Source organism: Bradyrhizobium sp. SZCCHNR2028, assembly GCF_032380995.1.
Classification (GTDB): domain Bacteria; phylum Pseudomonadota; class Alphaproteobacteria; order Rhizobiales; family Xanthobacteraceae; genus Bradyrhizobium.
Genome location: NZ_JAUHJF010000017.1, coordinates 1 through 56,394, shown reverse-complemented (window position 1 = coordinate 56,394; position 56,394 = coordinate 1). Strand labels below are relative to the sequence as shown.

Genomic DNA, 56,394 nt, shown 5'->3' with positions numbered 1-56,394 from the left:
CAACCTGCGCCTGATGCGGGAGGTCGGGGTGCCGCGGGCAACCATCGCAGCCGCGATCGAGACGATGCGGACGGACAGGATCCTGCCGTATCGGTTCATCACGGCGGCGCGGCATGCGCCGGACTTCGAGCCCGAGCTCGAGCAGGCGATGCTGGGCGCGATCAAGGGCTACGCGCGGCTGCCAGGTCGCACGCGGCTCCTGATCGACGTCTCGGGATCGATGTTCGCGAAGCTGTCCGCGCAGTCAGAGATGACGCGCGCGGAGGCTGCGTGCGGGCTCGCGATCCTCGCCCGCGAGGTCTGCGACGAGGTGGAAATCTTCACGTTCAGCGACAAGGTCGTGAAGGTGCCGCCGCGCCGTGGCTTTGCGCTGCGCGATGCGATCCTCGGGTCGCAGCCGCATTCCGGGACCTATCTCGGCCGTGCGGTCGGCGAGATCGACCGCAAGGGAGACCGCCTGATCGTCTTCACCGACGAGCAGAGCCACGATGCGGTGCCGTCGCCCAAGGCGCGCGGGACCATGGTCAACGTGGCGTCGTACCAGCACGGGGTCGGTTACGGACCCTGGACGCGGGTCGACGGCTTCTCCGAGGCCGTGATCGCCTGGATCGCGGCGCAGGAGGAGACGCTGCGAGGCGCCACCCTGCACTGACGACAACGGACCCGGACACGTCACAGACGCGCCCGGGTCTCCTTCCCATGCTGCGCGGTTACGGCCGGCTCGATTGATCTCCTTGCGGAGCGCGCTTCAGGAGCGGCGCCACCGTTTCGATCTCGTCCGTCATCACGCCCCCAGCGAAGTTCTTGGGCAACTGGGCGATGTCGTCCGGCGAATCCAGTCCGGTGGAGAATGTCTCGCCATGATAGGCACCGACCACGAAGACGCTGCTTCCTCCTTGTGCCATGCGCTCGAGGAAACGGTCTGGCCAGCCCCAGAGCCACGGCGCGACATTGACCGGGACCAGCACCATCATGTTCCGGCATGCGGACGGCACCAGCCCCGTCCAGCCATATCCGATATATCGCAGCAGGCAGCTCTTCAGCATGCCGCGCGACATCACCTTCAGCCCCGGCTGCGCCGCCCTGAGCGCCGCGATCGGCGCATCGCCACCATACACCATCAGCCGCCCGCGTTGCGCAGCGTCGATCGGTGCAAGTGCCGCGGCAAGCAGCCGGCCTTCCGCCGGATCATTGCTCTTGACGTTGATCAGGAACGACTTGTCCGGAAAGGTCGCGAGCACGTCGTCCAGCGACGGCATCAGGCCGACGCCCTTTCCGCGGAATGGATAGGTGCGGCCGCCATCGGCGGTGTAGCCATAACCGATGTCGAGCTGCCGCAACGCCGTCATCGCATGCTCGCGCGTGACGCCCTTGCCATCGGTGCGACAGTCGAGCGTCCAGTCATGGAACACCGCGAACTGGCCATCGGTGGTCGGATGCACGTCGAATTCCACGATATCGGCGCCGGCCAGAAAGCTGGCGCGCATGGAGGCGATGGTGTTCTCGAGATACTCATGCGTCGGCGGCAGCATGCGCGCCGCAGTGCAGGTTTCGCTCGTCAGGCCGGTGCGATCGAACTGCTGTGACACACCTCGATGAGCCAGGAGATGCAGCCGCCCAGCCTCCTTTGTCACCTGCAGATTGGCGTTGTTGAAGAACATGAAGCCGGCGCAGATCAGCACCAGCAGCCCGGCGATTTTCAGGACTCTGCTCATGCGAAGTCAATTCCATGACGATTCGAGCCGAATTGCGTCCCTGCCCTCGTTCTCCGCAAGAGTCGTCCTGCGGAGATGGCGCACCTTTTGTCCAGCGCTCCCAGAGCCGATGCGAAAGCGAATGCGAGAACGGCCACCGCCAAACTTTGGCTTCGAAGCACTGGATCGTTGTTTCCTCATCCGGTATCTGACCTCATGTTTCTGTCCATCGCCACCACCCACCAGCCCGCCACCGATCTCGGCTACCTGCTCAACAAGCATCCCGACAGGCTGCATGAGCTCGAGCTCACCTATGGCAAGGCGCTGATCTTCTATCCCGAGGCCCGCGAGAGCCGCTGTGAGGCGGCGCTGGTGCTCGACGTCGACCCGATCGGCCTCGTCCGCGGCAAAGGCCAGAGCGACGGGCTGCTCGACCAATATGTCAACGACAGGCCCTATGCCGCGTCGTCGTTCCTGTCGGTCGCGCTGAACAAGGCGTTCCGGACCGCGATGAACGGCGTCAGCAGCGCGCGCCAGGAGCTCGCCGACAGCGCCATTTCACTCGAAGCGGTTGTGACACCCCTGCCCCTGCGCGGCGGCGAAGCCGTGCTGCGGCATTTGTTCGAGCCGCTCGGCTGGCAGGTCGATCTCACCACGATCCCGGGACCGCAAGGCGATCCGTCGAGCCGCTACGTCCGGCTCACCTTGCGCGGCACCGCGCGGCTCAGCGCGCTCCTCAATCATCTCTACGTGCTGATCCCCGTGATGGACGACGCCAAGCACTATTGGGTCGGCGACGAGGAGATCGACAAGCTGCTCAAGCGCGGCCAAGGCTGGCTCGACGCGCATCCTGCGAGGGAGCTGATCGTGCGCCGCTATCTGCGCCACCGCGCCGTACTCGCACGCGCGGCTTTGGAACGCCTTGCGCCCGAGACGCAGGACGACGCGCTGGAGCCGGAGGCGCGCAGCGAGTCCGAGGACACGCTGGAACGGCCGATCCGGCTCAACGACCTGCGGATGGAAGCGGTCGTCGACGCGCTGCGCACGAGCGGCGCCAAGGCCATCGCCGACCTCGGCTGCGGCGAAGGCAAGCTGCTGCAGCTCCTCGTGCGTGAGCGCTGGGTGACCCGGCTGATCGGGCTCGATCCTGCCGCGCATGAGCTGGAGCGCGCGTCCAGGCGACTGAAGCTGGGATGGCCAGGCGGCCCGCCCGAAGGCCGCGTCACGCTTCTCCACGGCTCGCTGACCTATCGCGACGACCGCTGGGCCGGCGTCGATGCTGCTGCATTGGTCGAGGTGATCGAGCATCTCGATCCCGACCGGCTGCCGCTGGTCGAGCGCGTCGTGTTCGGCGCAGCGCGTCCGCGCGCCGTGATCGTGACCACGCCGAACGCCGACTACAATGCGCTGTTTTCGAGCCTGCCCGCAGGCCAGTTCCGCCACCGCGACCATCGCTTCGAATGGAGCCGTGCCGAGTTCGCCGCCTGGGCCGAGCGCATCTGCGCAGCCTTCACCTATCAGGTCGCCTTCTCCGGTATCGGCCACCATGACGAGACCTTCGGCGCGCCGACCCAGATGGCCGTCTTCACCCGCTGAGCAATTCCATGAACATCGACATCCCCGACTTCTCGCTGGTCGTATTGATCGGCTCGACCGGCTCCGGCAAGTCGACCTTCGCCGCCAGGCATTTCCTGCCGACCGAGGTGATCTCCTCGGATCACTGCCGCGCGCTGGTCGCGGACGACGAGACCGATCAGAGCGTCTCCGCCGATGCCTTCGACATCGTGCGCGAGATCGCAGGCCGACGCCTCAAGCATCGCCGCCTCGCGGTGATCGACGCCACCAATGTGCGCCCCGCGGACCGCAAGGGCTGGATCGAGCTGGCGCGCAAATGGCATGCGCTGCCGGTCGCGATCGTGTTCGATCCCGGCATCGACATCTGCATCGACAGAAACCGGACACGGCCGGAGCGCACTTTCGGCGGGCCAGTCGTGCAGCGCATGGTGTCGGAGATCCGCCGCGGCCTCGGCGGCCTGCAGCGCGAGGGCTTTCGCCAGGTGTGGAAGCTCGACAGCGTCGAGCGGATCGAGGCCGCCACCCTCACGCGGCAGCCGCTGTGGACCGACAAGCGCCACGACGGCGGGCCGTTCGACATCATCGGCGACGTCCATGGCTGCGCCGATGAGTTGCAGGCGCTGCTGGCGAAGCTCGGCTATCAGGTCACATGGACCGAGGCCGGGGGCGATCGCGCGGTCACCGTGACGCCGCCGGCCGGCCGCAAGGCCGTCTTCGTCGGCGATCTCGTCGATCGCGGCCCGCGCTCGCCGGATGTGCTGCGCATCGTCATGAGCATGACGGCCGCGGGCACCGCCTATGCCGTGCAGGGCAATCACGACCGCAAATTCCAGCGCTGGCTCGCCGGCCGCAAGATCACGATCGCGCACGGCCTGCAGGCCACGATCGATCAGCTTGCGAAGGAAAACCGCAGCTTCCGCGACGCGCTGCCGTCGTTCCTCGACGGCCTGCGCAGCCATGTCTGGCTCGATGGCGGCCGGCTCGCGGTCGCGCATGCCGGGCTGAAGGAGGAGATGATCGGCCGCGGCTCCGGCGCGGTGCGCGAGTTCGCGCTCTATGGCGAGACCACCGGCGAGATCGACGAATTCGGCCTGCCCGTGCGCGCCGACTGGGCCGCGAACTATCGCGGGACGACCAGCGTGGTCCATGGCCACACGCCGGTGCTCAACGCGGAATGGGTCAACAACACGCTCTGCCTCGACACCGGCTGCGTGTTCGGCGGACGCTTGACCGCGCTGCGCTGGCCTGAGCGCGAGATCGTCGATGTCGAGGCCGAGCGCGTCTGGTGCGAGCCGGTGCGTCCGCTCGCCGCCCGTGCCGGCAGCGCTTCGGCCCAGGCCGAGGCCGACCAGTTGCTCGATATCGCCGACGTCAGCGGCCGGCGCTGGATCGACACGACGTTGCTGAACCGCGTCGTCGTCGCCGAGGAGAACGCCGCCGCCGCGCTGGAGGTGATGAGCCGGTTCGCGCTGGCGCCGCAATGGCTGGCCTATCTGCCGCCGACCATGTCGCCGTCCGAGACCAGCGCGCGCGAGGGCTGGCTGGAGCGGCCCGAGGAAGCGTTCGCGCATTTCCGCGACCGTGGCGTCGGCGAGGTCGTGTGCGAGGAGAAGCACATGGGCTCGCGCGCGGTGATCGCGCTGTGCAGGAGCGCCGAGGTGGCCAGAGCGCGCTTTGGTGTTGGCGGCGACGAGCGCGGCGCGATCTGGACCCGCACCGGACGCGCCTTCTTCAACGACGCCGCGATGGCCGAGGCGCTGCTGGCGCGGCTGCGGCTGGCCTTCGACGAATCCGGCTTGTGGCAGGAGCTGCAGTCCGACTGGGCTCTGCTCGATGCCGAGATCATGCCGTGGTCAGCCAAGGCCGGCAGCCTGATCGAGAGCCAGTATGCCCCGGTCGCGGCGTCCTCGGTCGCCGGCCTCTCGGCGGCGGCGGATGCGCTGGATCGCGCCGCCGCGCGTGGCCTCGATGTCGCAGCGCTCGGCGATCACGTCCGCGACCGGGTGCAACGTGCCATACGCTATGGCCGGGCCTGGGCGCCCTACATCTGGCCGGTCTCGGGCGTCGATGATCTCAAGGTCGCGCCGTTTCACCTGCTGGCCAGCGAAGGCCGGGTCTGGTTCGACCAGGACCATGTCTGGCACATGGGCCTCGCCGACCGGCTGGCGGCCGTGTCGACATCCGTCGTCACCCGCACGCAATGGCGGACAGTGGCGCTGGCGGACGACCAGGCCGTCGCCGACGCCATCGCCTGGTGGGAGCAACTCACCGAAGGCGGCGGCGAAGGCATGGTGGTGAAACCGCGCAGCTTCGTCGCACGCGGCCCGAAGGGCCTGATCCAGCCGGCGCTGAAGGTGCGCGGATCAGAATATCTGCGCATCATCTACGGCCCGGAATATGATGCGCCGGAGCACATCGTCCGGCTGCGCCAGCGCAGGCTCGACGGCAAGCGCAAGCTGGCCTTGCGCGAGTTCGCCCTCGGCCACGAGGCGCTCACGCGCTTCGTCGCCCGCGAGCCGCTGCGGCGCGTGCATGAATGCGTGTTCGCGGTGCTGGCGCTGGAGAGCGAGCCGATCGACCCGCGGCTTTGAGCGCCATCACTGCATCACACGCCGCGCGGTGGTCACCGGAGAGCGGTGCGGTCCTTCATCAAGGCGAAGCTCAGCGCTGCCCGTCGGGCGACTCACAGGCCCGGACTTGCGGCGACCAGCCGCAGCCGCGACGTCGGAGCAGCCTCGTGCGGACTCACGCAAAGACCTTTTCCGCCAACGCTCTCAATGCGTTCGCCGGCGCCAGTCATGAGCCGGCAAGATTCCTCTTTCGCTTTTTCGGAATTCATGAAACAGTGGGCCTGTCCCACCTCACCAAGAGGGGCGCTTCGCGATCGTCACGAACGTGGAGGCGGGATGCGATGGGCGCAGCTCTGCCGCAGCATGGTGTTGCCGTGCGGACGAACGGCAGGACGCGCCGGCGAAATCGTGTGGTCCTGGCCTCCCGATGCTGAGGTCAAGCCGGCTGAGATGATGATCAGCAGGCGACGGGGGCAACAAAGCCCGGTCCCCGAGGAGAGCACGTATAAGCCGGAAAACCGTTGCGCAGGGAAGGCCGGGATCGTCCGGCTGAGCCTGTGGTTCCTGCCCCGTGCACTTCTTCACGCACGGGGGCCGCGGGTATCAGCGGATACCCGGCCTTCCCTGCGCCCTCTGTTCAAAGAGGGACACCGTACGATCATCACCCGGGCGCGCAACGCGCCGCGGGATCGCGATGACATGCTGTTTGACATTCATATCAGAACGCCACGCGCATGACCCCTGCGCGAGAGCGTCACTTGCCGTCGTCGAGATGGACCAGCACCGCCGCGTTGGCGATGATGATGGCGTCGCTGCCGGCCTCGGCCGGAATCTCCAGCCCACCTTTGACGGCGGTCACGGTCACCGTGCCATAGGGCAGCTCCTTGGCGACCGCGGCGGCGTCGACAGCCTCCGGATTGGGAACGCCGATGGTGACGTCGACGAGCATGTCCTGCGGCGTCTTGCCGACCATGCGAAAGAAGCCGAGGCTGGAATGGCGGATCGCGTCCGACACCGCGCGCCTGGCGGCCTTGGTGGCGTCGCGGCCATGGACGTCGACGCCCATGCCCATCTCGGTGATGCAGCGGATCCGCGTCATGTCAGGTTCCTCTCGGGTTGCGTTGTCGCTTGGCGCGCGACCTTAGCCGACGCCGCCGCCGACGCAACCCGCACGAAATCGACGGCGACGCGCGGCAAAATGGTCATCGGATGCGGACACATATCGTGCATGATGCCGCTCTGCGCGGTGCCGAGAAAGGTCCTCGATATGACGTCCTCTTCCGCTCTCCCCATCCCGACGAACCCCGTGATCGACCGGGCCGCCGAGACTGATCGCGGCAGCCGCTGAGGAGAGCACCAATGGGTTTTTCACACACGCTGGGCGGCACGCGCTATCGGTTCGACGACCTCAGAACCTTGCTTGCGAAGGCAACGCCGTTGCGCTCGGGCGACGTCCTGGCAGGCCTCGCCGCGCAGGATGCCGCCGAACGCGTCGCGGCACGGATGGCGCTCGCCGAGCTGCCGCTGCGCCATTTCCTCAACGAAGCCGTCATTCCCTACGAGAGCGACGAGGTCACGCGGCTGATCGTCGACCAGCATGATGGCAAGGCGTTCGCTCCCGTCGCGAGCCTGACGGTCGGCGCTTTCCGCGAATGGCTGCTGTCGGATGCGGCCGACGCAGATGCGCTCAGCGGCGTATCGCCGGGGCTGACGCCGGAGATGGTTGCTGCGGTCTGCAAGATCATGCGGCTGCAGGACCTGGTGACGGTCGCGGCGAAATGCGAGGTCGTGACGCGCTTCCGCTGCACCATCGGCCTGCCGGGCCGGATGTCGACGCGGCTGCAGCCCAACCACCCGCTCGACGATCTCAAGGGCGTCGCGGCCTCGATCCTCGACGGGCTGATGTACGGGGTCGGCGATGCAACGATCGGCATCAACCCGGCAAGCGACGACGTCGACACGATGGTACGGCTGCTCGACTTGATCGAGACCTTGCGGCTTGCCTCGCATGCACCGATCCAGTCCTGCGTGCTGGCCCATGTCACGACGGCGCTGAAGGCGATCGAACGCCGCGCGCCGGTCGATCTCGTGTTCCAGTCGCTGGCCGGCAGCGAGGAGGCCAATCGCGGCTTCGGCATCACGCTGTCACTGCTCGACGAGGCGCTCGCCGCGGCCGAAGGCCTGCAGCGCTGTCCCGTCGGCGGCAACGTGATGTATTTCGAGACCGGACAGGGCAGCGAGCTCTCCTCCGGCGGCCATTGCGGCGTCGATCAGCAGACATTGGAGGCGCGCTGCTACGCGGTGGCGCGGCGCTACCGACCGCTGCTGGTCAACACCGTGGTCGGCTTCATCGGCCCGGAATATCTCTATGACGGCAAGCAGATCATGCGCGCGGGCCTGGAGGATCATTTCTGCGGCAAGCTGCTGGGGCTGCCGATGGGCTGCGACGTCTGCTACACCAACCACGCAGAAGCCGACCAGGACGACATGGATGCGCTGCTGACCCTGCTGGGCGTCGCCGGCTGCACCTACATCATGGGTGTGCCGGGCGCTGACGACATCATGCTGAACTATCAAAGCACCTCGTTCCATGACGCGCTCTATGTGCGCAAGGTGCTTGGCAAGCGCGCGGCGCCGGAGTTCGAGGCCTGGCTCGCGGCCACCGGCCTCAGCGATGCCAAAGGCGAGCTGCGCTTCGAGCCGGCGCGGCTGATGCCGGCGCTGCCGCTGCTGGAGGCCAAGTGATGAGCGGCTCCGACGAGAGCAACTCGCCGGCAACGTCGTCATCGGACGATTGGCGCTGGCTGTCACGCTACACCGAGGCACGGATCGCGTTGGGACGCTGCGGTCCTGGCCTGCCGACGTCGGCACATCTCGGCTTCCAGGCAGCCCATGCCGAAGCGCGCGATGCCGTGCTGAAGCCATTCGATGCCGAGCGCTTTGCGGCCGAGGTCACCGCGCATGGCTGGCCGGCGCTTGCCGTGCACAGCCGCGCCGCCGATCGCGCGACCTATCTGCAGCGCCCCGACGCAGGCCGCCTGCTCTCGCCCACGTCGGAAGCGCTGCTGTCGGAGCCGCGCGCGCCGGCCGACATCGTGCTGGTGGTCGCCGATGGCCTGAGCAGCCGCGCGGTGCAGGTCAACGCCCTCCCCGTGCTCGATGCGCTGATGCCGCGCCTGGCCGCAACCGGCCGACGGCTGTCGCCGGTGATCGTTGCTTCGCAGGGCCGCGTCGCGCTCGCCGATCATGTTGGCGAGCTGTTCGACGCGTCAGCCTCGATCATCCTGATCGGCGAGCGCCCGGGTCTGAGCGCCGCCGACTCGCTCGGCCTCTATCTGACCTGGATGCCACGCCGCGGCCGCGTCGATTCCGAGCGCAACTGCATCTCCAATGTCCGCCAAAGCGGGCTCGCGCCGGCGGATGCCGCGAGACAAGCCGCCGAGCTGCTCGAGCGCATGTTCCGTCACCAGGCTGCCGGCGTCCGCCTCGCCCGGCTGCCGCAGCTGCCGGCGCCGGATGGAGATGGCGCGTCATGATGCCGGCGCAGTCCGAAGCATCACACCGCGCAATAGCGGTCCTGGATATCCTTGTCGGCCAGCAGCGCCGCGGCGCTGCTCTCATGCACGACCTCGCCCTGGTCGATGATGACGGCGCGATCGGCGAGCCGCAGCGCCCATTCGACGTTTTGCTCGACCAGGAGCAGCGTCTTGCCCTGATCGCGCAGCCGCCGGAACAGCACGCCCATCTCTTCGACCAGCACCGGCATGATGCCTTCCGACGGCTCGTCGAGCAGAACCATGCGCGGCCGCGCGATCAAGGCCCGCGCGATCGCCAGCATCTGCTGCTCGCCGCCCGACAGCGTGACGCCCTCCTGATCCAGCCGCTCGTTCAATCGTGGAAAGGTCTCCGCAACCTCGGCGAACGCCGCGCGCTCCTCGATGTCGGCGCTGGCGGCGACCAGCCCAAGCCGCAGGTTCTCGCGCACCGACAGGCCCGGCACGATGCGGCGCTCCTCCGGAACATAAGCGAGCCCGAGATGAAAGCGCTTGTGGGCCGCAAGCGGCAGCAGATCATGGCCGGCAAAGCGCACGCGCCCCGCGGCCCGGGGCATCAGCCCCATGACGGTGCGCAACGTCGTGGTCTTGCCGGCGCCGTTGCGGCCGACCAGCGCGACCACCTCGCCCTCGTTCACGCGCAGCGAGATGCCGTGCAGGACGTGGCTGGCGCCATACCAGGCCTGAACGCCGTCGAGCTCGAGCAACGCGGTCTCAGCCATAGCCTTCACTCTGTCCCAGATAGACCCGGCGCACGTCGGGGTTGGATCGGATGTCCTCAGGCTTGCCATCGGCAAGCAGCCGGCCGTGATGCAGCACCAGCACCCGCTGGCTCAGGCCCAGCACCATCTTCATCTTGTGCTCGACCAGCAGCACCGTGCGCTTCTCCGCCAGCCGCTCCAGCAGCGCGACCATCTCCTTGGTCTCTTCCGGCCCCATGCCCGCGGTCGGCTCGTCCAGCAGCAGCAGCTCCGGCTCGGACACCAGCGCGATCGCGATTTCCAGCGCGCGCTGCTGGCCGTGGGCCAGATACTTCGCAAGCTCGCCGCGCCTGCCGATCAGGCCGACGGCGGAGAGCGCCGCATCGGCGCGTTCGCCGAGCTCGGCAAGATCCGCGCGCTTGCGCCAGATATCGTAGCTCACCCGCATCGCCTGGGCGGCGACCCGGACATTCTCGTGGACCGACAGGTCGGGAAAGATGTTGGTGATCTGGTACGATCGCGAGATGCCCTGATGTACGAAGCGATGCTGTGGCAGGCCGTTCAGCTCGCGGCCCTTGAAGCGCAAGGTGCCGCTGCTCGGCGACAGCGTGCCCGAGAGGATGTTGAAGAAGGTGCTCTTGCCGGCCCCGTTCGGGCCGATGATCGAGGTCAGCTCGCCGGCCGCGAACGCGACGGAGATGCCTTCGAGCGCGACGAAGCCGCCGAAGCGACGGCCGATCCCGTCCGCGCGCAACAGCTCGGTGCTCATCGCCGCTCCCTCGCGATCGGCAGCGCGTCCAGGAACGTGCCCCAGATGCCCTTGGGCAGGAACAGCACGAACACGACAAAGATGGCGCCGACCACGATCTGCCAGTGCGGCGTCCACAATGACACGACGTCCTCCAGGATCAGGAAGACCGCGGCCCCGACGAACGGCCCGAAGAAGCTGCGTGCGCCACCAAGCAGCACCATCATCACGATCATGCCGGAGGTCTGGTAGTGCAGGATGTCGAGCGGAACGATGGACAAATGCAGGGCCGACATGCAGCCGCCGACGGCGGAGATGGCGCCCGACAGCATGAACACGATCAGCTTGCAGCGCTCGACGTCGTAGCCGCACGCCCGCGCGCGCTGCTCATTCTCCCTGATCGCCTCGATGACCGCGCCGAATGGCGAGTTGAGGATGCGCGACTGAACCCAGATCGCGATCGCCGCGAGCACCATCAGCACGTAATATTTGTTCACGGGATCGAGGAAGTTGATCTGTGCACCGAACAGACCGATGTGGTCGACCGTGAAGCCGCGCAGTCCGTTCTCGCCGCCCGTGAAGGAGGAGGCCTGCAACGCCACGTAGTAGACAAGTTGCGCCAGCGCGAGCGTGACCATGGAGAAATAGATGCCGCGGGTTCGCGTCGAGATGGTTCCGATCAATGCGGCAAGCGCCGTGCTCGCCGCGATCGCCACCGGCACCGCGGCAAACCACGGCAGGCCCCAGCGACCGATGGCGATGCCGGTCAGATACGCGCCGGTGCCGAAGAATGCGGCGTGACCGAACGACAGCAGACCGGTGTAGCCGAACAGGAGATTGTAGCCCATCACCACGACACCGTAGATCAGGACGTTCACGGCGAGCGCCTTCGACGGCAGCAGCCAGGGCAGCAGCGCCAGCGCGACCAGCGAGACCAGCACGCGATGATCCGCGAGGAAAGCGAAGAGGCGCTGCGCCTGATGGAGCGGCGGTGCTTCGTCGGTCGACTGCACCGTCATCACGCTCTCCCCCTGAGGCCGAACAGGCCCTGCGGCCGGATCAGCAGGACCGCGGCCATGAGCGCGAACATCACGATCGTCGCCATCTCGGGCGCGAACAGCGCGACCATGCTGATGCAGATCCCCACCATCAGTCCCGCGACCACGGCACCGACGATCGAGCCGAGGCCGCCGATCACGGTGACGACGAAGGCTTCCGCCAGCACCAGCGTTCCCATCTCGGGATTGACGCTGCGCATGGGTCCCGCCAGCACCCCGCCGAGCGCGGCAAGGCCGACGCCGAGGCCGAAGATCGCGAGCCACACCTTGCTGATGTCGACCCCGAGCACCCGCATGATCAGGGGATCACGGGCGCCGGCACGGACGATCAGGCCGACCCGGGTCTTCTCCAGGATCAGCCAGAGCGCCAACAGCACGACGGCGACCAGCGCGATCACGAACAGACGATATTTGGGAAAGAAGCCGACGCCGAGATCGACGACGCCGATCAATTGGGACGGCGTTGGAAACGGAATGCCGTCGCTGCCGAACACGATGCGCACGCCCTCGACCAGGATGTAGCTGAGGCCGAAGGTGAGCAGCAATGGATCATCGATCGAGCGGCCATACAGACGTCGGACCAGGACGAATTCGATCACCATGCCGAACGCGCCGACCAGAATTGGCGCGAGCAACAAGCCCCACCAGAAGCTGCCGGTCAGCGACGCCAGATACAGACCGGCATAGGCCCCGATCATGAACAGCGCCCCATGGGCGAAATTGACCACGCCGAGCATGCCGAACACGATGGTGAGGCCGAGCGCAGTGATCACCAGCACCGCCCCAAGGGCGATGCCGGAAAACAGCTGCATGATGATCAGCGAGAGGTCCATGCGATCAGGATCAGGTCGGGTGGCCGAGTTCGCTGCAGCTTCGCAGCATCTCGTCCGCCCCTGGATCGCTGGCCACGATCGCGAACAGGTCGTTCTCGTTCGCCATCGCCGACTTCTTCTTGGATTCCAGCACCAGCACCGACTGCACCGACTGGTGGTCGCATTTGCGGTAATGCTGCGGGCCCTTGGTCAGATCGTATTGCAGTCCCTCCAGCGCCGCGACGACCTTATCGGTCTCGGTGCCGCCGGCGGCCTGCATCGCCTGCAACAACGAGCCGACGCCGGAGTAGCCGTAGGCGCCGTAGTCGGTCGGGATGGCACCGCCATTGGCGGCCCGGAACGCCCTGTTGAACTCGGCCGCGGTCTTGTTCTGTGTCTCGAGACCCCAATAATAGTTGGCGCCGCCGACGACGCCCTCGAACACGTCGGGACCGACGGCGAGGCGCTGATTGTGCAGGATCACCGGCACCACGATCTTCATCTGCTGCTTGATGCCGAAATCGACCGCCTGCTTGATCGCGTTGGCCTGGTCGCGACCGAAATTGCTGATGCACAGCACGTCCGGCCGCAGCGACATCAGCCGCGGCATGAAGGTCGAATAGTCGGCCGCACCGAACGGATGCAGGATCTCGCCGACGCTCTCGGCACCAATCGCGGTCTGCGCCCGCTTGAAGCCGCGCAGCATCTCATGGCCATAGGCATAGTCGGCCACGAGATGGGCGACCTTCATGCCCTTCTTGATGGTCTGGCGGGCCACGGCCGCTGTGGTCATGTGCGGGTTCAGCGCCTCGTGGAAGGTGTATTTGCTGAAATCCTTGGCTTCGTTGATGGTGTCGGACTGGCTGATCGAGACGTAGATCACGCCGCGCGCCCGCGTCACCTCGTTGACGGCGAGCTGGACAGCGCTGGAGAGCGCCCCGACGATGGCGTGGACCTTGTCCTTCTCGATCAGCTCGAGCGTCCGCGTCGCCGCTTCGCCGGCATTGAGCTTGTCGTCACGCACCAGGAGCTCGACCTTGCGGCCGGCGATCCCGCCCTTGTCGTTGACCAGCTTGACCGCAAGCTCGGCGCATTTGACCTGGTCGCGGGCCTCGGCCGCGAACGGGCCGGTCAGCGGCGTCGGAAAGCCGATGCGGATGGTGTCATCGGCGGCGCGTCCCAGGCGCGGCATCGCGAGCGTGGCGACACCTGCCGACATCCCCATCAGCGCCGTACGGCGGGATATTCCTGTGCGTCGCAGCCTCGTCTCGTAGTTTGGCATGATCTCCTCCCTCATTCGTATTTCTTAGAACCGGTTGAGCGCCTTGAGCACGCGCGCAGGCGTGATGGGAATGGTGTTGATGGAGGCGCCGAAGGGCATCAGCGCATCATTGACCGCATTCAGCACACAGGCCGACGCGGCCGCGGTGCCGGCCTCGCCGCAGCCCTTTGCGCCGAGAATGGTGTCCGCCGTCGGCGTCTCGACGTGATCGATGGTAATGTCTGGCATCTCCAACGCCATCGGCACCAGATAGTCGGCCATCGACCCGTTGAGCAACTGGCCGGTCTCACCGTAACGGCACTCCTCGAACAGCGCAGCGCCAAGACCCTGCACGACACCACCGCGCAACTGCTCGTCGACCAGCATCGGGTTGATGATCCGGCCGCAATCCTCGACGACATAGTGCTTCAGCAGCCTGATGAAGCCGGTTTCGACATCGACTTCAAGGTAGCTGCCCTGAATGCCGTTGGTGAAAGCAAAGGGATAGCCCTGCGGCGCGAAATGATGGCTGACCGTCAGTTGCGCCTGAGTGCCCGGTGGCAAGGTGTCGGACCGGAAATAGGCGATGCGCGCGATCTCGGCGACCGGCAGACGCGTCTGCCCCGTCGCGACACTGACGATCTGGCCGTCGACGACGTCGAGCGCGGCGGGCTGCTCCTGCAGCACCAGCGCGGCAATCTCCAGAATGTTCGCCTTGAGCTTTCGCGCGGCCTGCAGTGCCGTCTCGCCACCGATGCCCGCGCCGCGGCAGGCCCAGGTCGCACCACCATGCGGCGTGACCTCGGTATCGCCGGTGATGATCTTGACGTGCTCCTGGGCGAGGCCGAGCTGGTCGGCGACGATCTGGCTGATGATCGCCTCGGTGCCCTGTCCCTGCTCGGTCACGGAGATCGCGCAGCGCACCTCGCCCGACGGCGTCAGGCTGACGGTCGCGCCATCCTGCGAGGAGATGCGCGCGCCGCCGACGCCGTAGAACGCAGGGCTCGGGTTGGTGATCTCGACGAAGGTCGCAATGCCGATGCCGCGATAGATGCCGCGCCGATGCAGCTCGGTCTGCTCGGCGCGCAGCGCGTCGTAGTCCATGATCTCGCGCAGCCGCCGCAGGCAGACCTCGTGCGACAGCGCCTCGAACCTGTAGCCGCTCGGCGAGGCCGTCGGATAGGCATTGTCGGCGATCACATTCCTGGCGCGCATGGAAAACGGGTCGATCCCGACGCGGCTTGCGGCGAGATCCACCATGCGCTCGGTAACCGCGCAGGCGATGGGATGTCCGACCGCGCGGTACTGGCTGGTCTGCACCTTGTTCTGGAACACGACCTCGAGCGCGGCACGATAGGACTTGAAGTCATACGGCGCACCGATCAGGCGGATGACCTGATTGCCTTCGACGACGCTGGTGCGCGGATAGGTCGAGAACGCGCCGATCGCCGTGGCATCGTGGACGTCCATGGCAAGGATCTTGCCCTCGGCGTCGACGGCCATGCGCGCGCGGACATGGTGATCGCGGGCATGAATATCCGACACGAAGGACTCGATGCGGTCGGCGACGTATTTGACCGGGCGCCCAAGCAGGATCGACAGCCCGACAACCGCCATGTCCTCGTGGTAGACATGCAGCTTCATGCCGAACGAGCCGCCGATATCGGGCGCGATCACGCGCACGCCGGCTTCCGGGATGCCGTAGTGGCGAGCGTACAGATCCTGGAACTGGTAGGGCGTCTGCGTGGCGTGGTGCACCGTCAGCGCGCCGCTCTCGGGATCATAATCCGCGACGATGGCCCGCGGCTCCAGCGTGACCGGGGTATGACGGCCGAAGCTGAATTCTTCCTCGATCACATGCGCGGCCGACGCGAAGGCCTCATCGACGCCGCCGCTGTCGAGCTGCGTGCGGAAACAGATGTTGGACGCCGCAACCGGATTGACCAGCGGCATCCCCGGCCGGCGCGCGGCGTCGAGATCGACCACCGCCGGCAGCTCCTCGTAGTCGACCGAGATCAGCTCCAGCGCATCCTCGGCGATCGCCCTGCTCTCGGCGACCACGGCAATCACGGCCTGCCCGGCCCAGACGACGCGATCCGCCGGCAACGGCAGCTGCGGCTCGGACGTCATGCCCTTGAAATGATCGAGCGTCCCGGTCCAAGGCGTGCAGATCTTCGCAAGATCAGCGCCGGTCGCGACCAGATGCACGCCCGAAAGCGCCCGCGCTGCATCGACCTCGATGCGGATGATCCGTGCATGAGCATACGGGCTGCGCAGGAAGGCTGCGTACAGCATGCGAGGCAGGCGAATGTCGGTCACGTAGCGCCCGCGTCCGGCGAGCAGCCGCTTCGCATTCGGTCGCGGCACGGAGCGGCCGATATAGGAATTCGGACGGTCCAGCGAGGTCAGCGGCGCGCTCATCGCGACGAGCCCTCCGCGTCCTGCGATGCCGTTGCCGACCGCGCCGCAGCCACCGCGGCGATGGCGTCAACGATCGCTTCATATCCGGTGCAGCGGCAGAAATTGCCCGAGAGCGCGTCGCGGATGGTCTCGCGACTCGGCCGTGCAGCACGGGTCAGCAGCTCATGAGCGGTGATCAGCATGCCCGGCGTGCAGAACCCGCATTGCAGCGCATTGCGCCGATGAAACTCAGCCTGCAGGTCGGCGATCACGCCGCTCTCCGAGAGCCCCTCGATCGTATCGATCCGCGCGCCATCGGCCTGCACGGCAAACATCAGGCAGCCATGCACAGCAGCGCCGTCGAGCTGAACCAGACAGGCGCCGCAGGCGCCCATTTCGCAACCGGCATGCGTGCCGGTCAATTCGAGCTGCTGGCGAAGGCAATCCACCAGCGTGTCGCGAGGCGCGACGTCACAAGCCACCTTGCGGCCGTTGACGATGAGGCGAATGCGGACCTGCTCGTCGGCCTCGATGTCGACCGGCGCGCTCATGCGGCATCTCCGATCCGTCCCAGCAGCCGGCCGAGCAGAACGCGTGCGAGATGCAGGCGCATCGCCGCCGGAACATCGTCGCTGTCAGCAGGCGCGAGATCGTCATCAAGCGCAGCCTGGGCAGCCGCAATCCGTCCGGCATCGATCCGGCCGCCCGTCAGCGCTTCCTCCGCATGTCTCGCACGGGTCGGGACATTGCCGACCGAGAAGAACGCAATGCGGATGCGCTCGATCAGATCGCTCTGACAGGTCGCGAGCAGGCCGCAACCGACCAATGCATAGTCGCCGCGCCGGCGGGCCAGCTCATCGAACGCAATGCGCTGGCCGGCTTTGAAGAGAGGAACATGAACTGCGACGAGGAGCTCGCCTGACGCGATCGCCGTCTCAAAAAGGTCGGTGAAGAAGTCATCGGCTTTGACGCGGCGCCGGCCGGACGAGCCGGCAATCTCGATCTCGGCGTCGAGCGCGAGCACCATCGCCGGAAATTCGGAGGCCGGGTCCGCCAGCGCGACACTGCCGCCCAAGGTCCCGCGATTGCGGATGGCAGGGTGCGCAACGAACGGCGCTGCGGCGCGCAACAGCGGCGCAAACTCGGCGATCAGCGGATCGGTCAGCATCTCGCAGTGCCGGGTCAAGGCGCCGATCCGCAACCACTCGCCGTCCCGCGTGACGCCGCGCAGCTCTGCAATGTGATTGATATCGATCAGAATACGCGGCGCCTGAAGACGCAACGCCAGCGCCGGAACCAGACTCTGGCCACCGGCAATGAAGCGTGCATCGTCGCCGGCGCCCGCATGAGCTTCGAGCGCCTCGCCGATCGTGTGTGCACGAAAATAGCTGAAAGCCCTCGCTTTCATCCGTTCCTCGCCGCCAGGGCTCGCCAGCCCGGAGTCCCAGATTTGTGACCATCTGGTCTTAAAAGAGTTGCACGCGGCGGCAGCGCGGTCAACCAGAAACGAACGATTGGTCACAAATCTGCTTTCGGGTATCAAGCAGGCTGTCGCCGCAATCGATGAGACCATGGCTAAGACCTCGAAGACAGCGAACGCTGAGACAAACGGCCGCGTTGGTGGAGGCCCGCGAAGAACCGACGGCCGCCCTCGCGCGAGGCGCCGCAACATGCGCGCCGCCGACCGCGAGCGCGTGATCGTGGATGAAGCCATCCGCTTTTTCGCCGAGCGCGGCTTCGAAGGCCAGACGCGGGAACTCGCGAAGCGCATGGGTATCGCGCATTCGGTGATCTACCGGCACTTCCCCAGCAAGGAAGCCCTCATCGAGCGCGTCTATCAGGAGGTCTATCTGAGCCGCTGGTCGCAGGATTGGGGCCCGCTGATCCGCGATCGCAGCCATCCGCTGAAGGCACGGCTAACCGGATTCTATCTCGACTATGTGGCGCGCGTGTTCGAATATAATTGGGTGCGGATCTTCGTGTTCTCGGGCATGAAGTCGTTCGGCATCACCGGTCGCTATCTCGACCTCGTCCGACGCGAGATCATCGAGCCTGCCGCGATCGAGCTGCGGCATGAATTGCAGCTCCCAGACGCCGCCACCTGCCCTCTCGGCAGCCGCGAGACGGAGATGTTCTGGGGACTGCACGGACGCATCTTCTATCTCGCGATCCGAAAGTTCATCTACGAGACACCCGTTCCATCCGATCTCGAGCAAACCGTCCGTGATGCGATCGACCTCTTCATGGACGGCGCCAGACTGGCGCTCCCGCGGCTCGTGCACGACGATCAGGCCGGAACAGCACGATGATCCGGCCCGTCGTCGGCGGCGATCTTGAGCAGGCTCTCCGAGGATACTGCACATGCCTGCCGGCTGCGGCCCTCACGCCGTTCGGCTACGCCCACCATTGCGGCTGATCTTCGCGGCGACGAGATAGGATAGCGGCATGGCGACGACGAATCCGACCAACGCCGCCAACGGCAGGTCCTTCATCGGGCTCGCAACCAGCCCCTGCACCGTCAACAATGCCGTAACCGCACTGCCTGCAAGCACGGTGCCCAGCATCACCCAGATGAGAATTGCGACCTTGAACATCTGTCTTTCTCCGCCAGTAGGAAAGCTTTCGATCCCTTGACGCGAGAATGCTCTGCTTGCGACTTCGAGCCGGCATTGATTTGGAACAACCGGACTCAGCAATCGAGGGAGGAGCGACTGCTCCTCCCTCGATCAGTCCCGATAAGCCCACGGAATGCCGCGGACGCCTCATGATCGGCGATAGAACGACACTGCTCTATCGTGTCGCTGGAACGAAGTGATCTCGCTTGCTGACCGAAGTACCAGTCGCCGGATCCGTGATCTTGATCTCGATGTCCACCGGCGCGGAGGGAAGGTCGGCTCCCTTGGCCTCGATCGACATGCGGATCTCGCGGGTCTGGTCCTGGCCGACATCGATCACCATGCGACCGTCCTGCTCGCGCGTCTCGCCGGCCACCGTCACCTTGGCGTTCGGAAGCCCCACGACGTCCAGCACGAAGTCGCGCGCGCCGCGCTTGTTGAGCAGACGGACTGTGTAGTCGTTACGGACGCCGCCATCCGACAACTGCACGAACAGCGGGTTACGTTCATGCAGCACGTTGATGCCCATCGTGCCGCGCGTCGCCAGCGAGTACAGCATGATCCCGCCGACGATCGCGATGAAGCTCGCATAGATGACCGTGCGCGGCCGGATGATCCGGTAGATCTCGGGCTTGCCTTCCTTGCGGCGCTGCACGTTGATGTCGGTGTCGTAACCAATCAGGCCGGTCGGACGGCCGATCTGGGTCATCACGCTGTCGCAGGCGTCGATGCAAAGGCTGCACTGGATGCAGCCGAGCTGGATGCCGTGGCGGATGTCGACGCCGGTCGGGCAGACGTTGACGCATTGGTGGCAGTCGATGCAGTCGCCGGCGGGAGCGCCCTGCAGCCGTGCGGCTTCCGCCTTCTTGACCGACATGCGCGGCTCGCCGCGGTCGCCCTTGTAGGTGACGTTGAGCGCCCATTCGTCGGTCAGCGCGGCCTGGATGCGCGGCCACGGGCACATGTAGATGCAGACCTGCTCGCGGGCGTGGCCGGCGAACACGTAGGTCGTCGCCGTCAGGATGCCGATCCAGAGATAGGCGATGAGCGGCGCCTGGAAGGTGGCCAGATCCTTCACCAGCGTAGGCGCATCGTCGAAATACAGCACCCAGGCGCCGCCGGTCCACCAGCCGATCATGATCCAGAGGAAGTGCTTGAGCGCGGCCTGGCGAATATGGGTGAAGGTCCAGCCGCGCTTGTCGCTGAGGATGCGCTCACGGCGATCGCCCTCCACCCAGCGTTCGACGGCGTAGAACAGGTCGGTCCATACCGTCTGCGGACAGAGGTAGCCGCACCACAGCCGGCCGGCCACTGCATTCATCAGGAACAGGGCGACCGCCGCGATGATCAACAGCCCCGTGAAGTAGTAGACCTCCTGCGGCCACAACTCGATGAAGAAGAAGTAGAACCGGCGATGCGGGAAGTCGACCAGCACCGCCTGGTTCGGCATGCCGGGACCGCGATCCCAGCGGACGAAGGGCAGCAGGTAGTAGATGCCGAGCGTGATGCACAGGATCGTCCACTTGATGCGCCGGAAGCGGCCGTGCACGGCCGCCGGATAGACCTTTTCGCGCGCCTTGTAGAGCGGCCCGACGATGTAGGTTTCGTCCGAGTCAGCCATGATATCCTCGCTTCATCTTGCCGTCCTTCCGACCGATTCAGGAGAACGCGTTGCCGCTCTTGAGCCCCAGCTTCTTGAAGACGATCGCTGCCGGACAGAAGCCCGTGAACGAGGCCTGGATCATGTTCACGCCAGCAAAGGCCGCCAGCAAGAACCAATAGGGACTGACGTACCAGCCCAGGGCCAGACTGAGCAGGACGACGATCCCTGCGAAGGTGAGAACTGCTTTGTCGACGTTCATGACATACTCCCTCATGGTTGCATTTGAGCGTAATCAAGCAAGTGCCGGTCCGGCCATACGGCTATTGCCGCAGGCCGGACAGTGTCCAGGCGACGATTCGTTGCGAGTCCATCGCACCCGAAATCCGCGCCAGCTCCCGACCCTGCTGCAGCAGCAGCATGGTCGGAATTCCGGAGATGCCGAGCCGTGCCGAAACTTCCGGCGCCTCGTCCGAGTTCAGCTTAAGGAGTTGCACACGCGGCTCCAGCTCCTGGGCCGCACGTGCGAACATTGGCGCCATCGCACGGCATGGGCCGCACCACGGCGCCCAGACGTCGACGAGCAGCGGCAAACTGCTATGCGCGACATGACGCTCGAACGCGGGCTGGTCGACCTCGATCGGATGGCCGCTGAACAGCGGCGTATGACACTTGCCGCATTTCCCCTGCGCCGGCGCCCGGTCCGCGGGCAGACGGTTGATCTGCCCGCAATGGCCGCACACGATCTGCAAGCCGTTGCTCATGTCCCGGTCCTGACTTCCTTGATCTTGGCGATGTTGAGCCGGTCGAGCAGGAACTTCTCGTAGAACGGCTCGGGCGTCCCGCGCCTCATCTTGCGCAGGAAGTACTTCTCGAAGGCGACCTTGGCGTAGTGCACCCACTCCCCCTTCGACGACCAGTTGACGTTGCGCGGCGGGATCTGCGGCTGAGCCAGGAAGGCCACGCCGGAATCGCCGAAATCGGCAAGACAGATCGCGTTCCAGGTCGGCTCGGCTTTTGGCTCCTGGCCGCGCAGCAGCGCTCCGATGTTCAAGGCCGTCGCCGTCACCATCGATTCGATCATGAAACCCGTCTTGGGCACCCCGACCGGCACCGGCGTCGGCCCGATCGGCGGGATCGCAACGCAGACGCCGATGGCAAACACGTTGGGGAAGGTCGGATTGCGTTGATGCTTGTCGACGACGACGAAGCCGCGCGGATTGGTCAGCTTGTCGATGCCTCTGACGGCTCCGACGCCGCGGAATGCCGGCAGCATCATCGAATAGGCAAACGGCAGCTCATGCGTCTTGCGGACGGAGCCGTCGTCGGCGATCTCCTCCACGAACATGCGGCCGTCCTCGACCTTGGTGACGCGCGCGCTGGTGATCCACTTGATGTGCTTCTCGCGCATCTCGCTCTCCAGCAAACCTTTGGTGTCACCGACACCGTCGAGGCCGAGATGACCGATATAGGGTTCGGATGTCACGAAGGTCATCGGCACCTGGTCGCGCAGCTTGCGGCGGCGCAGCTCGGTCTCCAGGATGAACAGGAATTCGTAGGCCGGTCCGAAGCAGGACGCGCCCTGCACCGCGCCGACGATCACCGGGCCAGGCTTCTCGGCCAGCCTGTCGAATGCCGCCTTGGCATGGGCGGCGTGGTCGACATGGCACACGGACTGCGTATGTCCATCCGGTCCGAGCCCTGGAATCTCATCGAAGGCGAGTTCGGGACCGGTCGCGACGACGAGATAGTCGTAAGCCACCATGGCGCCGTCCGTGAGCTCGACCTGGTTCTCGGCGGCGTGCACCCTCTTGGCGCCCTGCGTCAACAGCCGGATGCCCTTGCGCTGCATGACGTCGACCAGATCGATCTCGATCTCGTCGCGCTTGCGCCAACCGACGGCGACCCACGGGTTGGACGGCACGAAATGATAGGAGGACCCCTGCGAGATGACGGTCACGCGATCCTCCTTCCTCAGCTGGGGCAACAATTCATAAGCCATCAGGGAGCCGCTCAGCCCCGCTCCGATCACGACAACATCCGCCATTGGGTCCTCCATCGCCTTGCTTCGTTATTGTTTCGCCCAGCCGCGACCTTACGAGCTGGCCTTGACTATATATTCGAATATCTGTATATACGCAACTATGAAATTTAATGCTGACATCATGGAAGCGGCGGCCGACCAGGCAAGTGACCTCTTGAAGGCGCTGTCGAACCGGCACCGGCTCCTGATCATCTGCCAGCTGGTCGACAACGAACGGTCTGTCGGCGAGCTTGCTGCATTCCTCGGCCTGCGTGACTCGACCGTCTCGCAGCACCTCGCACTGCTGCGCAAGGACGGCCTGGTCACCGCGCGGCGCGAGGGGCAGACGATCTACTATTCGATCACCAGCGAGCCGGCTCGCGAGGTCCTGAAGACCCTCTATCAGGTCTATTGCGCAACGCGGCCGCCGAAACCTGCGCCGAGACTATGACGGCGCGATCCCGCCGACTTGACTAGCATCAAGTGGGAACCCGTATCCCGGTGGGATGTCTGTACCGCCCACGGATGTTTCGCTTTACCCGATTTAGGTCAATAGAAGAGACAGGAATAGGCTGATGCGCAGATTATCGGTCCTGAGCTTGGTCGCCGCGATGGCGTGGCAGGCGGCGCCGGCCCTTGCGGAGACGCTGACGGTGGCGCCACGGCAGGTCGCCGACGAGAAGGCGGTGTTCGCGACGGTGGAGAGCATCAGCGTGGTCCCTGCCCGCGGCCGCATCGGCGGCACCATCGTGCAGCTTTCGGTGCGCGAAGGCGACCCGGTCAAGCGCGGCCAGCCCATCGCCTTGATCGGCGATGAAAAGCTGGCCCTGCAGATCAAATCGCTCGACGCCCAGATCGAAGCGCTGCAGGCGCAAGCCAACCAGGCGCAGATCGACTTCACGCGCACCGAGGGCCTCGTCGAGCGCGGCACCCTGCCCCGCATCAAGCTCGACGAGACGCGCACGGCGCTCAACGTCGCCGAGAACGGGCTGCGGGCCAAGACCGCCGAGCGTGCCGTGGTAAACCAGCAGATGAGCGAAGGCCAAGTGCTGGCGCCCGACGACGGCCGCGTGTTGAAGAAGCCGGTTGCCGTCGGATCTGTGGTTCTGCCCGGCGATCCCGTGGTCACGGTGGCGCAGCAGAACTTCAAGCTGCGACTGCGCGTGCCCGAGCGCCACGCTCTCTTTCTCAAGGCCGGCGACAAGGTCCGGGTCGACGGCGCCGAGTTCGGTGACAGCGCCGACAAATGGGGTGTGATCGACCTGGTCTATCCGCAGATCGAGGAAGGCCGTGTCGTGGCCGACGCGATCGTCTCCGGTCTCGGCCAGTATTTCGTCGGCGACCGGCTCCGGGTCTGGATCTCCGGCGGCCAACGCGATGCCTACGTGATCCCGCAGCGCTACGTCACAACACGGTTCGGCATCGATTATGTCCAGTTGCAGCAAGGGACGCAGAAGGTGAGCGTTCCGGTGCAGCGCGGCCGCGCTCTGCCGAGCGCCGATCTCCCCGATGGACTTGAAATCCTGTCCGGCCTGCGCGCTGGCGACCAGTTGGTGCAGCCGTGAAACTCGGACTCTCAGGCAAGCTTACCCAGGCGACCATCGCCTCGCCGCTGACGCCGCTGTTTCTGCTCGCGGCGCTCGTGGTCGGCCTCATCGCCGTCGTCGTGATCCCGCGCGAGGAAGAGCCGCAGATCAGCGTGCCGATGGTCGACATCCGGGTCAACGCCGACGGCCTGCGTGCGCCCGACGGCGTCGAGCTCGTGACGAAGCCGCTGGAGACCATTGTCAAAGCGATCGATGGCGTCGAGCACGTCTACAGCCAGACCGAGGACGACCGTGTCATGGTCACCGCGCGGTTCCTGGTGGGGACCAAGTTCGAGGACGCAATCCTGCGCGTCCACGAGAAGCTACGCGCCAACCTCGACCGCATCCCCGTCGGCATTCCCGAGCCGCTGATCGTCGGCCGCGGCATCAACGACGTCGCCGTCACTGTGCTGACACTGTCGCCGAAGCCTGAAGCCGCCGGGCGCTGGTCCGACAAGGACCTCTACGAGCTCGCCGACAAGCTGCGGGCGGAGCTGACCAAGGTCGACAATATCGGCCTGACCTATATCTCCGGCGGCGGTGCCCAGCAGATCCGGGTCGAGCCCGATCCGGAAAAACTGTCGCTGTTCGGCGTGACCCTGCAGCAGCTCGTCGCCAAGGTAAAGGACGCGAACCGATCGTTCATGGCCGGAGACGTTCGCGACGGCGGCATCGTGCGCAATGTCGCCGCGGGCCAGACGCTCACGGGTATCCCGGACATCGGCCTGCTGCTGATCTCGACGCGCGACGGTCGTCCCGTCTATGTGCGCGACGTCGCCACCGTCGTCATCGGCCCCAATCTCGCGGAGCATCGCGTCTGGGACGATGCCCGCAACGACAAGGGCGACTGGCACCGGGTGCCGGCGGTGAGTCTTGCGCTCGCCAAGCGCGCCGGCGCCAATGCCGTGGTGGTGTCTCACGACATCGCGCAGCGCCTCGAAGGGCTGAAGGCCAGTCTCATTCCGAGCGACGTCGCAGTCACGGTGACGCGCGACTACGGCGAGACCGCCAACGAGAAGGCCAACGAGCTACTGTTCCATCTCGGCCTCGCCACGATCTCGATCGTCGTGCTGATTGCGGTCGCCATCGGCTGGCGCGAGGCCCTCGTGACCTTCGTGGTGATTCCGACCACGATCCTGCTGACGATGTTCGCCGCCAATCTGATGGGCTACACGATCAACCGTGTCAGCCTGTTTGCCCTGATCTTCTCGATCGGCATCCTGGTCGATGACGCCATCGTCGTGGTCGAGAATATCGCGCGCCATTGGGGCATGCATGACGGCCGGCCGCGCCTGCAGGCCACCATCGAGGCGGTCGCCGAAGTCGGCAACCCCACCGTTGTCGCGACCTTGACCGTGGTCGCCGCCCTGCTGCCGATGCTGTTCGTGTCGGGACTGATGGGCCCCTACATGGCGCCGATCCCGGCCAACGCCTCGGCGGCGATGCTGTTCTCGTTCTTCGTCGCCATGGTGGTGGCGCCGTGGCTGATGCTGCGGCTGGCGCCGAGGTCGACCAGCGCCTCGGCAGGCTCTCATGACGCGCATGGCGAAGGCCGTCTCGGACGCATCTACCGAAGCGTCGCGCGCCCGATCGTCGCCAGCAAGCGCTCCGCCTGGATCTTCCTGCTCGGCGTCGGTATCGCCACCTTGCTGTCGATGACGCTGTTCGCCACCAAGTCCGTCACCGTCAAGCTGCTGCCGTTCGACAACAAGTCGGAGATCGCCGTGATGGTCGATCTGCCCGAAGGCGCGAGCCTGGAGGATACCGAGCGCACGCTGTTCGCAGCCGCCGATATCGCGCATGGACTGCCGGAGATCACGACCGTGCAGAGCTATGCCGGCACGGCGGCGCCGTTCAACTTCAACGGTCTCGTGAGGCACTACTATCTGCGGGAGCGGCCCGAGCTCGGCGAGCTCCAGGTCAATCTCGCCGCGCGCGGCGACCGCAAGCGCGCGAGCCACGACATCGCGCTCGAGCTGCGCCAGCGGCTGAAGAGCATCCCTGTGCCGGCCGGCACCAGCATCAAGGTGGTCGAAGTGCCGCCCGGGCCTCCGGTGCTCGCCACCCTGCTGGCGGAGATCTACGGTCCGGACGCGGCGACTCGGCGCGCCGTCACCACCGAACTCAAGAAGGTCTTCGCCGACGTTCCCTTCATCGTCGACATCGACGATTCCATCGGTCAGCGCCGGCCGCGGCTGCGACTGTCGATCGACCAGGACAGTCTCGAATTCTTCGGTGTCGAGCAGCGCGACGTCTACGACACGATCCAGACGCTGTTCGGCGGCGTCTCGGTCGGCTACTCGCATCGCGGCGAAGACCGCAATCCGATCGAGATCGCCGTGCGTCTGCCGAAGCACGACAAGAGCTGGAGCCAGGCCCTGGCATCGACGCCGGTGCCCGCCAACACGGTGCCTGGCAGCAAGACCGTCGTCGAACTCGGCCAGGTCGTGAAGGCCACCATGGAAGAGGGGTCGCCGACGATCTTCCGCCGAGACGGACGCTTTGCCGACATGGTGATGGCCGAACTCGCCGGCCGCTTCGAGGCCCCGCTCTACGGCATGCTCGCGGTCGCCGACCGGATCGACGCCCATGACTGGGGCAAGCTGCCGAAGCCACTGATCGGCTTCCACGGCCAGCCCAAGGACGAGTCCCGCCCGACGCTGCTGTGGGATGGCGAATGGGAGATCACCTACGTGACCTTCCGCGACATGGGCGCGGCGTTCGGCGCGGCCATCCTCGGCATCTACGTTCTGGTCGTAGCGCAGTTCAAGAGCTTCCGGCTGCCGCTGGTGATCCTCACGCCGATCCCGCTGACCCTGATCGGCATCCTGCTCGGCCACTGGTTGCTGGGCGCGCCGTTCACGGCGACGTCGATGATCGGCTTCATCGCGCTGGCCGGCATCATCGTCCGCAACTCGATCCTGCTGGTCGACTTCATCCGGCACAGCGGCGGCGAGGGCAAGACGTTGCGCGACGTCGTGCTGGAGGCCGGCGCCGTGCGCTTCAAGCCGATCCTGCTGACGGCGCTCGCGGCGATGATCGGTGCGGCGACGATCCTGCTCGACCCGATCTTCCAGGGGCTGGCGATCTCGCTGCTGTTCGGCCTGGCCTCATCCACCCTGCTCACCGTGCTCGTGATCCCCGCGATCTACATCGCGCTGCGCGAGCCCGGCAAACCCACCACGAAGATGTCCTAGGAGATGATGATGGACAAGAACTACCCCGAGCTCTGCAAGGACATTTCCGGCAATCTGCGAACGCTGCGCAAGGACATCCCTGAGGTCATGCAGGGCTTCTCTGCACTGGCTCAGGCCGCGAGTCGCGACGGCGCCCTCGACAAGAAGACCAAGGAGCTGATCGCGCTGGCGATCGGCGTTGCCGTCCGCTGCGACGGCTGCATCGGCTTCCATGCCGACGCGCTTGTGCGTCTCGGCGCGACCCGCCAGGAGGTCGAGGAAACGCTCGGCATGGCCATCTACATGGGCGGCGGACCGTCGCTCATGTATGCCGCCGATGCGATCGCGGCCTTCGAACAGTTCCAGGAACAAGCGACAGCCGCCGCCTGACGCGGCATCAGCCGCAGATGTCGAGAATCGCCAGCATGTAGATGCGGATCATGTCGAGATAGTCGGGAATGTCGACGCGCTCGTCAGGCATCGTGTTGTAGCGGCCGCCCGGCCCGCAGACGATGCCCTCCATGCCGCCATAGGTATAAAGATGGCCAGCATCGGTGCCATAGAAGCAGCTGGGCGCCACCGGGCCCGTCGGCTGGGCGGCGCCGCGCACGACGCGATACGCATTGTTGACGGCACGGACGATCGCGCTCTCGGGCGCGACCTCGAACGGCGGCATGGTCGGTACGCCGGCGCGATCCTCCGACATCAGATGAGCCTTCAGGCCGGGAAAACGCGCCTCCAGCGCATCGAGCTCGCGCCGCATGTCCGCCAGCGCGCCTTGCTCGGTCTGCCCTGGTGCATAACGGCCGGAACCCTTGATGCGGACGAAATCCGCGACCTGCGGCGTCCGCCACTCGTGCAGCTCGCGACCGAGCGCGCCGTGCACGACGCCGACATGAACGCGGTTGATGGCCTCATGTGCCGGCGAACGCGCGCCGGAGAATCGCATCGCATTGAGACGCGGAATGAGATCGCAGGCGGCAGTGATGGCGTCAACCGCCTCCTCCCGCTTCGACAGATGCCGCGTGTTGCCGACGAGCTCGATGATGAACATGAATGCCGCGGCATGCATCGTCATCGCCTTGAGGTCGGTTGGCTCAGAATTGATGAAATAGTCCGCGCGCAGCCCCTGCTTCAGCAACGAGTAGGTGCCGACCCCACCCTGCAGCTCGCCGACCACATAGGTCAGGATGACGTCGCCCCTCAGCTTGACGCCGGCCTCGATCAGCGTCTTGACCGCACAGAAATAGGCGGCGTCGCCGGCCTTCATGTTTGACACGCCGATTCCGTAGACGAAGTCGTCGTCCACCTTCCCTGCCCAGGGGTCGACGGTCCAGCCTTCCGTCACCGGATTGGTATCGACATGGCCGTTGAACAGCAGACTCTTGCCGCCGCCGGTGCCGTTCCAGCGGCCGACGGCGTTGACGCGGCCTTCGGCACCGAACGGCGCGACGGCCGCATCCAGGCCGATCTCGCTCATCTGCTCGGCCATGAACGTCGCGAGCTGCCTCTCGCCTTCGGTCTTCGAATAGCTCTTATGCTGTACCATGCGCGACAGCAGTGCGAGCGACTCCGGGACGGAGATACGGGCGAGCAGGTCGTTGCGATCCATGGGGGCAATCCTTGCGGTCAGCCAACGGGCGCTGGCGAGGCCGCCATCAGCTCGCGGGTGTAAGGGTGAACGTCGTCTGCGCCGAAGGCATCGACGGCACGGCTGTCGACCAGCCGGCCGTGGCGCATCACGACGATGCGGTGCGCGATCTGCCTGATGAGGTTGAGATCGTGGGTGATGAAGAGATAGGCCGCGCCGGTCTCGGCGCGCAAAGCCAGCAGCAGCTCGATGATCTGGGCCTGGACGGAGACATCGAGAGGCGCCGTGATCTCGTCGCAGATCACCAGGCGCGGTCGCGCCGCAAAAGCACGCGCGATCGCGACGCGCTGCTTCTCGCCGCCGGATAGCTGGTGCGGCCAGCGCATCGCATAGGACGCTGGCAGCCGGACCTGATCGAGAAGGCGCGGCACTGAGGCGACATCACCGCCGTAGAGCCTCAAGGGACGCGACAGGATCTCGCCGATGCGGTGACGCGGATTGAGCGAGGAATCCGGGTGCTGGAACACGATCTGAACATCGCGACGATAGGCGGAATTCATGTCGCGGGCCCCGCGCAGCATCCGGCCGTCGAAACTGATGGTACCGTCGAAGCGGGCGAGCCCGGTCAGGGCGCGCGCCATGGACGATTTCCCCGAGCCGGATTCGCCGACGAGGCCGACGATTTCGCCTGCGCGGATGTCGACATCGACGGCCTTGGTTGCCGGTGGTGGCGACGCGCGGAACAGGCTGGCCCGGCCGTAACGCACCTCGATGCCACGCGCCTCAAGCACCACGGCAGCGCCCGGCTGATCATTCACGAGCCGCCGCTCCGGACGCGGCACCGCGGCGATGAGTGCCTTGGTATAGTCGTGCTCCGGCGTCCGAAATATATCAGATGCCCCCGCCTGCTCGACGACGCGGCCGTGCCGGATCACCGCGACGCGATCGGCGACGCGGGTCATCATCGCGAGATCGTGCGAGATGTAGAGCGCAGCGACGCCCGTTTCCGCGCGCAGGCGCGCGAACAGCTCGATGATACGGGCACCGGTGATGACATCGAGCGCTGTCGTGGGCTCATCGAACAGGATGACATCGGGCCGGCAGCCGAAGGCCGTCGCGATGATCACCCGCTGCTTCTCGCCGCCGGAGATCTCGTGCGGATAGCGCCGCAGCACCGCCGCGGGGTCACGCAGCTCGACATGGCCGAGCAGCTCGATCGCGAGATCCCTGGCGGCCCGCGCGTTCAGACCGCGATGACGCATCAGCGTCTCGGTGATCTGATGGCCGATGGTCAGTGTCGGATTCAACGCGGTCGACGGGTCCTGGAACACCATGCCGATCCGGCGGCCCCGCACCTCGGTGAGTTGCTTCGGGCTCAGAGACCGCAGGTCGATATCGCCGAGGCGCAGCGATCCCGAGATCTCGCGGGCATTGGCCGGCAGATGCCGCATCAGCGCCCAGGCCAGCGAACTCTTGCCGGAGCCGGATTCGCCCACGAGGCCGAGCACCTCGCCCGGCGCGATCTCGAGTGACACGTCGCGCAGCACCTCGACGGCGCCCGCCGATGTGACGTAGTCCAGCCCGTAATTGGTGATGGCGAGCGCCGGCTTCATCGATCGTCCCGCGGATGCAGCGCGTCGCGCAGGGCATCGCCGACGAGATTGAAGGCGATCGCCGACAGCGCGATCGCCGCCGAGGGCGCGATCAGGATCCACGGCGCCTGGTGCATGTATTGCCGCGCATCGGCCACCATCAGCCCCCATTCGGATGCCGGCGGCTGCGCTCCCAGGCCAAGGAAGCTCAGCGTAGCGAACAGCATCACCGCAAACGACACCCGGATCGTGGCCTCGATGATGATCGGGCCCATCACGTTGGGAAGCATTTCGCGAAAGATGATCTGCGATGCCGCCTCGCCGCGCGCGATGGCGGCCTTGACGTAGTCCTGATTGCGCACCGCAAGGGCTACGGAGCGCGTGACCCGCGCCATGCCAGGCGCAAACGCAAAGCCAATCGCGATCACCGCGTTGACAGCCCCATTGCCGAGCGTGCTGACCAGCAGCAGCGCCATGAGGAGACCGGGAATGGCCATCACGGCATCGTTGGTGCGCATGATGAATTCGTCGGCCTTGCCGCCGAGATAGGCCGATGCGACGCCTATCACGGCGCCCATCGCGCTGCCGGCGAGCGTCGCCGCGAGCGCCATCGGAACGGTGGCGCGCGCGCCGGACAGCAGGCGGCTCAGCACGTCGCGGCCGAACTGGTCGGCGCCCAGCCAGTTCTGCCATCCCGGCGGGCGGAAACGGCCGAGAAAATCCATCTTCTCCGGCCCATAGGGCGCGAGCCACGGGCCGAGGATGCAGACGATGGCGAGGGCAACGAGCAGCATCACGCTGATCGCCCCCTGCGGCTTGCGGATCATCCTGCCGAACAGCTCAGTCATAGCTGATCCGTTTGTCGAGCAGCGCGTAGACGACATCCGCCAGCGTGTTGGTGATCGCGTAGGTGACCGCCATGATCATCGCGCCGGCCTGGATCGACGGCAGATCGCGGGTGGTGATGGCGATCATCAATGCGCGGCCGATGCCGGGGATGGCGAAAATCTCCTCGATGACGATGATGCCGCCCAAGAGATAGCCGACGTCGAGCGCGACGATGGTGATAACCGGCAGCAGCGCGTTGCGCATCACGTGCCGCACCAGCACCGTCCGCTCAGGCAGGCCCTTCAGCCGCGCCGCGCGAACGTAGTCGGACTGCAGCACGTCCAGCGTCTCCGAGCGCATCATGCGCATGACATGCGCGACGAGAATCACCGAGACCGTCAGGACCGGAAGGATCAGATGGCGTAGCGCCAGCCCGGCATCCTCCAGCGGCGACACGTAGCCGGTCGCCGGCAGCCATGGCAGGATGTCGGTCAGCAGCAGCGCCAGCACGGTTGCGGTGACGAATTCCGGCAGCGAGACCCCGAGATAGGCGATCACGCTGGTCGTCGTATCCGTCGGCCGGCCCTTGCGGAGCGCCGCGAAGATTCCGAGCGGGACTGCGATCAGAAGAGTGACGACGAGCGCGCCAGCTGCCAGCAGCAGAGAGCGCGACAGCGCCGTCAGCATCTCCGGCGCGACCGACAGGCCGGTGCGCATGGAGACGCCGAAATTGCCCGTGGCCGCGTGCGCGACCCAATGCGCGAATTGCTGCCAGACCGGATCGTCGAGCCCGAGCCGGCTGCGAACGGCTGCCAGCGCCTCTGGCGAGGCGTTCTCGCCAAGCAGCGTCTGCGCGGCATCAGCCGGCAGCGCCTGCGTGATGGCGAACACCAGCACGCTGACGATGACGACCGTGTAGACTATCAGGAGCAGCCGCCGTAGCAGCCAAGCGAATGACACCGCTCGGATCCTGCCTCAGCTGCGCTTGGGCGCGCCGGCGCCGAGCGAGACGAGATCGAGCCGGAACACCGACCCACGCGGATGCAGCTGGTAGCCTTCCACATACGCGCGCTGCGCCGCCAGGATGTCGAAGAAGACCGGAATGACCGACGGCACCTCCTCGCTCATCATCGTCTGGGCCCGCGCATAGAGCGCGGCACGATTGGCATCGTCGGTCTCGCTACGCGCCGCATTGACGATCTCGTCGAAGCGCGCATTGTTCCAGCGCGTCTCGTTCCAGGCCGCATCCGAGGTATAGAGCAGCTTGAAGATCGCGTCGGCGGTCGACTGCATGTTGTAGAAGCCGACGTAGAAATTGCCTTTCTTCCAGACCTGATCGAGATAGGTTGCGTGCGGCATCGTCTGAACGTTGATGCGGAAGCCGGCGGGCGCCGCCATCTCACGGATCGCAACGCCAAGCTGCGTGCGCGTGTCCGGCTTGTCGGATGCCACCATCGTCAGGTCGATGCCGGAGGGATAGCCGGCATCGGCAAGCAATTGCCTGGCTCTGGCCATGTCGGGCTTCTTCAGTTTGCTGTCCTGATAGAAGCGGTAGGCGGGGCTCAGCGGCGTGTCGCTGCCGGGCGTGCCATAGCCGCCGGCCACGAAGCCGGCCATGGCCTCGCGATCGATGGTCAGCGCCAGCGCCTGGCGCACGCGAACGTCGTTGAACGGCTTCTGGTCGCAGCCCATGTTGACGTTCAGAAACTGCCCCGAGGGGATCCGCACCGCCTTGACGCCGCTGGCCTTGCCGAGCCGCTCATATTCGCCGGGCGTGGTCGACAACATGAGATCGATGTCGCCCGAAATCAGAGCCGATGCCTCGGCGGTGCGGTCGGGATAGACGAGGATCTCGACGCGATCGAGTGAAGGCCGCGCGGGATCGTAATAGACCGGGTTGCGCTCGACGACGATCTTGCGGTCCGGCTCATAGGACACGAGCTTGAACGGCCCTGAACCATTCGCCTTTGTGGCGAGGCTGGCGAGATCGGCGGCAACGACTTTCGCAGGCACGATGCGCGCATTGTTGTAGGCGAGCGCGACCGGAAAATCGGCGAAGGCAACCGATAACGTGAACCGCACGGTCGACGCATCTACGGCGGCGACATCCTTGATCGGGCCGACATTGGTACGCGCCGGTGACGCGGTCTTCGGATCGAGGATCGCCTTGAAGGTCGCGACGACATCCTCCGCCGTCAGCGGCGAGCCGTCGTGGAAGCTGAGATTGGGCCGCAGCTTGAACGTCCACTCGGTGAGCCCCGCGCCGGCCTGCCACGACAACGCGAGGTCCGGCTCGACCGACATGTCCGGCTTCAACCGGGTCAAGTTGGAATAGAGCAGCTCGGTAATAAGGTATTCCGGATTGACGCGCGCGAGCAGCGGGTGAATGACGGCCGCACCCTGATCGACCGAGATCCGCAACACGCCGCCGCGCTTGGGCGCCTCGGCGGAGAGAGAGACTTGCGGCAGGGCACCAAGCGCGAGCGCGGAGCCGGCAAGGAAATGACGACGAGTCACGGACGGCATCGGGCGAAGTCCTTTTCGGGCGTGATGGCTTCGGGAGAGAGCTCGGGACAGAACTCGGCCGCAAGATAGGCGAGCACCGACTTCGCCAATGCGACGATGTCGGTGAACGTCGTCGATTCGCCCGGCGCATGGATGCGGCTATCGGGCCTGCCGAGACCCGTGAGCAGCACCTCCTGCAGGCCCGTGGCCTGCTGCACCCAGCCGAAATCGGAGCAGCCGGACGCCCCCCATCGGGCGAAGTCCTCGGCCGCGTAGCCGAAACCGGCCGACAGCGCCTGCTGCCAGCGCGGCCAATGCGGCCCGCCGGGATCGGATGTCGGCATCAGATGACCGGTGAGGATGATCTCGACGTCGAGCATGCCGGCCGCCTGCCGGATCGCCGTTTCGATCTCGCGGCGCGCGGCGGCGAAGTCCTCCTCGGGCGCATAGCGGCGGCACAGGAGAATCTCGACCAGCGAGGGGATCTGTCCGCCGCATTGGCCGCCATGAATAGCCGAGATGTCGAGGCTCGCGGTGAGCGGTCCAGCCGTCTGCGGAGGTGGCGGCAACGTCGATGTCCGCTGCGCGACGAGCGGCTTCAAAGCGGCGAGCGCATTGAGGATCGGCAGGGCCGCCTCGATCGCGTTGGCGCCGGCACGGCGCTGCTCGCCGGCATGGGCCGCCGTGCCGTGAACGCGCACCGTGAGCGTGAACAGGCCGAAGCAGCCGGCCCAGATCCGCGGCATGGCGCTGCCGTTGAAATTCAGAATATGCCCTTCGAGGCGCCCCTGTTCGGCAAGGTAGCGCACTCCGGGATAAAGCCCCGCCTCCTCGTCCGTGCACAGCAGCAGCATCGGATCATAGGCCAGCGACAATCCAGTCTGCTGCGCGGCGCGGAGCGCGAGCAGCGCTGCCGCGACGGATCCCTTCATGTCGGCTGCGCCGAGTCCGGTCAGACGGTCACCGTCGCGGCTCAGTTGCAGCGGATCGGTCGCCCAGCCGGGCGCCGCCGGTACTGTGTCCACATGGAAATAGAGCCCGAGCACCGGTCTGCCGGAGCGGCGCCGTGCGATCAGATTCGTACGCGGTCCGCGCGCGCCCGGTGCGCGCCATAGATCCTCCGGGACAATCACGCGCTCGCAATCCAGCGCCAGCGGCCTAGCGAGCTGCTCCATCACGTCGGCAAAGGCATCGTAGCCGGCGCCCGGCGGAAAGCTGGTATCGACCGCCACCAGCTTCCGCAGGTCCACGACGGCAGTCTCGGCCATGCCGTCGATCGCAGCGAAGGCGCCGGCCAGGCCGGGCTGGCTCCGATCTACTGGAATGCCCTGAGAAATCATTTGCCGTCTGCTCAATCCTATATTCTATATAGAAATAGAATTCACGACGCGGCATTTGTCAATTCCATGAAAAAGGCAGCTGTGGCCAGCAAAGCGGCAGACGGAGTCGGTGCGGGTCCGGGCGCGCTGCCGGTGCCGCTCTACGAGCATGTCAAGCGGCAGATCGCCGAGGCGATCCTGATCGGCGACATGCCGCCGGGCACGGTGCTGCCCGGCGAGGTCGCGCTCGCCAACCAATATGGCGTCGCCGTCGGCACCATCCGCCGGGCGCTGGCCGACCTCACAGCTGGCGGCATGCTGATGCGGCGGCGCAAGACCGGCACGGTGGTGACGGGCCGCGCGTCGCAGCATGGGCTCAGCTTCTTCTTCCAGTACTTCCGCCTGCTCGGCGCGGACGGCAGCCTGCTGCAGTCGCAAGCCGAGGTGCTGTCGGTGACGACCCGCACCGCCGAGCCGGCCGAAGCAGCGCTGTTCGGCGTGGCCGACGGCGAGCCGCTGCTGCATCTTCATCGCATCCGCCGCGTCGCCGGCGCGCCGGTGCTGCATTCGCGGATCTCGATGGTCGCGAGCCGCGTGGCGGGATTTCCGCGCGAGCCGAAGAAGGTCCCTGCCCTGATCTACCGCCATCTGCTCGAGGCCTATGGCCTCCGGATCGCCGCGGTGCGCGAGAAGGTGACGGCCGAGGTCGCCACCAAGGAGGACCGCAAGCTGCTCGGCCTCTCCGCGCCGGCCGCCGTGCTCGTCATCGACGAGGAAGCCTATGACCAGACCGGCGCGCTGGCGATCCTCAGCCAGCACCGCGCCACGACGGCGCAGCACTACTACTCCAACGAGATCCGCTGAGCGGACCTCGGTTCAGCAGCCCCAGCGCAGGGCGGCCGTGTGCACCGGCGCGTCCCACAGCGCCATCGTCGACTCATCGAGCGCGGTGACCGTGAGCGAGCAGCCGGCCATGTCGAGCGAGGTGACGTAGGAGCCGACCAGCCCGCGCGCGATGGCGAGCCCGCGCCCTTCCAGGATGCGCCGCGCCGCATTGGCCATCACGTACAATTCCATCGCCGGCGTTGCGCCGAAGCCGTTGACCAGCAGCAGGCACGGCGTGCCGGACTTGGGCGCGAGATCGGCCAGGATCGCGCCCATCATCTCCTCGGCGATCGCATCGGCCGAGGCCAGCTTGACCCGGCGGCGGCCGGGCTCGCCATGGATGCCGACGCCCATCTCCATCTCGTCGTCACCGAGCGTGAAGGTCGGCTTGCCGGCGGCCGGCACGGTGCAAGAGGTCAGCGCCACGCCCATCGACCGCGTGCGCCTGTTGACGTCGTCACCAAGCGCCTTCAGCGCGTCGAGATCGCGGCCCTGCTCGGCCGCAGCACCCAGCATCTTCTCCACGACCAGCGTGCCGGCAACACCGCGGCGGCCGGTCGAATAGGTCGAGGTCTCGACGGCGACGTCGTCGTCGGTGATGACGGTCGCGACCTTGCCCTCCATCATCTCCGCGGCCATCGCGAAATTCATCACGTCGCCTTCGTAGTTCTTGACGATGAGCAGCGCGCCCGCGCCTGTGTCCACGGCCTGCGCGGCCGCGAGCATCTGGTCCGGCGTTGGCGATGTAAACACCTGGCCCGGACAGGCGGCATCGAGCATGCCCGGCCCGACGAAGCCGGCATGGAGCGGCTCATGGCCTGAGCCGCCGCCGGAGATCAGCGCGATCTTCCCCGGTTTGAGGCTCGTGCGGCGAACGAACTTGTTGTCCTCGCCCAGCGTGACGATGTCGCCATGCACGGCGGCAAAACCCTGCAGGCTCTCGGTCAGCACGTCGGAAACGGCGTTGATCAGCTTCTTCATGGCTTCCCTCCCGGTTCGGCGTCGTCGTTGTTTTCATTGGCTGAGATCAGCGCGGTGATGCCGCGCGCGACGCCAGTGATGATGCGGTCGGCATGGGCGTTGAGCGCGGAGTCGCCGAAGTCCGGCAGCTCGACCACGAGGCGCCGCATCGGCCGCTGCGCCTCGGCCTCGTCCAGCCGGCCCGGATGCGCGGCGCGGTAGGCGGTCAGAAACGCCTGCTGCTCATGCGGCGAGAAGTGACAGATGTGGAAGATGGTCTCGAGATGCTGCAGCGGGATAGGCGTCGCATAGGCCGGATTGACGATCTGCGAGATGAAGCTGCGATTCTTGCCGATCGCCTCCGCCAACCGCTGCCGTGTGCCGGAGGGACGGCTGTCGATCACCGCGCGCAGGATCGCCTTGTATTCGGCGAGCGGGCTTGTGACCCCCGATGCATCCTGGTCACTCATGCGCCCTCTCCCGCGGCCTTTTCCGTGCCCTTGGCGAGGTCAAGCTCGCGGATCGCCGACTTCACCAGCGGCAGCAGGCCCGGCGCGACTGACAGCGCGCGCACGCCGACCCCAAGCAGCGCCGGAATGGCTCTGACATCCCCGGCGGCGTCGCCGCAGATCGAGACTTCCACGCCCCGCGCGCGACCAGCGCGCACCACATGGGCAATCATCGCCAACACCCCGGGATGCAGCACGTCGGCATAGTCGGCGACCTCGGCGCCGTCACGCGAAGCAGCGGTCGCGTATTGGGTCAGGTCATTGGTGCCGATCGAGAAGAAGTCCGCAGCGAAGTCATGCGCTGCCAATGCAGCAGCCGGCACCTCGACCATCATTCCGAAGGCCGGCGCGGCGAACGCGACGTCGCCGGCGGCCAATTCGGCGAGCACGGCGCGGAGATGGCGACGCGCGACGTCCAGCTCCGCTGCATTGGTCACCATCGGCAGCATCACCTTGAGCGGTCCGAGCGCAGCGGCGCGCGCCAGCGCGCGCAGTTGAACACGGAAGATCTCGGGATGACGCAACGACAGACGGAGGCCACGCAGGCCAAGAAACGGGTTGCTCTCACCATCGATCGTGTAGCCCGGAATCGGCTTGTCGCCGCCCGCATCGAGCGTGCGGATCGTGACCGGCCGGCCTTCGGCCCAGCGCACGAGCTCGGCATAGGCGTGATATTGCGCCTCCTCATCGTGAAGCAGGTTGCCGGTGAGAAACTCCGTGCGCGCCAGACCGACGCCATCGCACGCTGCGGCTGGCAGCGCCGTCATATCACCAGGACCGGAGATGTTGACGAGCACGGAAACGAAGGTGCCGTCGCGCGTCAGTGCCGGTTCGTGCTGCCGCGCCCTTGCCTCCGCCCTGCGGCGCGAGACCGTCTCGTCCTCCGCCCGCGCGGCGGCGACAGAGTGCGCGCTGGGATCGGCGATGACGACACCGCGACCGCCATCGACCAGCAAATCCCCTGTCAGCTTGTCCCAATCGTGACCGAGCCCAACCACCATCGGCACGCCGCGGCTGCGCGCCAACATCGCGACATGGCTGGTCGGGCTGCCCTCGCCGAGCGCGATGCCCCCTCCATTCGTCCACTCGATGGCGAGGAAAGCGGATGGCGCCAGATCACGCGCAACGACGATCGCCCCCTTCGGCAACTTGCCGTTCTGCTGCAAGCCGAACAAGTGTCGCAGCACGCGATCCCGGATGTCGGCGAGGTCGCCGGCGCGGGCGCGGAAATATTCGTCCTCGGCGGACTCATACCCCGCCATCTCCTCCGCCATCGCCGCGCGCCAGGCCGCATCCGCAGCGACGCCGCCCTCGATCTGGACGTAAGCCGCCTCCGTCAGCGCATCGTCTTCGAGCAGCGCGAGCTGAAAGCCGATCAGTTCGGCGGCGTCTCCCTCGAGCCTGCCGATCAGCTCGGCCACGGCGTCGCGCGCATGCGCGACCGCTACGGCGAGCGCTTCATGCTCCTCGGCGATCGCCCCTTTCCTCCGGCTGGCGCCCTCCAGCGCATGCAGGATCGCCGCGGGCCCGATGGCCAGCCCGTCCGACGCCGCCCGCCCGAAGATACGCCGCTCCATCGTCACTCCTCGTCGAACTTGCGGTTCACCAGATCGACCAGCGCGGCGATGGCGGCCTCGGCATCGGTTCCATTGGCGCGCAGAAACAGCGTCTCGCCCTTGGCGGCCTTGACGCGCATGATCTTCACCGGGCTCTTGGCATCGGTCCAGGGCCCGTCGGCCGCGATCGCGACTTCGATGGTCGACGCAAAGCGCTTGGCGAGCTGGGTCAGCTTGACCGAGGGCCGCGCATGCAGCCCGACCTCGTTGGTCAGCAGCGCATGCGCCTTCGCTTCCTGCATGCCGATCTCTCCACCGTCAGCCATTCTCGTTCCTGCTCATCCGCCCATCAGCTCTTCGGCGGTTGCGCGCACCGCATCGAGCGGCGAGCCGCCGGAGGCTTCCGTCGCCGCCATCACCGCGCCTTCGACCAGCGGCGCGTTACAGATCACGATGCGCTCGCGCCGCTCCTCCGGCATCATCTCCACCGCCATCTCGCTGTTGGTCTCAGCGCCGCCGAGATCGACCAGAATCGCAACACCTGACTCCGACCACGCCTTGTCGATCGCGCCCATGATGGCGCCAACGTCGGTGCCGAGTCCGCCATCGGCATTGCCGCCGACCGCTGCGAGCGGCACGCTGTCGCCGACCATCTGCCTGACCATGTCGGCCGCGCCTTCCGCCACCTTGGCGGAATGCGACACGATGACGATGCCGACATTCTTCTGCTCACTCATGATCAGGCCTCATTGAATACGCTGCAGATCGCCTGCACGAGCAGGCTGGACGAGCGCGCGCCGGGATCCATGTGCCCGATCGAACGCTCGCCGAGAAACGAAGCACGGCCGCGGATCGCCAGCATCGGCACGGTCGCGCCGGCGGCTTCGGCAGCGACCGCGGGCAGCCGGGTGGCGAGATCGTCGCCACCCGCCGCAAAAGCTGCCTGCACCGGGATCAAGACGTCGAGCATGGTCTTCTGGCCTGCTTCCGACTTGCCGCGGGCTTTCACGTCCGCAATGGCACGCCCGAGCGCCGCCGCCGCTTCAGCGGCAGATGGCTCTGATGGCAGCACCTTGCCAAGTCCCATCGCCAGCGTGCCGTAGAGCGGACCGGACGCACCGCCGACCTTCATCACCAGCGCCATGCCGACCGCCTTCAGCGCCTCGGGAAGAGGCTTGGCTGAAATGTTCTCGACATCGGCGAGAACGGCCTCGAAGCCGCGCTTCATGTTGAGTCCGTGATCGCCGTCGCCGATCGCCGAATCGAGCGCGGTCAGCTCCTCGGCATGCGCGATGATGGCATCGGCCATCGCCATGATCAGCCTGCGCTTGAACGCCTGGTCCATTGTCTATCTCACCCGCTGGCCCACCCGGTCGAACAGCAGCGGCCGGGTGAACTCGATAGCGACGGCGTCGCCGACTTTCAATTCCGTATCCGGCTCGACCAGGCTGACGATGGTCTGGTCCTGCAGCGTGATATGCAGATGATTCTGATCGCCGAGATGCTCGATCCATTTCACCCGCGCGTCCGCACGGGTCTCGGCGCGCCGGACCGTCATGTGCTCGGTGCGCGCGCCGATCGTCGCGACGTCGCCCGGCACAGCGAGATCCGGGAACAGCCCACGCGGCAGCAGATTGATGCCGGGACTGCCGAGCCGGGTCGCCACATAGGTATTGGCCGGATCCTCATAGACCTCCCGCGGGCTGCCGACCTGCACCAGCCGGCCCTGCTCGATCACGCCGATGCGGTTGGCAAGCGTCATCGCCTCGATCTGGTCGTGGGTGACGTAGAGCATGGTGGCGCCGAGATCCTGCTGGATGCGCTTGAGCTCGATGCGCAGCTCGGAACGCAGCTTGGCGTCGAGCGAGGACAGGGGCTCGTCGAGCAATGCGATCGCAGGTCTGCGCACGAGCGCACGGCCGATCGCCACGCGCTGCATCTGACCGCCCGAGAGCTGAGTAGCGCGGTTGCCGAGCTTGTCCTCGATCCGCAGCATCCCCGCGACGTCACCGACGATGCGCTTGATCTCAGCCTCCGGAATCTTGCGCACCGGCGAGCGCAGCGGAAAGGCGAGATTGTCGTACACCGACAGATGCGGATAGAGCGAATATTGCTGAAACACGAACGTGACGTCGCGCGCGGCCGGCGTCGCTTTCGTCTGATCGACGCCGCCGATGGTGATGCTGCCGCCATCCGGCATGTCGAGGCCTGCCACCAGGCGCAAGGTCGTGGTCTTGCCGGCGCCGGTCGGCCCGAGCAGCACCACGAGCTCGCCATCGCGGATGATCAGCGACAAATCCCGAACCGCCGGCTTGGATCCGAACGACTTGCTGACGGCGTTGAGACGCGTCTCAGCCATGATGGCGCCCTCCTCTCACCGGCTGCTCATACAGCGCCGTGCGGATTGCACGGCCCGTGGCGGCGTTGAACAGCGAAAGCCGGTCGGCGCGGAAGCTGAGTCCGACCGGCTCGGCGCGCTCAATCCGGACCGCCGCGGGCGCGCGCGCCTTGACGGTGCCGCGAGCCGTCGTGACGGTGATGATCTGGGTGGTGCCGAGATATTCGGTGCCAAACACCTCGCCGCGCAGCCCGCCTTCCGCGCTGAGCGCCACCTGCTCCGGCCGCACGCCGAGAACCAGCTCGTCGCTCTCGGCATCCTCGCGCAGCTCGGGCACGCCGATCTCGGCGCCGTCGATGCGCACGCAGTTCGTGCCGGCACCAAGCCTGCCCGCGAAGCGGATGAAGTTCATCGCCGGCGAGCCGATGAAGTCTGCGACGAACATGGTGGCGGGACGGTCGTAGATCTCCTGGGGCGTTCCGAGCTGCTCCACGACACCGCGATTCATCACCGCGATCGTGTCGGCCATCGACATCGCCTCGAGCTGGTCGTGAGTCACGAACACAGTGGTCGCCTTGAGCCGGTCGTGCAGCGCGCGCAGCTCGCCGCACATGATGTGACGGAACTCGGCATCGAGCGCGCCCAGCGGCTCGTCCATCAAGAACGCTTTGGGCTCGCGGACAATGGCGCGGCCGAGTGCGACGCGCTGGCGATCGCCGCTCGACAACCCGCTCACCGGACGGTCCACCAGATGGTCGATGCGCAGGATGCGCGCCGCTTCCTCGACCCGCCGCCTGATCTCCGCCTTGGGCACCCCCATCGAGACCAGCGGAAAGGCGATGTTCCTGCGTACGTTCATGTGCGGGTAGAGCGCGAACAGCTGGAACACCATGGCGATGTCGCGCTCACGCGCGCGCCGGAAGGTGACGTCCTCGCCGCCGAGGTTGATGGTCCCCGACGTCGGCAGCTCCAGGCCTGCAATCATGCGCAACGTGGTGGTCTTGCCGCAGCCGGAAGGACCGAGCAGGCAGAAGAACTCGCCGTCGGCGATCGTGAAGCTGGTGCCGCGCACGGCGGCAAAGCCGCCGAACTCCTTGAACAGGTTCTCGATCCGGATCTCGGCCATGGCGTCAGTCCGGGAACTTGGAGACGACGGTGAACATCACGACACCAGCGAGCGTGGTGATGAAGGAATAGGTGTAGAGCACCAGCGCGAACGGCTGCAGCAGCATCAGCACGCCCGCCGCAATGAGGATCGTCGCCAGCGTCTCCATCGGGCCGCGCCGCAGCGCCCGTGGCCAGCGCGTGGTGGCCACATCGGCAGGCATGTTCCGGATCGACTCGCTCATTTGCGCACCGCTCCGAAGGTGATGCCGCGCAACAGGTGTTTCCTCAGCAGCACGGTGAACACGACGATCGGGATCAGGAACAGCGTGGTGCCCGCCGCAACCGCCGGCCAGTCCTGGCCGCCCTCGCCGATGATAATCGGAATGAAGGGCGGCGCAGTCTGCGCCGTGCCCGAGGTCAGAAGCACCGCGAAGGCATATTCGTTCCAGGCGAAGATCAGGCAGAAGATCGCGGTGGCGACGATGCCGGTGGTGGCCTGCGGCAACACGACCTTGAAGAAGGCTTGCAGGCGGGTGTAGCCGTCGACCATCGCCGCCTCCTCGTATTCGCGCGGGATTTCGTCCATGAAGCCCTTGAGCAGCCAGACCGCGAGCGAGATGTTGACGGACGTATAGAGCAGGATCATGCCGAGCCGCGTGTCGGACAGGCCGAGCTCGCGATACATCAGGTAGATAGGGATCGCGACCGCAATCGGCGGCATCATCCGCGTCGACAGGATGAAGAACAAGAGGTCATCCTTCAGCGGCACCTTGAAGCGCGAGAAGGCGTAGGCCGCAAGCGTGCCGAGCACGACCGACAGCGCGGTCGAGCCGAACGCGATCACCAGTGAATTCACGTAGCGTGGGATGTAGTTCGATGGACCCGCGACCACCATGTTGCGGCCGCGCGAAATGCTGTCGCAGAGGCTGGCGGCCGGCGGCAGCTTGGCCATGTACTCCGGGGCCTGCCGGGTCCGGGTCGTGAACAGGTTGCAGTAACCCTCCAGGCTCGGCTCGGCGACCAGCTTCGGCGGATAGGCGATCGCGTCCGATGGCGACTTGAATCCGGTCATGAAGATCCACAGCAGCGGCACCAGGGTGATGACGCCATAGGCGATCACCACGGTTGCCGCGATCCGCTTGGTCAGCGGCGACGGATCAACGACGGAATGGGCGGTTGCGAGACCGGTCATCGGCTTTTCACCCGGTTGAGCGCCTTGACGTAGATGTTGGCGAGACCGAACACGGTGACGAACAGGATGATGGCGAACGCCGAGGAATAGCCGGTGCGCCACTTTTCGAACGCCTCGCGCTTCAAGGTGATCGAGGCGACCTCGGTCGTCGAGCCTGGACCGCCGCCGGTCAGCAGGTTGACCATGTCGAACATCTTGAAGTTCTCGATGCCGCGGAACAGCACCGCGAGCATGATGAAGGGCAGCGCCATCGGCAGCGTGATCGACCAGAACTGCCGCCACGGCGAGGCGCGGTCGACCTCGGCCGCCTCATAGATGTAGTCGGGAATCGAGCGCAGGCCTGCGAGGCAGATCAGCATCACGTAGGGCGTCCACATCCAGGTGTCGACGACGACGATGGCCCAAGGCGCCAGCGGCACCTGCGCCAGCATCTGGAACGACGACGCCGGCATGCCGGTCACGGCGGCGATGACGTAATTGAACAGGCCGATCTGCGGCTGGTACAGGAAGGTCCAGAAATTGCCGACCACGGCTGGCGACAGCATCATCGGCAGCAGGATCAACGTGGTCCAAAGGCCGTGGCCACGGAATTTCTTGTCGATCAGCCAGGCCAGGGTGAAGCCCAGCACGGTCTGGATCAGGATGGTCCAGAACACGAAGCGCGCGGTCACCGTCATCGCCGCCCAGACGTCCGGATCGGTCAGGATCGACTGGTAGTTGGCGAGCCCGACATCGAGCACGGTGGCGTTCGGACGGTTCGCGCGATAATTGGTGAAGGACAGCCGGATGGTCCAGATCAACGGGAAGATGTTGATCGCGAGCAGCAGCAGCATGGTCGGCGTGATGAACAGCCAGGCGATGGCGCGCTCGGACAGGCCGCGCACGCGCCCCGCCACGACCGGCGGCGTCACCAGGGCGGCGCGGTCGACGAGGCTGCTCAGTCCGGTTTGGTCGGTCATGCGAGGGACTGCTTCACTGGCTGCTTCTGGCTGGCGGTGAGACTGGTTGGTCCGCCCGGCAAGCCGAAGCTCGCCGGAGGGATTGTCGTGGCACAGCCCGCGTGTGCGCGAGGTGCCGCGGCCGTCAGAGCTTGCCGTCCTCCTTGAAGACCTTGGTCCAGTCGGCGATCAGCCCGTCGAGCGTGCCTTTGGCGGTGCCCTGGTCGGCGACGACATAGTCGTGGACGCGCTTCTGCATGGCGAGCAGGAGCTGCGCGTAGGACGGCTCGGCCCAGAAATCGACCACCTGGTCCATCGCCACCAGAAAGTCGGCGGCGAACGGCGCGGTGTTCTTGAAGTTGGGGTCGTTGAGCACGCCCTTGTGGCAGCTATAGCCGCCGAGCGCCCACCATTTCTTCTGGGTGTCGAGCGAGGCAAACCATTTGATGTAGGCCAGCGCCTCGGCACGGTTCGGCGAATAGGCCACCACCGAGATGCCCTGCCCGCCGAGCTGCGAGCCCTTCTCCTTCTGCGCCGGGTTGACGAAGAAGCCGATCTTATCGCCGCCGACATTGGGGTCCTTGTAGAGGCCCGGGAAAAAGGCGAACCAGTTCATCTGCAGCGCGACCTGGCCGGACTTGAAGGCGTCGAGCCCTTCCTGCATGTAGCCATTCGAATAGCCGGGCGGCGTGCAGCACTTGTACAGCGCCTTGTAGAATTCGAGGCCCTTCACGGCGTCGTCGGAATTGACAAAGCCCTGCATGTCATACGGCTTCTTCGGGTTCTGATACTTGAAGCCGAACGGATAGAGCGCGTTGGTGACGCCCATGGTGATGCCTTCCGAGCCGCGCTCGGTGAAGATCGCCGCGCCGTAGACGGTCTTGCCGTCGATCACCCGCTTCTGGAAGAACTCGGCGATGTCCTTCAGCTCGGCTTGCGTCTTGGGCACGTCGAGCTCGCGGCCGAACTTCTTCTTGAACTCCTCGCGGATTTCGGACCGTGAGAACCAGTCCTTGCGATAGGTCCAGCCGTTGGCGTCGCCCATCGCCGGCAGCGCCCAGTAGTTCGGCGTGCCCTTCGGCCATTCGGCGTAGCCGGCCACGGTGGCGGGCATGAAGTCGGAGATCTTGATGCCTTCCTTATCGAAGAACTCGTTGAGCTTGACATATTGACCGTTCTCGGCGGCGCCGCCGATCCACTGGGAGTCGCCGATCATCAGGTCGCACAGCTTGCCCTTGGAGTTCAGCTCGTTGAGCATGCGGTCGGCGAAGTTCGGCCACGGCACGAACTCGAACTTCATGCTGACGCCGGTCTTGGCGGTGAAGTCCTTGGACAGCTCGACCAGCGCATTGGCCGGGTCCCAGGCGGCCCAGCACAAGGTGATGGTCTTTCCTTCGGCGCGTGCCGGCGCGGATGCGCCGAGCACGGTCGCAGCGGCGACCGTCGCCGTCAGTGCAAATGTCTGCAGCAACTTCATCTGGCACTCCCTCCCTGTTGGCGCCGTCCCCGCTTCGCGTGGGTGACGGCGATGCATGGCCTGCGGCGAGCGGCGCCGTCACAACGACAGCGCGAGCCGCAAGCGTTTCCCCATGGCCCCGGATCATCCGTCCGAGTTAAGTATTTTGTTTAGTAGATTGTGAATGACTAAACATGTCAAGCGCGTTTTCGCGACGTTTGCAGCGCATCATGTTTAGCGACTGCGGTAAGCTGCTCGTCGTCCGGAGGTTTGCCGGGATGGCGATGGCGCGGCTCTCCGGCGCAGCCGCCAGGACGCAGGCTCGGCCCAACTCCAGGCTGCATCCGCGCGATCAGCCCTTCGCCAACGTCACGCCGCAACTGACCCGGCCGTCAGCGATGAGGAAGCGTCCGGCGAGGCGAGCAATGGCAGCCGGCCATCCCTCTCTCACGACGCGCGCCTCGAACGTGCCTGCCGCCCATGCGATCGTGAGCTCGACGTCCTGGAAATCCAGGAAGCCGTGCGTGATCGGATATTGGCATTTGTAGTAGGCTTCCTTCGCGCTGAAGATCACGATCGGCAGCATCGGCTGCAAGGCGTCCGGCTGCGCGCGAAGCCATCGCCGCTCGGCCGGCGTAAGCACCAGGTCGCGCATCGACGGATCGAGCTCGCGCAGGTCCTCGACATCCAGTCCGAGCGACGAGACATCCCTGCTTCGGGCTACGGCCACGGCGCAATGATCGGCACAATGTGAGATGCTTCCCACATAGCCCGGCGGCCACACCGGCGCGCGATCCGGCGCCGGGACGAGCGCCACCGGCGGAGCTCCGAGCGCGGCCAGCGCCCTGCGCGCCAGGACCCGCGCGGTCGCGAACTCGGCCCGCCGCTTGGCGACCGCGGCTTGAATATGAGCGCGCTCCTCGGCAAACAGCTCGTCGTCCGCCAGCGAGAGGCTGGAGGCCACGACCACGACCGGGCCTTCAAACAGATCTGCAAGCACCCTCGTCACCAACTCTGCGCGTGCGTCTCTTTGCGGACCGGCCTCGACCGACCGCCACCGTATACGACACGGCGACGTCGAAGCGAATTCCAACGGTTCAACATGTTTCGCGATCTCGCGGCGCCACGCGCCCGAGCTTTGCATGGCGAGCGCACGCTGCCGCTCGGCGAGCCGCACCACCGACCACTGCGGATCGGCATCGACCAGCACCACCTTGCGCCCGGCGAGGTGCCAAGGCACCCAGCTCGCCCCGGCAGCCCATGCTCGTATCAGGATCGGAACATAATGCGATGCAAGTCGATTCTGCCATAACTCGTCGGCTTGTCCAACGCGCCCCTGCCACTGTCCCCGCCATGCTTCTCCGCGCCGCTGAAATGCGCGTCACCGGGCAGCTTTCGCTTGACGGCGGCGTCCCGCAACGGGACTTATCCAGTCCCTCCGTCTGCCGAAGAAGTGCGTTCCCATGACCGCCGATCCGCTCTCGATCCTCAAGGCCGTGTTCGGCTATGACAGCTTTCGCGGGCGGCAGCGCGACATCGTCGAGCACGTGATCGCCGGACACAATGCCTTCGTGCTGATGCCGACCGGCGGCGGCAAATCGCTGTGCTACCAGATCCCGGCGCTGGCGCGTCCCGGCCTCGGGCTGATCATCTCGCCGCTGATCGCGCTGATGGAGGACCAGGTCACCGCGCTCCGGCAGGCCGGCGTGAAGGCCGCGGCGCTGAACTCGCGGCTCTGGGGCGCCGAGAAGGACCTGCTGTGGCAGGACATCGAACGCGGCGAGCTCGACCTGCTCTACATGGCGCCCGAGACGCTGCTCAGGCCGGAGAACCTGGAGCGTCTCAAGGCCGCGCAACTGTCGCTGATCGCCATCGACGAGGCGCACTGCGTCTCGCAATGGGGCCATGATTTCCGGCCCGAATACCGCGCCCTCGACTGTCTCGCCGGGCTGTTCCCGACGATCCCGCGCATCGCGCTCACCGCCACCGCCGATGCGCCGACGCGGGCCGAGATCGTCGAGCATCTCTCGATCGGCGACGGCAACAGCTTCATCGCCGGCTTCGACCGGCCGAACATCCGCTACGGCGCGGCGGAGAAGACCAGCACGATGCAGCAGATGCTCGCCTTCCTGAAATCCCGCGAGGGCGAGAGCGGCATCGTCTATTGCCTGTCCAAGCGCAAGACCGAGGAGGTCGCCGCCTCGCTCAGCGACCACGGCTTTCCGGCGCTGCCCTATCATGCCGGCATGGAGATGAAGGCGCGGGAGAAGAACCAGCGCCGCTTCCAGCTCGAGCAGGGGCTGATCATGGTCGCCACCATCGCTTTCGGCATGGGCATCGACAAGCCCGACGTGCGCTTCGTGCTGCATGCCGATCTGCCGTCCAGCATCGAGGCCTACTATCAGGAGACCGGCCGCGCCGGCCGCGACGGCCTGCCATCGGAAACCCTGATGCTGTACGGCGCCGAGGACATCGCGCTGCGCCGCCGCTTCATCGATGAGTCGGACGCGCCCGATGCGCGCAAGCGCACCGAGCGCCGCAAGCTCGATGCGCTGCTCGGCTTCGCCGAGACCTGCCAATGCCGGCGCCAGGTGCTGCTGCGCTATTTCGGCGACGATTGCGCGCCGTGCGGCAATTGCGACATCTGCCTCGACCCGCCCGAGACCTTCGACGGCACCATCGCCGCGCAGAAGCTGCTGTCCTGCATCCACCGCACCGGCGAGCGCTTCGGCCAGGCCCACGTCGTCGCGGTGCTGCTCGGCGAGACGGACGAGCGCATCGAACGGCTCGGCCATGACAAGCTCTCCACCTTCGGCATCGGCAAGGAGCACGACCGCAACGCCTGGCGCTCCATCGTCCGCCAGCTCGTCGCGCATGGGCTGATCAGCGTCGACATCGCCGGCCATGGCGGCCTGTCGATCTCGCCCGAGGGCCGCCAGTTCCTGCGCGACAAGCCGCAACTCAGCCTGCGCGTGCTGAAGAAGACCAGGCGCGACCGCAAGGCTCGGGAGCGGCAGACCACGACGACATTTCCTGACCTCGACCGCGACTTGTTCGAGAAGCTGCGCGTCCGGCGGATGGAGCTCGCCAAGGCCCAGAACGTGCCGCCCTACGTCATCTTCCACGACAAGACGCTGGCCGAAATGGCGGCCCGCCATCCGCGCTCCGTCGCGGAGCTTGCGAGCATCCCCGGCGCCGGTACGGTCAAGCTCGCGCGCTACGGCGAGGCATTCGTGGCGGTCATCAAAGCGCATGATGCGGGCGCCTGAGCCCGCATCGTCCCGCAGCACCGCGACTCCTTCGCTCGACTATCAGACGGCACACATGGCCTCACACATGGGCTCGCGATCCCGGCCGGACGCTCGTGACGATCGCGAAACGTCCCTCTTCGGCGAGCCGGATGCGCGGAAATGTGACGGTGATTTGCCGAGTGCAATTGATTAGTTTACGACAAATCGGCTCCACGGGCAGTTCGCGCATGAGCGGCATGCACGGATTGCCGTCGTGCAGCGAACATGCGCGCACACCCGTAGCATGCGTTCGCACCCGTTGTATTTTGTCGGATTCCCGACACCGACTTTTCTTGACCCTCGCGCGGCACGCTCTTAGTTTCCGTCCCCGCTTGAAACGGCAATCAACAAACTCATATGGGCGGACGCGATGGTTCGGGAATTCGAGTACAAGGGGGAAGTGTTTCGGGTGACGGCGCATGGCATCCATGGCCATGAGGAGATCTTCATCGTCCACATCGACGACGGCGTCGAGGGCGGCGAGATCTCGATCGACCGGATGACCGAGGAGAACGACACCAGCGCACCGCTGGAGGACATCATCGTCATGCTCTGCGACAAGCTGATTCCGGAAGCCGGCATCGTCTGCCGCGAGCCCGGCGGCGCGTTCGCCTGGCGCGAGGGCAAGGTCGTCTACCAGGTTCACGACGGCGTGCAGGAGCTCAGCCGCGGCTGATCGCGGGCGCCGCGCGTCGCGTGGGGATGCCGTGGTCAGATGCGCCGCTGCACCGACGCGGGTTGGAGATCCTGCTCGCAGCGGCAGGTCCTCTGCGCCCTCTTCTGCAGGATCTGCGAGACCATCCGCTCCGTCCCGGTCAGGCCGGTCAGGATCGTCGCGCCGACAGCCATGCCGGATCGCAATCCGGCGGGCATGGCCGCCTTCAGCAGGCTGATCTTCAGCGCAATCCGGCTTTCGCCGTCTGGCGAGCCGGACGCCGCGCCGATCAATTCGGCATCCGCGACATGCCCATAGAGCCGGACGGAGGGCAGACCGGGCACGTCGATCGTGACCGCCTGTCCGATCGCGACATAGGTGATCTCGGAGACCGCGAGGGCAGCGATGACGTGGGACTCGCCCGGCGTGACCACCGCCATCAACGACCGATCTGCCGTCACGGCGTCCCCGACATGGAGACCGCTTGCGGCCACGACGCCGGCGACGGGAGCGATGACGTCGTTCAGCGCGACCGTCGCGGCGCGCTCGTCCCGGTGCTCGATCCGCGCCAGAACCTGTCCCGCAACAATCTCCTGATTGTCGGTCACGAGCAGGTCCCTGACCAGGCCGGACACCGCCGACCTGACCGGGACTTCGTTCATCCTGACATAGGCATCATCGGTGTGGACGAGATATTGGCCGACGGTCACATACTCGACCATCCATGGCAGCGCGACGAGCATTCCGATCATCAGGCCGAGCCCGACGAGCGACCACAGCGCACGTCCCACGGACGCCCTGGATGTGGCGCGCGGGTCCGCCGGGGGACGCTCCTCATGCAGAATCGTCAGCCGGGATCCGCCCGGCGCTTGCTGTCCGTCCACCGCTCGCTCCTCACGACCACGGCATCGGGCGCATTGCCGCCTCGGCGGCGTCCTCGTGACGTGAGGGTCGCGCCCATCGAATGCTCGTGACGCCGATGTGGCGGCTCGCGGGCCGGTTGATAATGGCGCCTGGACCGAATTGGGTCTTCAATTTCTCGAAACAATGCCGGCGTCGACGACACCGCGACACCGCCGCAACCTCGACACGAGACGGCGGTAACGCCGTTGACCGTCACGCAAGCTTTGCCCGCGCTTCAAACGACGGCCCCAAACAACTTTCCGATGCCTGCGGTGAGACCCAGGGCGAAGGCCCCCCAGAACGTCACGCGAAAGGTGGCGCGCGGAATGTTGGCCCCGCCTGCCTTTGCGCCGATCGCTCCCAGCACCGCGAGAAAGGCGAGAGAAGCCGCGGAGACGATCGGGACCAGCAAGTTGGCGGGCGACACGACGACCATCAGCAAGGGCATGGCGGCTCCGACCGAAAACATCATGGCCGAGGTCACGGCGGCCTGGATGGGCCGCGCTGCGGTGATCTCCGAGATTCCCAATTCGTCGCGCGCATGAGCCGTCAACGCGTCTTTCGCCATCAACTGCTCGGCCACCTGCCGCGCAAGGGATTGATCCACACCTCGCTTGACGTAGATATCGGCAAGCTCGTCGCGTTCAAATGCGGGGTTGTCGCTCAGCTCCTTGCGCTCCCGTGCAAGGTCGGCCTGCTCCGTATCCGACTGCGAACTGACGGAGACATATTCACCGGCGGCCATCGACATCGCTCCCGCGACCAATCCCGCGACACCCGCGATCAGGACGTCGTTTCGTGTCGCTGCTGCCGCAGCAACACCGACGATCAGGCTTGCAGTCGAAATGATGCCGTCATTGGCTCCCAGAACGGCCGCCCTGAGCCATCCGATCCGCGCCACCAGGTGGCTTTCAGGGTGGACGTGAAGACGGCTCATGTCTTTCTCCTGATCACGCCTTGCAGCTTCGTCGCGGCGGCCACGGTGTTGGAAATCGTTCCATACTTCCTGACATTCTGATGAAGCAGCTCGAGCCGGCGGTCATCTTCATCGGTGTCGACGATCAGCTCGTAATCGATCGACGCCATCATCGGCGGGCTGTCCTGACGGACGCCGATCAGTCGCACCTCGACGCCACGAACATGGAACTTGAGCATCGGCGTCACGCGTTCGATTCCCTTGATCATGCAGGCGGCAACCGCGGCGAGAAGAAGCTCGGCCGGGTTGAATGCATCCCGCCGTCCCTTGACGTCGGTATCGAGCACCACGGTCGCATCCTTGCAGTCTGCGACGCTTTCATGCGCATCGATCCGTCGGGCGTTGACGCGATACTCCAGCATTGGCGAGTCTCCCGGCCGTGTTTCCTGGGGGATTGGCAATCCGAACCATGAGCGGAGTGATCGATCGGATCGCGACCGTTCGGTCACGGCGCCTGAAGCGACGGCGCAATCCGTCATTCCCGACAGGCCTGTCGCCTCCCCTAGTCGTCCGAATGAGGCAGCATGCGCAGGAGCGTCCGATCCCGGAAGATCCAGTGATGGATCAGCGCGGCGGCCGCATGCATCGCGGCCACGATGACGAGGGCGTGGGCGAGAATTTCGTGCACTTCCTTGACGTTGTGAGCAAAAGCGCGGTCCTTGGGCCAGGGCGACGCGATCTCGGCGATGCCAAACAGCGGCAAGGCATCACCGCGTGCGAACTGCAACACGATTCCAACGACAGGCACGGCAAGGAGCAGCGCATAGAGGGCGTAGTGCGCGAAACGCGCGGCCGGATCCTGCCACTTTCCCATCCATGTGGCGAATTCGGTCGTCTCGGGCGGCGGAGATGGATCGGCCAGCCGCCAGGCCAGGCGCGCGGCCAGAAGCGCGAGGATCGCGATCCCAGCCGTCACGTGGATGAACAGGCCGGTTTCGCGCGGTGCGCCCTTGGGCAGCACGTCACCGAAGACACCAAGCGCCCAGGCGACGGCCACGAGCACGACCGTCAGCCAATGCAACGTCTGCGGAATTGCGCCGTAGCTTCGCGTCGAGTTGAAGAGCTGCATCTCGGACCTCTCTCGCCAGAATATGGTCCTGGCGCGACCGTCCCTCGTTGACGTGGATCAAGCCCTTGCCGGCCTGGGTGCTCAGACTGGCGGGACGAGTGCCAGCTCTGCATCGGCGATGACATAGCGGACGTAGCGGTAGTCGCGGATGAAGCTGATCTTGCCGTCGCGCCAGCTCAGCCACATGAAGTAGCTGGGCTGCGGATCGCCGTGGCGTTCGAACACGGCGATCACTTCCCGGCCCTCGAGCCAGGCGGGCGCCAGCCAGACGCCGTCCATCCCGGCGTAGATGCTGAAGAACATCCCGACATCGGCCGGGCCGACACGGATGGGATGAGTGGACTGGTGCAGTTTGACGTCGTGCGCCAGCAGCGCGCGCAGGCCGTCCCAATCACGCCGGTTGAACAGGCTCACATAGCGCGCCACCGCATCGGAGGCCGGTCTCGCCGCCGGCCGCGCCTCGGCCACGGCGTTGATCTCGGAGAGCCGCGCCCGGGCGCGGGCGAGATGCGCCTTCACCGAGTCCACCGTCAGGCCGAGCAGAGCCGCGATGTCGGCGAGCGGCTCGTCGAGCACGTCCTTCAGAACGAGGACGCTGCGCTGAGGGATCGGAAGCTCCGTGAAGCGCGACACCGCCGTCCTGATCGCCTCGTCGCGCATCATCACCTCCACGGCATCCGGTGCGGCGTCATCGGCGACGTCGTCAGCGGCCTCGATCGGTTCGACCGCCCGGATCGCACGGCTGCGCAGCAGGTCCAGCGCCCGGTTATGCGCGACCCGGAACAGCCAGGCGCGCAGCATCGCGAGGTCCCGCATCTCGCCCACGGCGACGAGCGCCTTCGTCAGGGTGTCCTGCACGACGTCCTCGCCGTCGATCACCGACCCCATCAGCCGCGCGCAATAGCGATGCAGCTCGGGCCGCAACTTCTCTGCCAGGGCCATGAGCTCGGCCCTGCGCGCGTCTTGCTGATCCTGTGGTCCGTCACTCAAGCTGCCGCTCCTTCCATCACCGTCACACCGTCGTCGCCATTCAGACCGAACACGACACCATCGGCGAATCGCGGGTCCTCCAGCACGGAGACGACGCGATCGCCGAACGCGCGCGGCGGCATCGGCGCACCGAAACGGGCGACGAACGCTTCCGGCGTGATGCCCATGGACCCGGCATAAGCGCCCGCGGCCGTATCCCCCACTCCCGTGCCGAGGATCATCATGCGCGGCACGATCGCCTGGAAGCGGATGCCGAGTCTGTCGTCCTGCGACACGCCGTTGGCATATTTCGCCATGAACCAGAGCATGCGCTTGGCGCCGCCGTAGCCGCCTGACATCTGTGAACCACCCACCGCCGCGCCGCTCGATCCGACCAGCACGCGGCTTCCTGGCTTGAGCGGGAGCTTGAGCGCCGCCTGGATCCAGTACAAGCCCGCCTTGACGTCCGTTTCCCAGGCAGCCGAGAAATCCCTCCAGGTCAGCCGATCCAGCCGGCCCATGAGCGGCGTTGTGCCGGCGTTCAAGATCAGGATGTCGGGGCTGATATCGCCGACGATGCGATGCGCAGCGGCCTCGTCGGTGACGTCGGCCGCGATCGTGGCCACACCCAGGCGCGCAGCAATCGCGTTCAGCGCCTCGGTTCCGCGCGCGACGACGGTCACCTTGGCGCCGCGATCGACGAGGGCCTCCACGACTCCCAGGCCAAGGCCGCGGCTTCCGCCGGTCACGACGATCGTCTTGTCTTTCAGGCTCATGATGATGCTCCAATGCCGAGATGACATGAAGACGATCGAGGCATCGGAAAGGAGTCAGGCGGCGAAACCACCGGTGCCCCCCTTGCGCAACGGAGCGCTGGGCAGGATGCTGCGGGCACATCGTTCATCATGGGAATCGCTTCATGCCCGTCGACACCGCCGCCGCCACCGACCGTCTGATGCGTTTTCTGGCCGTCCAGGGCGTGACCGGACAGGAGAAGGCGATCGGACGCGAGATCATGGCGGCGCTGAAGCAGGCCGGCGTGCCGGCCAAGGCGATGCGGCTCGACGATGCCAATACGCGCATTCCGCTGCCGACCGAGACCGGCAACCTGATTGTCGAGCTGCCCGGCCGCGGCAGCCAGCACAATCAGCCGCGGATCATGTTCATGACCCATATGGACACGGTGCCGCTGTGCGCCGGCGCGCAGCCGAAGATCTCCGGTCGCAAGATCGTCAACCAGGCCAAGACCGCGCTCGGCGGCGACAATCGCTGCGGGTGCGGCATTCTCGTCACGCTCGCGGCCGAGCTGATCCGGCAGAAGCTTGACCATCCGCCGATCACGCTGCTGTTCTGCGTGCGCGAGGAGAGCGGGCTCTACGGCGCGCGGCACGTCAACACCGACGACCTCGGCGCGCCCGAGATGGCGTTCAACTTCGACGGCAGCTCCGCCTCCGCCGTCACGATCGGCGCTGTCGGCGCCGACCGCTGGGAGGTCGAGATCTTCGGCCGCGCCTCGCATGCCGGCGTCGCGCCGGAGCGCGGCATCAGCGCCACCATGATCCTGGCGCTCGCGCTCGCCGAGGTCAAAGCCGGCGGCTGGTTCGGCAAGGTAGTGAAGGGCAAGGGCAAGGACGCCAAGCAAGGCACCAGCAATGTCGGCCCGGTCACCGGCGGCGAAGGCCGCCCGGCCGGCGACGCCACCAACGTCGTCACCGACTACGTCCATGTCCGCGGCGAATGCCGCAGCCACGATGCCAAGTTCGTCCGCGAGATCAGCAACGCCTACAAGGCGGCATTCGAGACCGCCGCCAAGCGCGTCACCAACAGCGACGGCAAGTCCGGCCGCGTCAAGTTCAAGGCCGTGACGGAGTTTCCGCCGTTCCGGATGAAGGAGACCCTTCCCGTCGTCAAGCGCGCCACGGCCGCCGTCTCCGACATCGGCGCCACACCGACCTTGCGCGCCGGCAATGGCGGCCTCGACGCCAACTGGATGGTCCGCCACGGCATCCCCACCGTGACCTTCGGCACCGGCCAGAACGAGCCGCACACGATTGACGAATGGATCAACCTGGACGAATACGATCGGGCGTGTGCGCTGGCGGTCAGGCTGGCAACGATGGGGTGAGACGACGCCGTCCGGACACGCAGGCGGAATGGCTGCAACCTCCCTGCTCCCGCGCAACGTCGTGATGACGGGCTTGCCGGCAAACGCGCATGTTCCGAACAGGTCGAACAGCGAGGCCATGACGTCGCGCTCCCGCGGCGGATGGCACCCGGGCTTTGCGTCCTTTGGTCCTCTTCTCCTCGAAGAAGAGGCGCAGGGAAGACCGGGTATCGGCTGATACCCGCGGTCCGCGTGCAGCAGAAAGCACGCGGCAGAACC

At 66.2% G+C, this 56,394-nt stretch carries 54 protein-coding genes (1 of these 54 only partly in view); 14 read left to right on the top strand and 40 right to left on the bottom strand.

The window, feature by feature from the left end:
- Positions 1–652, top strand: partial view of a TROVE domain-containing protein gene (locus QX121_RS23865; RefSeq protein WP_315739323.1) — the end only. The gene continues 689 nt to the left of window position 1, outside the view; the window shows 652 of its 1,341 coding nt (coding positions 690–1,341); its start codon lies off the left edge, out of view; the stop codon is at positions 650–652.
- 58 nt (positions 653–710) lie between these two features.
- Here the strand turns inward: QX121_RS23865 and QX121_RS23860 are convergent, their stop codons facing one another.
- A complete protein-coding gene (locus QX121_RS23860) occupies positions 711–1,715 on the bottom strand; it encodes a glycerophosphodiester phosphodiesterase family protein (RefSeq protein WP_315813193.1) in 1,005 nt (334 codons plus the stop codon).
- Positions 1,716–1,910: 195 nt separating this feature from the next.
- Here QX121_RS23860 and QX121_RS23855 point away from each other — a divergent pair, with 195 nt between their 5' ends.
- Positions 1,911–3,290, top strand: a complete 1,380-nt coding sequence (locus QX121_RS23855) for a 3' terminal RNA ribose 2'-O-methyltransferase Hen1 (protein WP_315813192.1) — start codon at positions 1,911–1,913, stop codon at positions 3,288–3,290.
- Positions 3,291–3,298: 8 nt separating this feature from the next.
- Positions 3,299–5,860, top strand: a complete 2,562-nt coding sequence (locus QX121_RS23850) for a polynucleotide kinase-phosphatase (protein WP_315813191.1) — start codon at positions 3,299–3,301, stop codon at positions 5,858–5,860.
- 733 nt (positions 5,861–6,593) lie between these two features.
- Here QX121_RS23850 and QX121_RS23845 read toward each other — a convergent pair.
- The gene (locus QX121_RS23845; RefSeq protein ID WP_315813190.1) at positions 6,594–6,938 is read right to left on the bottom strand and encodes a Lin0512 family protein; all 345 of its coding nucleotides are present in this window, start codon (positions 6,936–6,938) and stop codon (positions 6,594–6,596) included.
- A 260-nt stretch (positions 6,939–7,198) separates the two neighbouring features.
- Here QX121_RS23845 and QX121_RS23840 point away from each other — a divergent pair, with 260 nt between their 5' ends.
- Both QX121_RS23840 and eutC read left to right on the top strand, forming a co-directional pair.
- On the top strand, positions 7,199–8,584 hold the full coding sequence (locus QX121_RS23840; RefSeq protein WP_315770998.1) for an ethanolamine ammonia-lyase subunit EutB: 1,386 nt from the start codon (positions 7,199–7,201) through the stop codon (positions 8,582–8,584).
- Positions 8,584–9,375, top strand: coding sequence for an ethanolamine ammonia-lyase subunit EutC (eutC, locus tag QX121_RS23835; RefSeq protein WP_315813189.1), 792 nt, complete (start codon positions 8,584–8,586; stop codon positions 9,373–9,375). Before QX121_RS23840 ends, eutC begins: the two co-directional genes overlap by 1 nt.
- 20 nt (positions 9,376–9,395) lie before the next feature.
- Here eutC and QX121_RS23830 read toward each other — a convergent pair whose 3' ends face one another.
- From QX121_RS23830 to QX121_RS23795, 8 genes are read right to left on the bottom strand one after another with little or no spacing between them, the layout of a single operon-like run.
- Entirely contained in the window at positions 9,396–10,115 is a 720-nt protein-coding gene (locus QX121_RS23830) for an ABC transporter ATP-binding protein (protein ID WP_315757823.1), read from the bottom strand.
- Positions 10,108–10,863, bottom strand: coding sequence for an ABC transporter ATP-binding protein (locus QX121_RS23825; RefSeq protein ID WP_315739316.1), 756 nt, complete (start codon positions 10,861–10,863; stop codon positions 10,108–10,110). Before QX121_RS23825 ends, QX121_RS23830 begins: the two co-directional genes overlap by 8 nt.
- Positions 10,860–11,861, bottom strand: a complete 1,002-nt coding sequence (locus QX121_RS23820; RefSeq protein ID WP_315780376.1) for a branched-chain amino acid ABC transporter permease — start codon at positions 11,859–11,861, stop codon at positions 10,860–10,862. The genes QX121_RS23825 and QX121_RS23820 overlap by 4 nt, the downstream gene beginning before the upstream one ends.
- Complete coding sequence (locus tag QX121_RS23815; RefSeq protein WP_315813188.1) at positions 11,861–12,733, bottom strand: branched-chain amino acid ABC transporter permease; 873 nt, start codon at positions 12,731–12,733, stop codon at positions 11,861–11,863. Before QX121_RS23815 ends, QX121_RS23820 begins: the two co-directional genes overlap by 1 nt.
- Before the next feature lie 10 nt (positions 12,734–12,743).
- Positions 12,744–13,994 (bottom strand): ABC transporter substrate-binding protein, encoded by a 1,251-nt coding sequence (locus QX121_RS23810; RefSeq protein WP_315813187.1) that lies wholly within the window; start codon positions 13,992–13,994, stop codon positions 12,744–12,746.
- Between the two features lie 24 nt (positions 13,995–14,018).
- Positions 14,019–16,394 (bottom strand): xanthine dehydrogenase family protein molybdopterin-binding subunit, encoded by a 2,376-nt coding sequence (locus QX121_RS23805; protein ID WP_315813186.1) that lies wholly within the window; start codon positions 16,392–16,394, stop codon positions 14,019–14,021.
- Positions 16,391–16,924: a (2Fe-2S)-binding protein gene (locus QX121_RS23800; protein WP_315739309.1), complete on the bottom strand. Its 534-nt coding sequence runs from the start codon at positions 16,922–16,924 to the stop codon at positions 16,391–16,393. Before QX121_RS23800 ends, QX121_RS23805 begins: the two co-directional genes overlap by 4 nt.
- Positions 16,921–17,781, bottom strand: a complete 861-nt coding sequence (locus QX121_RS23795; RefSeq protein WP_315813241.1) for a xanthine dehydrogenase family protein subunit M — start codon at positions 17,779–17,781, stop codon at positions 16,921–16,923. The genes QX121_RS23800 and QX121_RS23795 overlap by 4 nt, the downstream gene beginning before the upstream one ends.
- A 262-nt stretch (positions 17,782–18,043) precedes the next feature.
- Here QX121_RS23795 and QX121_RS23790 point away from each other — a divergent pair, with 262 nt between their 5' ends.
- On the top strand, positions 18,044–18,682 hold the full coding sequence (locus tag QX121_RS23790; protein WP_315739308.1) for a TetR/AcrR family transcriptional regulator: 639 nt from the start codon (positions 18,044–18,046) through the stop codon (positions 18,680–18,682).
- A gap of 72 nt (positions 18,683–18,754) precedes the next feature.
- Here the strand turns inward: QX121_RS23790 and QX121_RS23785 are convergent, their stop codons facing one another.
- From QX121_RS23785 to QX121_RS23765, 5 genes are all read right to left on the bottom strand, one after another.
- Positions 18,755–18,967, bottom strand: a complete 213-nt coding sequence (locus tag QX121_RS23785; protein ID WP_315739307.1) for a hypothetical protein — start codon at positions 18,965–18,967, stop codon at positions 18,755–18,757.
- Between the two features lie 196 nt (positions 18,968–19,163).
- Positions 19,164–20,609: a cytochrome c oxidase accessory protein CcoG gene (ccoG, locus tag QX121_RS23780; protein ID WP_315813185.1), complete on the bottom strand. Its 1,446-nt coding sequence runs from the start codon at positions 20,607–20,609 to the stop codon at positions 19,164–19,166.
- A gap of 37 nt (positions 20,610–20,646) precedes the next feature.
- Positions 20,647–20,850: a DUF2892 domain-containing protein gene (locus tag QX121_RS23775; RefSeq protein WP_315739305.1), complete on the bottom strand. Its 204-nt coding sequence runs from the start codon at positions 20,848–20,850 to the stop codon at positions 20,647–20,649.
- Between the two features lie 61 nt (positions 20,851–20,911).
- On the bottom strand, positions 20,912–21,352 hold the full coding sequence (trxC, locus tag QX121_RS23770) for a thioredoxin TrxC (RefSeq protein WP_315739304.1): 441 nt from the start codon (positions 21,350–21,352) through the stop codon (positions 20,912–20,914).
- Positions 21,349–22,635: an FAD/NAD(P)-binding oxidoreductase gene (locus QX121_RS23765; protein ID WP_315757833.1), complete on the bottom strand. Its 1,287-nt coding sequence runs from the start codon at positions 22,633–22,635 to the stop codon at positions 21,349–21,351. The genes trxC and QX121_RS23765 overlap by 4 nt, the downstream gene beginning before the upstream one ends.
- A gap of 97 nt (positions 22,636–22,732) precedes the next feature.
- Between QX121_RS23765 and QX121_RS23760 the strand changes: the two genes are divergently transcribed.
- From QX121_RS23760 to QX121_RS23745, 4 genes are all read left to right on the top strand, one after another.
- Entirely contained in the window at positions 22,733–23,062 is a 330-nt protein-coding gene (locus QX121_RS23760; RefSeq protein ID WP_315739301.1) for a metalloregulator ArsR/SmtB family transcription factor, read from the top strand.
- Between the two features lie 124 nt (positions 23,063–23,186).
- Positions 23,187–24,176, top strand: a complete 990-nt coding sequence (locus tag QX121_RS23755) for an efflux RND transporter periplasmic adaptor subunit (RefSeq protein WP_315813184.1) — start codon at positions 23,187–23,189, stop codon at positions 24,174–24,176.
- Positions 24,173–27,394, top strand: coding sequence for an efflux RND transporter permease subunit (locus QX121_RS23750; protein WP_315813183.1), 3,222 nt, complete (start codon positions 24,173–24,175; stop codon positions 27,392–27,394). Before QX121_RS23755 ends, QX121_RS23750 begins: the two co-directional genes overlap by 4 nt.
- A gap of 9 nt (positions 27,395–27,403) precedes the next feature.
- Positions 27,404–27,763 (top strand): carboxymuconolactone decarboxylase family protein, encoded by a 360-nt coding sequence (locus QX121_RS23745; protein ID WP_315739298.1) that lies wholly within the window; start codon positions 27,404–27,406, stop codon positions 27,761–27,763.
- Positions 27,764–27,770: 7 nt separating this feature from the next.
- Here the strand turns inward: QX121_RS23745 and QX121_RS23740 are convergent, their stop codons facing one another.
- From QX121_RS23740 to QX121_RS23715, 6 genes are read right to left on the bottom strand one after another with little or no spacing between them, the layout of a single operon-like run.
- Complete coding sequence (locus tag QX121_RS23740) at positions 27,771–28,985, bottom strand: M20 family metallopeptidase (protein WP_315777427.1); 1,215 nt, start codon at positions 28,983–28,985, stop codon at positions 27,771–27,773.
- Between the two features lie 17 nt (positions 28,986–29,002).
- Positions 29,003–30,577 (bottom strand): ABC transporter ATP-binding protein, encoded by a 1,575-nt coding sequence (gene nikE, locus QX121_RS23735; protein ID WP_315813182.1) that lies wholly within the window; start codon positions 30,575–30,577, stop codon positions 29,003–29,005.
- The gene (locus QX121_RS23730) at positions 30,574–31,404 is read right to left on the bottom strand and encodes an ABC transporter permease (protein WP_315799279.1); all 831 of its coding nucleotides are present in this window, start codon (positions 31,402–31,404) and stop codon (positions 30,574–30,576) included. Before QX121_RS23730 ends, nikE begins: the two co-directional genes overlap by 4 nt.
- Positions 31,397–32,344, bottom strand: coding sequence for an ABC transporter permease (locus QX121_RS23725; protein ID WP_315813181.1), 948 nt, complete (start codon positions 32,342–32,344; stop codon positions 31,397–31,399). Before QX121_RS23725 ends, QX121_RS23730 begins: the two co-directional genes overlap by 8 nt.
- A gap of 15 nt (positions 32,345–32,359) precedes the next feature.
- Complete coding sequence (locus tag QX121_RS23720; RefSeq protein WP_315780348.1) at positions 32,360–33,910, bottom strand: ABC transporter substrate-binding protein; 1,551 nt, start codon at positions 33,908–33,910, stop codon at positions 32,360–32,362.
- Positions 33,898–35,229, bottom strand: coding sequence for a M20 family metallopeptidase (locus QX121_RS23715; protein WP_315780347.1), 1,332 nt, complete (start codon positions 35,227–35,229; stop codon positions 33,898–33,900). Before QX121_RS23715 ends, QX121_RS23720 begins: the two co-directional genes overlap by 13 nt.
- Before the next feature lie 66 nt (positions 35,230–35,295).
- On the opposite strand from QX121_RS23715, the gene QX121_RS23710 reads away from it, so the two are divergent.
- Positions 35,296–36,072 (top strand): GntR family transcriptional regulator, encoded by a 777-nt coding sequence (locus tag QX121_RS23710; RefSeq protein ID WP_315799276.1) that lies wholly within the window; start codon positions 35,296–35,298, stop codon positions 36,070–36,072.
- Positions 36,073–36,084: 12 nt separating this feature from the next.
- On the opposite strand, the gene dhaK is transcribed toward QX121_RS23710, so the two are convergent.
- The 13 genes from dhaK to QX121_RS23645 all read right to left on the bottom strand — a co-directional run bounded on the left by dhaK (position 36,085) and on the right by QX121_RS23645 (position 47,389).
- Positions 36,085–37,074, bottom strand: coding sequence for a dihydroxyacetone kinase subunit DhaK (gene dhaK, locus QX121_RS23705; protein WP_315813180.1), 990 nt, complete (start codon positions 37,072–37,074; stop codon positions 36,085–36,087).
- Positions 37,071–37,523: a hypothetical protein gene (locus QX121_RS23700; RefSeq protein WP_315813179.1), complete on the bottom strand. Its 453-nt coding sequence runs from the start codon at positions 37,521–37,523 to the stop codon at positions 37,071–37,073. The genes dhaK and QX121_RS23700 overlap by 4 nt, the downstream gene beginning before the upstream one ends.
- Positions 37,520–39,139 (bottom strand): phosphoenolpyruvate--protein phosphotransferase, encoded by a 1,620-nt coding sequence (gene ptsP, locus QX121_RS23695; RefSeq protein ID WP_315813178.1) that lies wholly within the window; start codon positions 39,137–39,139, stop codon positions 37,520–37,522. Before ptsP ends, QX121_RS23700 begins: the two co-directional genes overlap by 4 nt.
- 2 nt (positions 39,140–39,141) lie before the next feature.
- Complete coding sequence (locus QX121_RS23690; protein ID WP_315739286.1) at positions 39,142–39,444, bottom strand: HPr family phosphocarrier protein; 303 nt, start codon at positions 39,442–39,444, stop codon at positions 39,142–39,144.
- Between the two features lie 12 nt (positions 39,445–39,456).
- The gene (gene dhaM, locus QX121_RS23685; protein ID WP_284416623.1) at positions 39,457–39,855 is read right to left on the bottom strand and encodes a dihydroxyacetone kinase phosphoryl donor subunit DhaM; all 399 of its coding nucleotides are present in this window, start codon (positions 39,853–39,855) and stop codon (positions 39,457–39,459) included.
- Positions 39,856–39,857: 2 nt separating this feature from the next.
- Complete coding sequence (gene dhaL / locus QX121_RS23680; RefSeq protein WP_315813177.1) at positions 39,858–40,463, bottom strand: dihydroxyacetone kinase subunit DhaL; 606 nt, start codon at positions 40,461–40,463, stop codon at positions 39,858–39,860.
- A gap of 3 nt (positions 40,464–40,466) precedes the next feature.
- Complete coding sequence (locus tag QX121_RS23675; RefSeq protein WP_315813176.1) at positions 40,467–41,477, bottom strand: ABC transporter ATP-binding protein; 1,011 nt, start codon at positions 41,475–41,477, stop codon at positions 40,467–40,469.
- Positions 41,470–42,582, bottom strand: coding sequence for an ABC transporter ATP-binding protein (locus tag QX121_RS23670; protein ID WP_315780333.1), 1,113 nt, complete (start codon positions 42,580–42,582; stop codon positions 41,470–41,472). Before QX121_RS23670 ends, QX121_RS23675 begins: the two co-directional genes overlap by 8 nt.
- 4 nt (positions 42,583–42,586) lie before the next feature.
- Positions 42,587–42,784: a hypothetical protein gene (locus tag QX121_RS23665; RefSeq protein ID WP_409999367.1), complete on the bottom strand. Its 198-nt coding sequence runs from the start codon at positions 42,782–42,784 to the stop codon at positions 42,587–42,589.
- 17 nt (positions 42,785–42,801) lie between these two features.
- Positions 42,802–43,755 carry a carbohydrate ABC transporter permease gene (locus QX121_RS23660; protein WP_315813174.1) on the bottom strand — a complete coding sequence of 318 codons (954 nt, stop codon included), beginning with the start codon at positions 43,753–43,755 and terminating at the stop codon, positions 42,802–42,804.
- Positions 43,752–44,714, bottom strand: coding sequence for a sugar ABC transporter permease (locus tag QX121_RS23655; RefSeq protein WP_315739280.1), 963 nt, complete (start codon positions 44,712–44,714; stop codon positions 43,752–43,754). The genes QX121_RS23660 and QX121_RS23655 overlap by 4 nt, the downstream gene beginning before the upstream one ends.
- 124 nt (positions 44,715–44,838) lie before the next feature.
- A complete protein-coding gene (locus QX121_RS23650) occupies positions 44,839–46,170 on the bottom strand; it encodes an ABC transporter substrate-binding protein (RefSeq protein ID WP_315813173.1) in 1,332 nt (443 codons plus the stop codon).
- 331 nt (positions 46,171–46,501) lie between these two features.
- A complete protein-coding gene (locus QX121_RS23645; RefSeq protein WP_315739278.1) occupies positions 46,502–47,389 on the bottom strand; it encodes a 4'-phosphopantetheinyl transferase in 888 nt (295 codons plus the stop codon).
- A gap of 223 nt (positions 47,390–47,612) precedes the next feature.
- Between QX121_RS23645 and recQ the strand changes: the two genes are divergently transcribed.
- Together recQ and QX121_RS23635 are read left to right on the top strand one after the other, a co-directional pair.
- Positions 47,613–49,418 carry a DNA helicase RecQ gene (gene recQ, locus QX121_RS23640; RefSeq protein ID WP_315799268.1) on the top strand — a complete coding sequence of 602 codons (1,806 nt, stop codon included), beginning with the start codon at positions 47,613–47,615 and terminating at the stop codon, positions 49,416–49,418.
- A gap of 391 nt (positions 49,419–49,809) precedes the next feature.
- Positions 49,810–50,115, top strand: coding sequence for a hypothetical protein (locus QX121_RS23635; RefSeq protein ID WP_315739276.1), 306 nt, complete (start codon positions 49,810–49,812; stop codon positions 50,113–50,115).
- A 35-nt stretch (positions 50,116–50,150) separates the two neighbouring features.
- Here the strand turns inward: QX121_RS23635 and QX121_RS23630 are convergent, their stop codons facing one another.
- The 6 genes from QX121_RS23630 to QX121_RS23605 all read right to left on the bottom strand — a co-directional run bounded on the left by QX121_RS23630 (position 50,151) and on the right by QX121_RS23605 (position 54,787).
- On the bottom strand, positions 50,151–50,885 hold the full coding sequence (locus tag QX121_RS23630; RefSeq protein ID WP_315777413.1) for an HlyD family efflux transporter periplasmic adaptor subunit: 735 nt from the start codon (positions 50,883–50,885) through the stop codon (positions 50,151–50,153).
- A 347-nt stretch (positions 50,886–51,232) separates the two neighbouring features.
- Complete coding sequence (locus tag QX121_RS23625) at positions 51,233–51,934, bottom strand: VIT family protein (RefSeq protein ID WP_315739274.1); 702 nt, start codon at positions 51,932–51,934, stop codon at positions 51,233–51,235.
- On the bottom strand, positions 51,931–52,335 hold the full coding sequence (locus tag QX121_RS23620) for an OsmC family protein (RefSeq protein WP_315777508.1): 405 nt from the start codon (positions 52,333–52,335) through the stop codon (positions 51,931–51,933). The genes QX121_RS23625 and QX121_RS23620 overlap by 4 nt, the downstream gene beginning before the upstream one ends.
- 140 nt (positions 52,336–52,475) lie before the next feature.
- On the bottom strand, positions 52,476–53,042 hold the full coding sequence (locus QX121_RS23615; protein WP_315813172.1) for a cytochrome b: 567 nt from the start codon (positions 53,040–53,042) through the stop codon (positions 52,476–52,478).
- An 81-nt stretch (positions 53,043–53,123) separates the two neighbouring features.
- The gene (locus QX121_RS23610) at positions 53,124–54,032 is read right to left on the bottom strand and encodes a sigma-70 family RNA polymerase sigma factor (protein WP_315739272.1); all 909 of its coding nucleotides are present in this window, start codon (positions 54,030–54,032) and stop codon (positions 53,124–53,126) included.
- Positions 54,029–54,787 carry an SDR family oxidoreductase gene (locus QX121_RS23605; RefSeq protein ID WP_315813171.1) on the bottom strand — a complete coding sequence of 253 codons (759 nt, stop codon included), beginning with the start codon at positions 54,785–54,787 and terminating at the stop codon, positions 54,029–54,031. Before QX121_RS23605 ends, QX121_RS23610 begins: the two co-directional genes overlap by 4 nt.
- A 143-nt stretch (positions 54,788–54,930) precedes the next feature.
- Between QX121_RS23605 and QX121_RS23600 the strand changes: the two genes are divergently transcribed.
- Positions 54,931–56,136 carry a M20/M25/M40 family metallo-hydrolase gene (locus QX121_RS23600; RefSeq protein ID WP_315813170.1) on the top strand — a complete coding sequence of 402 codons (1,206 nt, stop codon included), beginning with the start codon at positions 54,931–54,933 and terminating at the stop codon, positions 56,134–56,136.
- Positions 56,137–56,394 lie beyond the last annotated feature (258 nt).

Excerpts from the sequence above, each read along its gene's own strand:
- QX121_RS23860 (WP_315813193.1), bottom strand. The coding sequence starts at position 1,715 with ATGAGCAGAGTCCTGAAAATCGCCGGGCTGCTGGTGCTGATCTGCGCC.
- QX121_RS23855 (WP_315813192.1), top strand. The coding sequence starts at position 1,911 with ATGTTTCTGTCCATCGCCACCACCCACCAGCCCGCCACCGATCTCGGC.
- QX121_RS23850 (WP_315813191.1), top strand. The coding sequence starts at position 3,299 with ATGAACATCGACATCCCCGACTTCTCGCTGGTCGTATTGATCGGCTCG.
- QX121_RS23845 (WP_315813190.1), bottom strand. The coding sequence starts at position 6,938 with ATGACGCGGATCCGCTGCATCACCGAGATGGGCATGGGCGTCGACGTC.
- QX121_RS23840 (WP_315770998.1), top strand. The coding sequence starts at position 7,199 with ATGGGTTTTTCACACACGCTGGGCGGCACGCGCTATCGGTTCGACGAC.
- eutC (WP_315813189.1), top strand. The coding sequence starts at position 8,584 with ATGAGCGGCTCCGACGAGAGCAACTCGCCGGCAACGTCGTCATCGGAC.
- QX121_RS23830 (WP_315757823.1), bottom strand. The coding sequence starts at position 10,115 with ATGGCTGAGACCGCGTTGCTCGAGCTCGACGGCGTTCAGGCCTGGTAT.
- QX121_RS23825 (WP_315739316.1), bottom strand. The coding sequence starts at position 10,863 with ATGAGCACCGAGCTGTTGCGCGCGGACGGGATCGGCCGTCGCTTCGGC.
- QX121_RS23820 (WP_315780376.1), bottom strand. The coding sequence starts at position 11,861 with ATGACGGTGCAGTCGACCGACGAAGCACCGCCGCTCCATCAGGCGCAG.
- QX121_RS23815 (WP_315813188.1), bottom strand. The coding sequence starts at position 12,733 with ATGGACCTCTCGCTGATCATCATGCAGCTGTTTTCCGGCATCGCCCTT.
- QX121_RS23810 (WP_315813187.1), bottom strand. The coding sequence starts at position 13,994 with ATGCCAAACTACGAGACGAGGCTGCGACGCACAGGAATATCCCGCCGT.
- QX121_RS23805 (WP_315813186.1), bottom strand. The coding sequence starts at position 16,394 with ATGAGCGCGCCGCTGACCTCGCTGGACCGTCCGAATTCCTATATCGGC.
- QX121_RS23800 (WP_315739309.1), bottom strand. The coding sequence starts at position 16,924 with ATGAGCGCGCCGGTCGACATCGAGGCCGACGAGCAGGTCCGCATTCGC.
- QX121_RS23795 (WP_315813241.1), bottom strand. The coding sequence starts at position 17,781 with ATGAAAGCGAGGGCTTTCAGCTATTTTCGTGCACACACGATCGGCGAG.
- QX121_RS23790 (WP_315739308.1), top strand. The coding sequence starts at position 18,044 with ATGCGCGCCGCCGACCGCGAGCGCGTGATCGTGGATGAAGCCATCCGC.
- QX121_RS23785 (WP_315739307.1), bottom strand. The coding sequence starts at position 18,967 with ATGTTCAAGGTCGCAATTCTCATCTGGGTGATGCTGGGCACCGTGCTT.
- ccoG (WP_315813185.1), bottom strand. The coding sequence starts at position 20,609 with ATGGCTGACTCGGACGAAACCTACATCGTCGGGCCGCTCTACAAGGCG.
- QX121_RS23775 (WP_315739305.1), bottom strand. The coding sequence starts at position 20,850 with ATGAACGTCGACAAAGCAGTTCTCACCTTCGCAGGGATCGTCGTCCTG.
- trxC (WP_315739304.1), bottom strand. The coding sequence starts at position 21,352 with ATGAGCAACGGCTTGCAGATCGTGTGCGGCCATTGCGGGCAGATCAAC.
- QX121_RS23765 (WP_315757833.1), bottom strand. The coding sequence starts at position 22,635 with ATGGCGGATGTTGTCGTGATCGGAGCGGGGCTGAGCGGCTCCCTGATG.
- QX121_RS23760 (WP_315739301.1), top strand. The coding sequence starts at position 22,733 with ATGAAATTTAATGCTGACATCATGGAAGCGGCGGCCGACCAGGCAAGT.
- QX121_RS23755 (WP_315813184.1), top strand. The coding sequence starts at position 23,187 with ATGCGCAGATTATCGGTCCTGAGCTTGGTCGCCGCGATGGCGTGGCAG.
- QX121_RS23745 (WP_315739298.1), top strand. The coding sequence starts at position 27,404 with ATGGACAAGAACTACCCCGAGCTCTGCAAGGACATTTCCGGCAATCTG.
- QX121_RS23740 (WP_315777427.1), bottom strand. The coding sequence starts at position 28,985 with ATGGATCGCAACGACCTGCTCGCCCGTATCTCCGTCCCGGAGTCGCTC.
- nikE (WP_315813182.1), bottom strand. The coding sequence starts at position 30,577 with ATGAAGCCGGCGCTCGCCATCACCAATTACGGGCTGGACTACGTCACA.
- QX121_RS23730 (WP_315799279.1), bottom strand. The coding sequence starts at position 31,404 with ATGACTGAGCTGTTCGGCAGGATGATCCGCAAGCCGCAGGGGGCGATC.
- QX121_RS23720 (WP_315780348.1), bottom strand. The coding sequence starts at position 33,910 with ATGCCGTCCGTGACTCGTCGTCATTTCCTTGCCGGCTCCGCGCTCGCG.
- QX121_RS23715 (WP_315780347.1), bottom strand. The coding sequence starts at position 35,229 with ATGATTTCTCAGGGCATTCCAGTAGATCGGAGCCAGCCCGGCCTGGCC.
- QX121_RS23710 (WP_315799276.1), top strand. The coding sequence starts at position 35,296 with ATGAAAAAGGCAGCTGTGGCCAGCAAAGCGGCAGACGGAGTCGGTGCG.
- dhaK (WP_315813180.1), bottom strand. The coding sequence starts at position 37,074 with ATGAAGAAGCTGATCAACGCCGTTTCCGACGTGCTGACCGAGAGCCTG.
- QX121_RS23700 (WP_315813179.1), bottom strand. The coding sequence starts at position 37,523 with ATGAGTGACCAGGATGCATCGGGGGTCACAAGCCCGCTCGCCGAATAC.
- ptsP (WP_315813178.1), bottom strand. The coding sequence starts at position 39,139 with ATGGAGCGGCGTATCTTCGGGCGGGCGGCGTCGGACGGGCTGGCCATC.
- QX121_RS23690 (WP_315739286.1), bottom strand. The coding sequence starts at position 39,444 with ATGGCTGACGGTGGAGAGATCGGCATGCAGGAAGCGAAGGCGCATGCG.
- dhaM (WP_284416623.1), bottom strand. The coding sequence starts at position 39,855 with ATGAGTGAGCAGAAGAATGTCGGCATCGTCATCGTGTCGCATTCCGCC.
- dhaL (WP_315813177.1), bottom strand. The coding sequence starts at position 40,463 with ATGGACCAGGCGTTCAAGCGCAGGCTGATCATGGCGATGGCCGATGCC.
- QX121_RS23675 (WP_315813176.1), bottom strand. The coding sequence starts at position 41,477 with ATGGCTGAGACGCGTCTCAACGCCGTCAGCAAGTCGTTCGGATCCAAG.
- QX121_RS23670 (WP_315780333.1), bottom strand. The coding sequence starts at position 42,582 with ATGGCCGAGATCCGGATCGAGAACCTGTTCAAGGAGTTCGGCGGCTTT.
- QX121_RS23665 (WP_409999367.1), bottom strand. The coding sequence starts at position 42,784 with ATGCCTGCCGATGTGGCCACCACGCGCTGGCCACGGGCGCTGCGGCGC.
- QX121_RS23660 (WP_315813174.1), bottom strand. The coding sequence starts at position 43,755 with ATGACCGGTCTCGCAACCGCCCATTCCGTCGTTGATCCGTCGCCGCTG.
- QX121_RS23655 (WP_315739280.1), bottom strand. The coding sequence starts at position 44,714 with ATGACCGACCAAACCGGACTGAGCAGCCTCGTCGACCGCGCCGCCCTG.
- QX121_RS23650 (WP_315813173.1), bottom strand. The coding sequence starts at position 46,170 with ATGAAGTTGCTGCAGACATTTGCACTGACGGCGACGGTCGCCGCTGCG.
- recQ (WP_315799268.1), top strand. The coding sequence starts at position 47,613 with ATGACCGCCGATCCGCTCTCGATCCTCAAGGCCGTGTTCGGCTATGAC.
- QX121_RS23635 (WP_315739276.1), top strand. The coding sequence starts at position 49,810 with ATGGTTCGGGAATTCGAGTACAAGGGGGAAGTGTTTCGGGTGACGGCG.
- QX121_RS23625 (WP_315739274.1), bottom strand. The coding sequence starts at position 51,934 with ATGAGCCGTCTTCACGTCCACCCTGAAAGCCACCTGGTGGCGCGGATC.
- QX121_RS23620 (WP_315777508.1), bottom strand. The coding sequence starts at position 52,335 with ATGCTGGAGTATCGCGTCAACGCCCGACGGATCGATGCGCATGAAAGC.
- QX121_RS23615 (WP_315813172.1), bottom strand. The coding sequence starts at position 53,042 with ATGCAGCTCTTCAACTCGACGCGAAGCTACGGCGCAATTCCGCAGACG.
- QX121_RS23605 (WP_315813171.1), bottom strand. The coding sequence starts at position 54,787 with ATGAGCCTGAAAGACAAGACGATCGTCGTGACCGGCGGAAGCCGCGGC.
- QX121_RS23600 (WP_315813170.1), top strand. The coding sequence starts at position 54,931 with ATGCCCGTCGACACCGCCGCCGCCACCGACCGTCTGATGCGTTTTCTG.